The organism is Mycobacterium sp. (genome assembly GCF_965277065.1).
In the GTDB taxonomy this organism is placed as follows: Bacteria; Actinomycetota; Actinomycetes; order Mycobacteriales; family Mycobacteriaceae; genus Mycobacterium.
Window position 1 is genome coordinate 1 of sequence record NZ_CBDIBT010000019.1, and the last position, 55,571, is coordinate 55,571.

At 65.6% G+C, this 55,571-nt stretch carries 59 protein-coding genes and 1 pseudogene (1 of these 60 running past the window's edge); 29 read left to right on the forward strand and 31 right to left on the reverse strand.

All coding sequences use genetic code 11. The features are described from left to right. Positions 1-68 precede the first annotated feature (68 nt). Positions 69-593 (reverse strand): annotated as a pseudogene (gene rimP / locus ACQY5A_RS17080) (ribosome maturation factor RimP); the annotation flags it as partial. Between the two features lie 385 nt (positions 594-978). Here rimP and ACQY5A_RS17085 point away from each other — a divergent pair. Together ACQY5A_RS17085 and ACQY5A_RS17090 are read left to right on the forward strand one after the other, a co-directional pair. Beyond that, positions 979-1,293, forward strand: coding sequence for a hypothetical protein (locus ACQY5A_RS17085; protein WP_428341554.1), 315 nt, complete (start codon positions 979-981; stop codon positions 1,291-1,293). Further along, positions 1,290-1,736 (forward strand): ferritin-like domain-containing protein, encoded by a 447-nt coding sequence (locus tag ACQY5A_RS17090; RefSeq protein ID WP_428341555.1) that lies wholly within the window; start codon positions 1,290-1,292, stop codon positions 1,734-1,736. The genes ACQY5A_RS17085 and ACQY5A_RS17090 overlap by 4 nt, the downstream gene beginning before the upstream one ends. On the opposite strand, the gene ACQY5A_RS17095 is transcribed toward ACQY5A_RS17090, so the two are convergent. From ACQY5A_RS17095 to mqo, 7 genes are all read right to left on the reverse strand, one after another. Next, on the reverse strand, positions 1,733-3,490 hold the full coding sequence (locus tag ACQY5A_RS17095) for a proline--tRNA ligase (protein ID WP_428341556.1): 1,758 nt from the start codon (positions 3,488-3,490) through the stop codon (positions 1,733-1,735). The genes ACQY5A_RS17090 and ACQY5A_RS17095 overlap by 4 nt on opposite strands. 35 nt (positions 3,491-3,525) lie before the next feature. After that, positions 3,526-3,774, reverse strand: a complete 249-nt coding sequence (locus ACQY5A_RS17100; RefSeq protein ID WP_428341557.1) for a hypothetical protein — start codon at positions 3,772-3,774, stop codon at positions 3,526-3,528. Next, positions 3,771-4,541 carry a COG4280 domain-containing protein gene (locus tag ACQY5A_RS17105; RefSeq protein WP_428341558.1) on the reverse strand — a complete coding sequence of 257 codons (771 nt, stop codon included), beginning with the start codon at positions 4,539-4,541 and terminating at the stop codon, positions 3,771-3,773. Before ACQY5A_RS17105 ends, ACQY5A_RS17100 begins: the two co-directional genes overlap by 4 nt. A gap of 166 nt (positions 4,542-4,707) precedes the next feature. Further along, on the reverse strand, positions 4,708-6,225 hold the full coding sequence (locus ACQY5A_RS17110) for an MFS transporter (RefSeq protein WP_428341559.1): 1,518 nt from the start codon (positions 6,223-6,225) through the stop codon (positions 4,708-4,710). A 105-nt stretch (positions 6,226-6,330) separates the two neighbouring features. Continuing rightward, on the reverse strand, positions 6,331-7,542 hold the full coding sequence (cobA, locus tag ACQY5A_RS17115) for a uroporphyrinogen-III C-methyltransferase (RefSeq protein ID WP_428341560.1): 1,212 nt from the start codon (positions 7,540-7,542) through the stop codon (positions 6,331-6,333). Beyond that, on the reverse strand, positions 7,539-8,012 hold the full coding sequence (locus ACQY5A_RS17120; protein WP_428341561.1) for a GNAT family N-acetyltransferase: 474 nt from the start codon (positions 8,010-8,012) through the stop codon (positions 7,539-7,541). Before ACQY5A_RS17120 ends, cobA begins: the two co-directional genes overlap by 4 nt. After that, complete coding sequence (gene mqo / locus ACQY5A_RS17125; RefSeq protein ID WP_428341562.1) at positions 8,009-9,502, reverse strand: malate dehydrogenase (quinone); 1,494 nt, start codon at positions 9,500-9,502, stop codon at positions 8,009-8,011. The genes ACQY5A_RS17120 and mqo overlap by 4 nt, the downstream gene beginning before the upstream one ends. A 98-nt stretch (positions 9,503-9,600) precedes the next feature. Between mqo and ACQY5A_RS17130 the strand changes: the two genes are divergently transcribed. Together ACQY5A_RS17130 and mtr are read left to right on the forward strand one after the other, a co-directional pair. Further along, complete coding sequence (locus tag ACQY5A_RS17130; RefSeq protein WP_428341563.1) at positions 9,601-10,611, forward strand: alpha/beta hydrolase; 1,011 nt, start codon at positions 9,601-9,603, stop codon at positions 10,609-10,611. 11 nt (positions 10,612-10,622) lie between these two features. Further along, entirely contained in the window at positions 10,623-12,005 is a 1,383-nt protein-coding gene (gene mtr, locus ACQY5A_RS17135) for a mycothione reductase (RefSeq protein ID WP_428341564.1), read from the forward strand. A 59-nt stretch (positions 12,006-12,064) separates the two neighbouring features. Here mtr and ACQY5A_RS17140 read toward each other — a convergent pair whose 3' ends face one another. The 3 genes from ACQY5A_RS17140 to ACQY5A_RS17150 form a co-directional block, all read right to left on the reverse strand. Then, positions 12,065-12,325, reverse strand: coding sequence for a DUF6400 family protein (locus ACQY5A_RS17140; protein WP_428341565.1), 261 nt, complete (start codon positions 12,323-12,325; stop codon positions 12,065-12,067). Between the two features lie 209 nt (positions 12,326-12,534). Next, complete coding sequence (locus ACQY5A_RS17145; protein ID WP_428341566.1) at positions 12,535-12,738, reverse strand: zinc transporter Slc39a7; 204 nt, start codon at positions 12,736-12,738, stop codon at positions 12,535-12,537. A 334-nt stretch (positions 12,739-13,072) separates the two neighbouring features. Continuing rightward, on the reverse strand, positions 13,073-13,540 hold the full coding sequence (locus tag ACQY5A_RS17150) for a hypothetical protein (RefSeq protein WP_428341567.1): 468 nt from the start codon (positions 13,538-13,540) through the stop codon (positions 13,073-13,075). A gap of 295 nt (positions 13,541-13,835) precedes the next feature. Here ACQY5A_RS17150 and ACQY5A_RS17155 point away from each other — a divergent pair, with 295 nt between their 5' ends. From ACQY5A_RS17155 to ACQY5A_RS17240, 18 genes are all read left to right on the forward strand, one after another. After that, positions 13,836-14,171: a hydrogenase maturation nickel metallochaperone HypA gene (locus ACQY5A_RS17155; protein ID WP_428341568.1), complete on the forward strand. Its 336-nt coding sequence runs from the start codon at positions 13,836-13,838 to the stop codon at positions 14,169-14,171. A gap of 12 nt (positions 14,172-14,183) precedes the next feature. Continuing rightward, positions 14,184-14,966 (forward strand): hydrogenase nickel incorporation protein HypB, encoded by a 783-nt coding sequence (gene hypB / locus ACQY5A_RS17160; protein WP_428341569.1) that lies wholly within the window; start codon positions 14,184-14,186, stop codon positions 14,964-14,966. A gap of 335 nt (positions 14,967-15,301) precedes the next feature. Further along, positions 15,302-16,357, forward strand: a complete 1,056-nt coding sequence (locus tag ACQY5A_RS17165) for a hydrogenase expression protein HypE (protein WP_428341570.1) — start codon at positions 15,302-15,304, stop codon at positions 16,355-16,357. A 36-nt stretch (positions 16,358-16,393) separates the two neighbouring features. Continuing rightward, entirely contained in the window at positions 16,394-18,190 is a 1,797-nt protein-coding gene (locus ACQY5A_RS17170; protein ID WP_428341571.1) for a nickel-dependent hydrogenase large subunit, read from the forward strand. A 3-nt stretch (positions 18,191-18,193) separates the two neighbouring features. After that, positions 18,194-19,141, forward strand: a complete 948-nt coding sequence (locus ACQY5A_RS17175; RefSeq protein WP_428341572.1) for a NifU family protein — start codon at positions 18,194-18,196, stop codon at positions 19,139-19,141. Beyond that, positions 19,138-19,773: a DUF5947 family protein gene (locus ACQY5A_RS17180; protein WP_428341573.1), complete on the forward strand. Its 636-nt coding sequence runs from the start codon at positions 19,138-19,140 to the stop codon at positions 19,771-19,773. The genes ACQY5A_RS17175 and ACQY5A_RS17180 overlap by 4 nt, the downstream gene beginning before the upstream one ends. After that, positions 19,770-20,432: a DUF6084 family protein gene (locus ACQY5A_RS17185; RefSeq protein WP_428341574.1), complete on the forward strand. Its 663-nt coding sequence runs from the start codon at positions 19,770-19,772 to the stop codon at positions 20,430-20,432. The genes ACQY5A_RS17180 and ACQY5A_RS17185 overlap by 4 nt, the downstream gene beginning before the upstream one ends. Further along, entirely contained in the window at positions 20,429-21,772 is a 1,344-nt protein-coding gene (locus ACQY5A_RS17190; RefSeq protein WP_428341575.1) for a hypothetical protein, read from the forward strand. The genes ACQY5A_RS17185 and ACQY5A_RS17190 overlap by 4 nt, the downstream gene beginning before the upstream one ends. Further along, on the forward strand, positions 21,760-21,879 hold the full coding sequence (locus ACQY5A_RS17195) for a DUF6893 family small protein (RefSeq protein WP_428341576.1): 120 nt from the start codon (positions 21,760-21,762) through the stop codon (positions 21,877-21,879). The genes ACQY5A_RS17190 and ACQY5A_RS17195 overlap by 13 nt, the downstream gene beginning before the upstream one ends. Positions 21,880-21,896: 17 nt before the next feature. Further along, positions 21,897-22,394 (forward strand): hydrogenase maturation protease, encoded by a 498-nt coding sequence (locus ACQY5A_RS17200; RefSeq protein WP_428343204.1) that lies wholly within the window; start codon positions 21,897-21,899, stop codon positions 22,392-22,394. 3 nt (positions 22,395-22,397) lie between these two features. Continuing rightward, positions 22,398-22,643, forward strand: coding sequence for a HypC/HybG/HupF family hydrogenase formation chaperone (locus ACQY5A_RS17205; protein ID WP_428341577.1), 246 nt, complete (start codon positions 22,398-22,400; stop codon positions 22,641-22,643). Further along, positions 22,636-24,972, forward strand: a complete 2,337-nt coding sequence (hypF, locus tag ACQY5A_RS17210; protein WP_428341578.1) for a carbamoyltransferase HypF — start codon at positions 22,636-22,638, stop codon at positions 24,970-24,972. Before ACQY5A_RS17205 ends, hypF begins: the two co-directional genes overlap by 8 nt. Continuing rightward, positions 24,969-25,688, forward strand: a complete 720-nt coding sequence (locus ACQY5A_RS17215; RefSeq protein WP_428341579.1) for a HypC/HybG/HupF family hydrogenase formation chaperone — start codon at positions 24,969-24,971, stop codon at positions 25,686-25,688. The genes hypF and ACQY5A_RS17215 overlap by 4 nt, the downstream gene beginning before the upstream one ends. A 52-nt stretch (positions 25,689-25,740) precedes the next feature. Next, a complete protein-coding gene (locus ACQY5A_RS17220) occupies positions 25,741-26,406 on the forward strand; it encodes a D-sedoheptulose-7-phosphate isomerase (RefSeq protein ID WP_428341580.1) in 666 nt (221 codons plus the stop codon). After that, entirely contained in the window at positions 26,403-27,515 is a 1,113-nt protein-coding gene (gene hypE / locus ACQY5A_RS17225; RefSeq protein WP_428341581.1) for a hydrogenase expression/formation protein HypE, read from the forward strand. The genes ACQY5A_RS17220 and hypE overlap by 4 nt, the downstream gene beginning before the upstream one ends. Before the next feature lie 66 nt (positions 27,516-27,581). After that, complete coding sequence (locus ACQY5A_RS17230; protein ID WP_428341582.1) at positions 27,582-27,854, forward strand: HypC/HybG/HupF family hydrogenase formation chaperone; 273 nt, start codon at positions 27,582-27,584, stop codon at positions 27,852-27,854. 10 nt (positions 27,855-27,864) lie between these two features. After that, complete coding sequence (gene hypD / locus ACQY5A_RS17235; protein ID WP_428341583.1) at positions 27,865-29,004, forward strand: hydrogenase formation protein HypD; 1,140 nt, start codon at positions 27,865-27,867, stop codon at positions 29,002-29,004. Further along, positions 29,001-29,750: a DUF6390 family protein gene (locus tag ACQY5A_RS17240; protein WP_428341584.1), complete on the forward strand. Its 750-nt coding sequence runs from the start codon at positions 29,001-29,003 to the stop codon at positions 29,748-29,750. The genes hypD and ACQY5A_RS17240 overlap by 4 nt, the downstream gene beginning before the upstream one ends. On the opposite strand, the gene ACQY5A_RS17245 is transcribed toward ACQY5A_RS17240, so the two are convergent. Then, positions 29,747-30,223, reverse strand: coding sequence for a Fur family transcriptional regulator (locus ACQY5A_RS17245; protein ID WP_428343205.1), 477 nt, complete (start codon positions 30,221-30,223; stop codon positions 29,747-29,749). The two genes, ACQY5A_RS17240 and ACQY5A_RS17245, sit on opposite strands and share 4 nt — an antisense overlap. Before the next feature lie 71 nt (positions 30,224-30,294). On the opposite strand from ACQY5A_RS17245, the gene ACQY5A_RS17250 reads away from it, so the two are divergent. The 4 genes from ACQY5A_RS17250 (at position 30,295) to ACQY5A_RS17265 (ending at position 34,456) form a co-directional block, all read left to right on the forward strand. Continuing rightward, complete coding sequence (locus ACQY5A_RS17250) at positions 30,295-31,413, forward strand: alkaline phosphatase family protein (RefSeq protein WP_428341585.1); 1,119 nt, start codon at positions 30,295-30,297, stop codon at positions 31,411-31,413. Between the two features lie 139 nt (positions 31,414-31,552). After that, positions 31,553-32,671: a HoxN/HupN/NixA family nickel/cobalt transporter gene (locus ACQY5A_RS17255; RefSeq protein WP_428341586.1), complete on the forward strand. Its 1,119-nt coding sequence runs from the start codon at positions 31,553-31,555 to the stop codon at positions 32,669-32,671. 262 nt (positions 32,672-32,933) lie between these two features. Continuing rightward, entirely contained in the window at positions 32,934-33,233 is a 300-nt protein-coding gene (locus ACQY5A_RS17260; protein WP_428341587.1) for a PE family protein, read from the forward strand. Between the two features lie 11 nt (positions 33,234-33,244). Next, positions 33,245-34,456: a PPE family protein gene (locus ACQY5A_RS17265; protein ID WP_428341588.1), complete on the forward strand. Its 1,212-nt coding sequence runs from the start codon at positions 33,245-33,247 to the stop codon at positions 34,454-34,456. 9 nt (positions 34,457-34,465) lie between these two features. Here ACQY5A_RS17265 and ACQY5A_RS17270 read toward each other — a convergent pair whose 3' ends face one another. From ACQY5A_RS17270 to dxr, 12 genes are all read right to left on the reverse strand, one after another. Next, positions 34,466-35,245 (reverse strand): 3-oxoacyl-ACP reductase, encoded by a 780-nt coding sequence (locus tag ACQY5A_RS17270; RefSeq protein ID WP_428341589.1) that lies wholly within the window; start codon positions 35,243-35,245, stop codon positions 34,466-34,468. Next, entirely contained in the window at positions 35,242-36,054 is an 813-nt protein-coding gene (locus tag ACQY5A_RS17275; protein ID WP_428341590.1) for a gamma-glutamyl-gamma-aminobutyrate hydrolase family protein, read from the reverse strand. Before ACQY5A_RS17275 ends, ACQY5A_RS17270 begins: the two co-directional genes overlap by 4 nt. Further along, positions 36,035-37,411 (reverse strand): glutamine synthetase family protein, encoded by a 1,377-nt coding sequence (locus ACQY5A_RS17280; RefSeq protein ID WP_428343206.1) that lies wholly within the window; start codon positions 37,409-37,411, stop codon positions 36,035-36,037. Before ACQY5A_RS17280 ends, ACQY5A_RS17275 begins: the two co-directional genes overlap by 20 nt. After that, positions 37,405-37,956 (reverse strand): alpha/beta hydrolase, encoded by a 552-nt coding sequence (locus tag ACQY5A_RS17285; RefSeq protein ID WP_428343207.1) that lies wholly within the window; start codon positions 37,954-37,956, stop codon positions 37,405-37,407. The genes ACQY5A_RS17280 and ACQY5A_RS17285 overlap by 7 nt, the downstream gene beginning before the upstream one ends. Before the next feature lie 185 nt (positions 37,957-38,141). After that, positions 38,142-39,644 carry a cobyric acid synthase gene (locus ACQY5A_RS17290; RefSeq protein ID WP_428343208.1) on the reverse strand — a complete coding sequence of 501 codons (1,503 nt, stop codon included), beginning with the start codon at positions 39,642-39,644 and terminating at the stop codon, positions 38,142-38,144. Between the two features lie 9 nt (positions 39,645-39,653). Then, positions 39,654-40,511, reverse strand: a complete 858-nt coding sequence (gene map, locus ACQY5A_RS17295) for a type I methionyl aminopeptidase (RefSeq protein ID WP_428341591.1) — start codon at positions 40,509-40,511, stop codon at positions 39,654-39,656. Positions 40,512-40,539: 28 nt separating this feature from the next. Next, positions 40,540-41,124 (reverse strand): DUF1707 SHOCT-like domain-containing protein, encoded by a 585-nt coding sequence (locus tag ACQY5A_RS17300; protein WP_428341592.1) that lies wholly within the window; start codon positions 41,122-41,124, stop codon positions 40,540-40,542. 833 nt (positions 41,125-41,957) lie between these two features. Continuing rightward, positions 41,958-43,775 carry a penicillin-binding transpeptidase domain-containing protein gene (locus tag ACQY5A_RS17305; protein WP_428341593.1) on the reverse strand — a complete coding sequence of 606 codons (1,818 nt, stop codon included), beginning with the start codon at positions 43,773-43,775 and terminating at the stop codon, positions 41,958-41,960. Positions 43,776-43,927: 152 nt separating this feature from the next. Then, complete coding sequence (locus tag ACQY5A_RS17310) at positions 43,928-44,782, reverse strand: GNAT family N-acetyltransferase (RefSeq protein ID WP_428341594.1); 855 nt, start codon at positions 44,780-44,782, stop codon at positions 43,928-43,930. 45 nt (positions 44,783-44,827) lie between these two features. Continuing rightward, complete coding sequence (gene ispG / locus ACQY5A_RS17315; RefSeq protein ID WP_428341595.1) at positions 44,828-45,985, reverse strand: flavodoxin-dependent (E)-4-hydroxy-3-methylbut-2-enyl-diphosphate synthase; 1,158 nt, start codon at positions 45,983-45,985, stop codon at positions 44,828-44,830. Between the two features lie 66 nt (positions 45,986-46,051). Further along, entirely contained in the window at positions 46,052-47,257 is a 1,206-nt protein-coding gene (locus ACQY5A_RS17320; protein WP_428341596.1) for a M50 family metallopeptidase, read from the reverse strand. After that, complete coding sequence (gene dxr, locus ACQY5A_RS17325) at positions 47,254-48,402, reverse strand: 1-deoxy-D-xylulose-5-phosphate reductoisomerase (protein WP_428343209.1); 1,149 nt, start codon at positions 48,400-48,402, stop codon at positions 47,254-47,256. The genes ACQY5A_RS17320 and dxr overlap by 4 nt, the downstream gene beginning before the upstream one ends. Positions 48,403-48,636: 234 nt before the next feature. On the opposite strand from dxr, the gene ACQY5A_RS17330 reads away from it, so the two are divergent. Next, positions 48,637-48,891, forward strand: coding sequence for a DUF2631 domain-containing protein (locus ACQY5A_RS17330; protein ID WP_428341597.1), 255 nt, complete (start codon positions 48,637-48,639; stop codon positions 48,889-48,891). On the opposite strand, the gene rlmN is transcribed toward ACQY5A_RS17330, so the two are convergent. From rlmN to pyrH, 4 genes are all read right to left on the reverse strand, one after another. Beyond that, positions 48,884-49,987, reverse strand: a complete 1,104-nt coding sequence (rlmN, locus tag ACQY5A_RS17335) for a 23S rRNA (adenine(2503)-C(2))-methyltransferase RlmN (RefSeq protein ID WP_428341598.1) — start codon at positions 49,985-49,987, stop codon at positions 48,884-48,886. The genes ACQY5A_RS17330 and rlmN overlap by 8 nt on opposite strands. Before the next feature lie 12 nt (positions 49,988-49,999). Beyond that, positions 50,000-50,914 (reverse strand): phosphatidate cytidylyltransferase, encoded by a 915-nt coding sequence (locus ACQY5A_RS17340; protein ID WP_428341599.1) that lies wholly within the window; start codon positions 50,912-50,914, stop codon positions 50,000-50,002. A gap of 23 nt (positions 50,915-50,937) precedes the next feature. Then, positions 50,938-51,495: a ribosome recycling factor gene (gene frr, locus ACQY5A_RS17345; protein ID WP_428341600.1), complete on the reverse strand. Its 558-nt coding sequence runs from the start codon at positions 51,493-51,495 to the stop codon at positions 50,938-50,940. Positions 51,496-51,561: 66 nt separating this feature from the next. Next, positions 51,562-52,317, reverse strand: a complete 756-nt coding sequence (gene pyrH / locus ACQY5A_RS17350; protein WP_428341601.1) for a UMP kinase — start codon at positions 52,315-52,317, stop codon at positions 51,562-51,564. A 352-nt stretch (positions 52,318-52,669) separates the two neighbouring features. Here pyrH and ACQY5A_RS17355 point away from each other — a divergent pair, with 352 nt between their 5' ends. Further along, complete coding sequence (locus ACQY5A_RS17355) at positions 52,670-52,912, forward strand: CsbD family protein (protein WP_428341602.1); 243 nt, start codon at positions 52,670-52,672, stop codon at positions 52,910-52,912. A gap of 59 nt (positions 52,913-52,971) precedes the next feature. On the opposite strand, the gene ACQY5A_RS17360 is transcribed toward ACQY5A_RS17355, so the two are convergent. From ACQY5A_RS17360 to ACQY5A_RS17370, 3 genes are all read right to left on the reverse strand, one after another. Then, the gene (locus ACQY5A_RS17360) at positions 52,972-53,907 is read right to left on the reverse strand and encodes a lysophospholipid acyltransferase family protein (RefSeq protein ID WP_428341603.1); all 936 of its coding nucleotides are present in this window, start codon (positions 53,905-53,907) and stop codon (positions 52,972-52,974) included. 94 nt (positions 53,908-54,001) lie between these two features. Next, on the reverse strand, positions 54,002-54,754 hold the full coding sequence (locus ACQY5A_RS17365; RefSeq protein WP_428341604.1) for an STAS domain-containing protein: 753 nt from the start codon (positions 54,752-54,754) through the stop codon (positions 54,002-54,004). Between the two features lie 159 nt (positions 54,755-54,913). Next, positions 54,914-55,318: a ChaB family protein gene (locus tag ACQY5A_RS17370; protein ID WP_428341605.1), complete on the reverse strand. Its 405-nt coding sequence runs from the start codon at positions 55,316-55,318 to the stop codon at positions 54,914-54,916. Between the two features lie 133 nt (positions 55,319-55,451). On the opposite strand from ACQY5A_RS17370, the gene ACQY5A_RS17375 reads away from it, so the two are divergent. Beyond that, positions 55,452-55,571: the 5' end (the start) of an HAD family hydrolase gene (locus ACQY5A_RS17375; RefSeq protein ID WP_428341606.1), read on the forward strand. The gene runs 549 nt beyond the window's last position; only the first 120 of its 669 coding nucleotides appear in the window; the start codon lies at positions 55,452-55,454; the stop codon falls past the right edge of the window.

Here is a 55,571-nt window from a genome sequence, read left to right on the forward strand (position 1 = left end):
CCGCGCTCGAGCACTATCGCGTGCAGGGCGGCCATATCGATGTTCATCTGCTTCTCCTCCTGCCCGTCCTCCGCGCTTCGATCGGTCCTGTCGACCCCTGCCAGTTCCAGTTCACGTGGCGAAGGCTGCGAGAACTCCACCTGGACAACAGCTTTGGTGGCATCGCTGAGCGGAATAGGCCGCACCGTCCAGTCGCGGCCGTCGCGCACCACCACATCGACCGTGCCGTCGTGGATTTCGCCGACCCGCCCGCTGAGCTGTGTCCCGTCCGTCAGCGTCAGTTCGATCTTGCGGCCCTGCGCGCGGCGGAAGTGTTTTTCGCTGGTCAATGGACGGTCGACGCCCGGCGAGCTGACCTCGAGGACGTAGCTGCCGCCGATATCGCGCCCGCCGTCCAACAGATTCGCAGCCGACTTAGATAGACGGGCGACGATGTCCAGGTCCAGGGCTGTGTCGCCGTCAGCGATCACGGTGATCCGTGGCGGCTGCGAGCGTTCGTCGATGACCACATCTTCGATTTCGTAACCGGCGCGCGCGAACTCGCCATCGAGCAGCTCGATCACCTGCGTCTGTGACGGTAGCCCGGTGGCCACGGCGAGCTCCTCATCTTGAGTTGTCCGGTCAGAGCCTCGGGGTGCCGGAAATTCGGCCATCCCGCGAGCAGCCTTCAACGATACGCCAGGAAGGCGTTGCGAGACGTGATCGCAACGGGGTCACCTGGCGTTACAGTCCGCGGCGGCGGCAATGGCAGGATGTGGCAATGCTGCGCACCGACCCCGGTTACGGCCCTGTCGTCAGTCGCCGACGGGCGTTGACGGGTGGCGTGGCGCTCGCCGTGCTCACCCTCGCGACGCCCGGGTGCAGCTCACCGCCCGCACCGCCGGCCGTCGACGAAACTCGAGGCGGAGTTGACCCTGGCGCGCCAGGACAGCGAGCTGGGCCACCGCCGCGACTCCGGGTGCGTCGCAGCCAGTCAGCATGGCGCTCACGCAGGTGGCCGCCGAGCGCCGGCAGCACGCGCAGGCTCTGGCCACCGAGATCAAGCGGGTAGCTCCGACGTCGGCGTCGTCCGCATCTCCGGCGACGACCATCCCGACCACCACCGCCTCGGCCGCCGCGGCCCCCGCGCCGCCGGTGGCCGCCGTCATCACGTCGCTGCGGGCGTCGGCGGACAGCGCCGCCAAGCTGGCGGGCACCTCGTCCGGCTATCGCGCCGGGCTGCTCGGCTCGATCGCCGCGTCGTGCACGGCGTCCTACAGCGTCGCGCTGGCAGCCGGAGCGGCTGCGTCGTGACGTCCGCTGAGCCGTCGCCGGCCGACGCCGCGCTGTGTGCCGCGCTGGCCAACGAGCATGCCGTCGTCTACGGCTACGGCATTGTGTCGGCGCGCTGCGCGCCGGAGGTGAACACGCTGGTCTCGTCCGCGCTCAATCAGCACCGCGAGCGTCGCGACCAGGTCATCTCGATGCTGGCCGGCCGCAAGGTGGCGGCGCCGGTGGCCGCTGCCGGCTATCAGCTGCCGATGCCGGTCGACACGCCTACCGGCGCCGCGCGCCTGGCCGTGCGAATGGAGACAGACACCCAGGCCGCGTGGCGCGCATTCGTCGAGCAGGCCCACAGCGGCGAGGACCGGACGTTCGGCGTGAAAGCGCTGACTCAGAGCGCGGTGCTGGCCGCCCGCTGGAAGCAGCAGCTCGGCGACTCGCCGATCACCACGGCCTTCCCCGGCGCCGACTAACCGGAGACGACTGCGGCGACATCGGTGGCCAGGCCGGCGCCGGCCGTCAGTTCACGGGTTTCACTGCTGAACCGGTTGCGCAGCTCGACTTTTCCGTCGGCCCAGCCGCGACCCACCACGACGATCCACGGCACACCGAGCAACTCGGCGTCTTTGAACTTCACCCCGGGTGACGCCGTCCGGTCGTCGAGCAGTACCTCGATGCCCAGCCGATCCAGATCGGTAGCCAATGCGGTGGCCCCGGTGCGGGCTTCGGCGTCCTTGTTGGCGATCACCAGGTGGACGTCGAACGGCGAGACCGCCGAGGGCCAGCGGAGCCCGAGCTCGTCGTGCTGCTGCTCGGCGATCACCGCCACCAGCCGCGACACCCCGACGCCGTACGAGCCCATGGTCAGCCGGACCGGCTTGCCGTTCTCGCCGAGCACATCGACGGTAAAGGCGTCGGTGTACTTGCGACCGAGCTGGAAGATGTGTCCGATCTCGATCCCGCGCGCGGAGACCAGCGTGCCGCGGCCGTCGGGCGACAGGTCGCCGTCGCGCACCTCGGCCGCCTCGATGGTTCCGTCGGCGACGAAGTCGCGACCGGCGACCAAGCCCACGACGTGCTTACCCTGCTCGTCCGCGCCGGTGATCCAGCTGGTGCCGTCCACGATCCGCGGATCCACGAGATAGCGAACACCGTTGTCCAGCAGAGCTTTCGGGCCGATGTATCCCTTGACCAGGAACGGGTGCTTGGCGAAGTCGGCGTCGTCGAGTAACGCGTATTCGACCGGGTCGAGCGCGGCGCCCAGCCGTTTGTCGTCGACCTCGCGGTCGCCGGGCACCCCGATGCCCAGTAGCTCCCAGTCGCCTCCCGGTTGACGCACCTTGAGTAGGACGTTCTTCAAGGTGTCGGCGGCGGTGACGGCGCGACCCAGATCGGCGCCGTTGGCCCACTGGACCAGAGTCGCGATGGTCGGGGTGTCACCAGTGTCGTGGACCACCGCGTCGGGTTGTCCGGCGATGACTTCAGCGGGCAGGCTTTCCGGGCGCGCGGTGATGACAGCTTCGACGTTGGCGGCATAGCCGGATTCCGGGCACCGCACGAAGGTGTCCTCGCCGATCCTGCTCTCGGCCAGGAACTCCTCCGAGGCCGAGCCGCCCATCGCACCCGACACCGCCGACACGATCACATAGTCGATGTCCAGCCGACCGAAGATGCGTTGGTAGGCCTCCCGGTGGGCGTGGTAGGCGTTTTTGAGGCCGCTGTCGTCGACGTCGAAGGAGTAAGAGTCCTTCATGACGAACTCGCGGCCACGCAGGATGCCGGCGCGCGGACGTGCCTCGTCGCGGTACTTGGTCTGAATTTGGTACAGCGTCAGCGGAAAGTCCTTGTAGGAGCTGTACTCCCCCTTGACCGTCAACGCGAAGAGTTCTTCGTGGGTGGGTCCGAGCATGTAGTCGTTGCCCCGACGATCCTTGAGCCGGAACACGCCGTCGCCGTATTCGGTCCACCGGTTCGTGGTCTCGTACGGGGCGCGCGGCAGCAGGGCCGGGAACAGGATCTCCTGGCCGCCGATGGCGTTCATCTCTTCGCGCACGACTTGTTCGATCTTGCGCAGCACCCGCAGACCCAGCGGCAACCAGCTGTACAGCCCCGGCGCGATCGGTCGCACATATCCGGCGCGAACCAGCAGCTGGTGGCTGGCTACTTCGGCGTCGGCGGGCGCGTCGCGCAGCGTGCGCAAGAACAGCTCGGACATCCGGGTGATCACAGCGCGCTAGCCTAATGGGCGAAGCGGGTCGCCGCTCAGCGGTTGTCGGCCGTCGCCGCAGCGGTGGTCTGGTGATCGGTGACGGTGCGACGGGCTACGCGCCACAGGCTGAGCGGAAGCACCACCGCCACGGCGGCTGGCAGCACCCACCACACAGGCATCGCGGTGGTACTCAGGCCATAGGTGAACCCGAGCGCCGCGATCACCCCGACCGCGATTCTCCAGTCGTCACCGACCACGAAGTCGTACCAGAAACCGATGAATGCCGAAGTGCGGCGCTTCACGCCGGGACCTGCACACTGCCCAGCGACCGCGCAATTAGCTGTGCCGCGATGCGACGCAACACGGCGACGAGCACCAAGGCGAAGCCCGTCACGACGGGCACCAGGACCAACAGGGCGGCGTCTGCGCCCGGCCATTGAGCGCCAGCACCTTCTGCGCCCCAGAACACGCCGAACGAGGTCAACATGACTCCGACGCCAAACTTCATAGTGTTTTCCGGAACGCGGCCCAGCGGTGCCCGGACCGCGACCCCGGCCATGGTGACGCCCAGCAAGGCAGTCACCGCCGCGGCTGCAGCAAGCGGGATGTTGTGTTGGTTCGCCCCAAAGGTCACCACGATGAACGCGACCTCAAGGCCCTCGAGCACAACACCTTTGAATGACAACGTGAATGCGTACCAATCAATGACGACTGGGCTTCGGCCTGCCGGCGCGGCCATGGCCGCCGCAAGTTCGGTGGCGTAGATGGCATCCTCGTCATGCAACGCCTTGAGCCCGCAGGCACGCAGGACGGCCTTGCGCAGCCACTGCAAGCCGAAGATGACCAGCAGCCCGCCGACAACCAGCCGCAGGGCGCTCAATGGCAGCACGGTCAGCGCCGGTCCGACAACCGCCACAACGACTGCCAACAGCACAATGCCGGACACCACGCCGCTGATTGCGGAGCGCCAGTCGCGGCTGGTGCCGGCGGCCAGCACGATGGTCAATGCCTCGACCGCCTCGACAACACAGGCCAGGAACACCGCAAGAAACAACGCTCCGCTGCTCATCACCCGATGCCCTCAATCGCAATGATCGGCCGTACGCGCACAGGGTGCCAGCAGTAGGTGAATTCAACTGTGATTCCGCTTGAATTTTAGACGACATTCGGACTGCGGCGCGGCACATAGGCCTCCATCAACGAGCCCCTGGCTGCGAGCCGGGTGAAGTGACGAGTCAGAGCTCGCCGGCGTCGATGGCGTCCTTGACTTCCTGCGCGTGCGCCACCTGCTCCGCGGTGTAGCCGATCAGCAGCGACACCCCGCCGACAATGACAGCCACGCCGGCCACCCACAGCAATCCATAGGTGTAGCCCTGGTCGAGGGCATGCAGCTGAAACGGGGTCATGTTCTTCACCGGGCCGTTGGTACCGCCCAGGTACAGCGTGCGCGACGTGATGACGGCCTGGATGACGGCGAGAACGACTGGGCCACCGAGGTTCTGCAGCATCAGCACGATCGCCGATGTCGGCCCGATCTGGTCGAAACCGACACCCGCAATCGCCGCCAGCGCGACCGGGACAACGATCATCCCGATCCCGATACCCGCGATCACGACGGGCACGACGAGGTTCGGGAAATACGGCATCGCGCCGTTGAAGGTCGACCCGTACACCATCGCGCCGACCACCAGCGCTCCGCCGGCGATGACCACGACCCGCGGCTGGAAGCGGGACACCAGCTGCGACGAACCGGCCAGGCCGATGCCCATCGCGATCGCGAACGGGATGAAGCCGACACCGGCACGTAGGGCGCTGTAGCCCATGATGTCCTGCACGTAGAGAGCGACCAGCACGGTCACGGTGAACAGGACGCCACCGGCCATGAAGATCGCCACGAAGGTAGCCAGCCGGTTGCGGTCGAAGAACAAGTTAAGGGGAACGACGGGGTTTTCGGCGGTGCGCTCCGCGAGCGCGAACCCAACGAAGGCACCGAGCGCCACCACGGCCGAACCAAGCGTGGTGAATGAGACCCAGCCCGCCTCCGGCCCCGAGGAAAAGGCGAACACCGCGGCGGTGCAGCCGAGCGTGGCCAGCACCGCGCCGGCCGCGTCGAGCTTCATCCGCTCGCGGTTGGTCTCCCGCAGCGCGGTGCGGGCCAGGTAGATCATCACCAGCCCGATCGGCACGTTCACCAAAAACGCCAGCCGCCAGGACACCTCGGTGAGCGCCCCGCCGACAACCAGGCCCATCACGGACCCGACTCCGGTCATCGCGCCGAACACCGCGATCGCGGCGTTGCGCGCCGGTCCCTTGGCGAATGTGGTGGCGACCAGAGCGAAGCCGGTCGGCGAGGCGATAGCAGCGCCCACACCCTGCAGCAGACGGGCGATCACCAACGTGACGTCGTCCCAGGCGATGCCGCACAGGGCGGAGGCGATGGTGAACAGGGTGACGCCGACGATGAAGGTCCGCTTGCGGCCGATGGTGTCGCCGAGGCGGCCACCCAGCAGCATCAAACCGCCGAAGGTCAGCACGTACGCGGTGATCACCCAGCTACGGCCGGCGTCAGACAGGCTCAGCTCGTTCTGGATTTTAGGAAGGGCAACAATGGCGATGGTGCCGTCCATGGTCGCCATCAGCTGCATACCGGCGATCGCGATCACCGCGGTGAAGAATCGCCGTGTCGGCATCCACGGTGTCGACGTCTTGTTCGACGTGGACTCGGCGGTCTTTTCTGGGTGCGTTTCGGGCATGTGAACTGCTCGCTTCGAGGGTTCAGTTGTCCATCTTTGGACAGCCCGCTCTGCATCGTTGAGAGCCGTCATAAGAACTTACCCTACAGTAATCTTAGGGATCTTTTAAATGCCGAAGGCCGCCACAGACCCGATTACAACGATCGCGGGAGGTCGAATGCCCTCCGAACGGATCTTCTCCGGCGCGTCCGCCAGCGTAGCCCGCAACGTGTGTTCGGCAGCCGTCGTACCCTGCTGAACCACCACAACTGGCGTATCCGCAGGTCGGCCGCCCTTTAGCAGGACCGCGGCGAAGAGTTCGATGCGCTCGACCGCCATCAGCAAAACAATGGTCCCGGTCATGGCTGCTAACGCATCCCAATTCACTAACGATTCGGGATGGTCCGGCGCCAAGTGCCCGCTGACCACCACAAACTCGTGGTTGATCGCGCGATGAGTGACCGGCACACCCGCCGATGCGGGCACCGCTATGGCACTGGTCACACCCGGCACAACAGTCACGGGGATGCCAGCCTCGACGCAGGCCAGCACTTCCTCATAGCCGCGCGCGAACACGAACGGGTCGCCGCCCTTGAGGCGCACCACGAAGTGACCGGCCCGGGCCCGTTCGATCATCACCGCATTGATGGCGTCCTGGGCCATCGCTCGGCCGTAGGGAATCTTGGCGGCGTCGATCACCTCGACGTTCGGTGCCAGTTCGGCGAGCAGTTCCGGTGGCGCCAGCCGGTCGGCGACGACGACGTCGGCCTGGGCGAGTAGTCGCCGGCCACGGACGGTGATCAGCTCGGGATCGCCCGGGCCGCCGCCGATCAACGCCACACCGCCGCGGACCACGTCGTCGCTTTCGAAGCTCTCCGGAGAGATCACGCCCTGCTGCAGGGCCTCGCGGATCGCCGACCGGATGCCCGCCGAGCGGCGGTGCTCACCGCCGGCCAGGACTCCCACCGACAGCCCGGCGTACTCGAACGACGCGGGGGTGACCGCGCTGCCGTCGATCGCGATGTCGGCGCGGACGCAGAAGATCCGATTGCGGTCGGCCTCGGCGACGATCGCCTCGTTCACCTGAGCGTCGTCGGTGGCCGCAATCGCGTACCAGGCGCCGGTCAGGTCGCCGTCCTGGTAATCGCGCAGCGACAAAGTGATTCCGGTCATCGCCTCGACCGAGCGAGTGGCGCTGCGGCTGATCACATGCACGTCTGCGCCGCTGGCTACCAGAAGCGGAAGACGACGCTGGGCGACGCTGCCTCCGCCGACCATGACGACCCGTTTGCCGGCCAACCTCAGCCCGACCAAATACGGACTCTCCGGTGTCGTCACGAGTGCGCAGCCGTCGGGTGAAACCCGGGCCTCAGCATGGGCACGTGCGGGACGCCGTCGTCGAGGAAATTGTCGCCGTCTCGGACGAATCCATGCTGGACATACATGTCCGCTAGATATACCTGAGCGTTGATCCGGCATGGGTAATCGCCGACCTCCGCCAGCGCCGCACGCAGGAGTCGGGTGGTGTGGCCCTCGCCGCGGGCGCTGCGTTTGGTGCACAGCCGACCGAGCCTGAACACTTTGCGGCCACCCGCGTGTTCTTCCATCAGCCGAAGTGTGCAGATCACCTCCCCGTCGGGAGCTTCGAGCCAGAAGTGCCGCGTCTCGGCGAGCAGGTCGCGGCCGTCGAGTTCGGGATAAGCGCAAGCCTGCTCGACGACAAACACCTCTACCCGCAGCGTGAGTAGCGCGTAGAGAGTAGGCACATCGAGGTCTTTCGCCCACGTCCGGCGCAGCGCCACGTTCATGATTCCAACTCCAACGCTTTGGTGGTCCATGTCCGCAGCTCCTCGTAGAGCTCCGGCTCGGTCGACAAGGTGACGCCCAGCGACGGAACCATCTCCGTGAGGGTCGGCAGCCATGCCCGGTAACGGTCGGGGAAGCAGCGGTGCAGCACGTCGAGCATCGCCGTCACCGCGGTCGAGGCACCCGGCGATGCGCCAAGCAGTCCGGCGATGCTGCCGTCCGCCGCGGTGAGCACCGTGGTGTCGAACTCCAGCCGGCCCCCTCGGCGTACATCGCGTCGCATCACCTGGACCCGCTGGCCGGAGGTCGTCAGGCTCCAATCAGAATCGACTGCGCTGGGCGCAAATTCACGCAACGCCGCGACTCGGGTGGGCTTCGACAACCGCAGCTGACTGATCAGGTAGCTGACGAGTTCCCGCTGACCGAGGCCTGCCCCGATCACAGTCGGAAGATTGCCGATCCTGACTGACCGCGGCAGATCGCTGAGATGCCCGTGCTTGAGGAACTTCGGCGACCAGCCAGCGAACGGACCGAACATCAGCCACGGCTTGCCGTTGACGATCCGGGTGTCCAGGTGGGCCGCCGTGATCCCCGGCGCGCCTGGCGCCGGCAGCCCGTAGACCTTGGCCCGGTGCCTACTGGTCACCGCCGGATTGGCACAGCGAAGGAATCGTCCGCCGACCGGGAAGCCACCAAAACCCTTGGCTTCCTTGATGCCTGACTTCTGCAGCAAGGGCAATGCCTGTCCCCCGGCGCCGACGAAGACGAACGCGGCGTTCAGCTTGTGCCGTTCACCGCTGCGGCGGTTGCGGATGCTCAACGTCCATCTGCCGTCGCGCTGTCGGGTCAGGTTTTTGACCTCGTGGCCGAACAACGCGGTGGTGCCGTTGCGCACCCCGTAACCGATGAGCTGACGGGACAGCGCGCCGAAGTCGACGTCGGTCCCATCGATTGCCCACGTGAGCGCGATCGGTTCGGAGAACTCACGCTTGGCAGCCATGTAGGGCAGCCGGCGGGCGAATTCGTCGGCGCCCTCGACCCATTCGTTGCGGGCGAACAGCAGGTTATCGGCCAGCGCTTGGCGACGGCGGCGCAGATAGTCGACGCGCTCGGCGCCCTGCACGAAGCTGACGTGCGGAACGGGATTCAGGAAGCCACGGACATCGGAGACCATGCCGTTGTCGGCCGCGTAGGCCCAGAATTGGCGAGTGACCTGAAACTGCTCGTTCACCCGTACCGCTTTGGTGATGTCGATCGAACCGTCGGGCAACTGCGGGGTGTAGAAAAGCTCGCACAACCCCGCGTGGCCCGTCCCGGCGTTGTTCCACGGGTCGCTGCTCTCGGCCGCGGCGCCGTCCAGCCGCTCGATCACGGTGATCGACGAACTCGGCTCCAGCCGGCGCAACAGTGCCGACAGCGTGGCGCTCATGATGCCGGTTCCGACCAGCACGGCGTCGACCTTGGAGGTTGTACCTGCCTGGGGGTCTGACACCGAGTTGTTCGTCCTTTGCTATCGAGCGCTGTATCGATCGCCAGGTTATCCCGGCTAGATCGGAGTTGCCGTTCTGTAAGGTTTGTAAGCTGAAGCGCGTGACTGGCTGGCAGCCCGACGTTCTGCCCGGCTACTGGCAACTCACCATCCCGCTCGGCGACGATCCCGACGGCGAAGGCCGCATCGACGCGACGCTGTTGCGTCGTGGTGATGCGGAGCCGGCCACCGATGTTGTCCTTGCAGTGCACGGGTACACCGACTACTTCTTCCACACCTCGCTGGCCGATCACTTCGCCGACCGCCGCTTCGCGTTCTACGCGCTCGACTTGCGCAAGTGCGGCCGGTCGTCGCGCAGCGGTCTGACGCCGCACTTCACTACCGATCTGGCCCATTACGACCGCGAACTCAATCGCGCACTCGAGATCATCGGCGAGCAAACAGGGTCGGCACGGGTGCTGGTGTATGGGCATTCGGCCGGTGGACTGATCGTCTCGCTCTGGTTGGACCGCATGCGGCGACGAGGCATGGCCGGCCGCACAGCGGTGACGGGGCTGGTTCTCAACAGTCCGTTCCTGGACATCCCCGGGCCGATTCCGCTGCGGTGGCCGCCTACCAGGGCGCTGCTCGCCGCCATCGCCCGCGCCGGTAACAAGAGGGTCGCGCGCGCCCCGAGCGAGACCGGTGGCGGCTACGGCGCCAGTCTGCATCGCGACTATCACGGCGAGTTCGACTACGACCTGCAGTGGAAACCGTTGGGCGGCTTCCCGATTACCTTCGGCTGGCTCTCCGCCGTGCGAGCCGGTCAGACCAAGCTGCACCGCGGCCTCGACGTCGGGGTGCCCAATCTGATCCTGCGCTCCGATCACAGCGTGATCGAGGCCTCGGATGCTGCCGCCCTGCAGTGCGGCGATGCCGTCCTCGACGTCAAACACATCGCGCGCTGGGCCGGATGCATCGGTGACCACACCACGATCGTGCCGGTGACCGACGCCAAACACGATGTTTTCCTGTCGATGCCGCAGCCGCGGCGGGTTGCTTACCAGCAGCTGGACACTTGGCTGGACGACTACCTGAGTGCCGCCGCCGGCGTCGCGTCGCACAACGGCTGAAAGGCTACGGCATGGAAAGCTATGACCTGGCGATCATCGGAACCGGTTCCGGCAACAGCATTCTCAGCGACAGCTACGCCAACAAGAAGGTCGTGATCTGCGAGCAGGGGACGTTCGGCGGCACCTGCCTCAACGTCGGATGCATTCCGACCAAGATGTTCGTCTACGCCGCTGAGGTCGCCGGAACAATCCGCGCCGCATCGCGTTACGGCATCGATGCACACATCGACAGGGTGCGATGGGACGACATCGTCTCGCGGGTGTTCGGCCGCATCGACCCGATCGCGGTCGGCGGCGAAGACTTTCGACGTGCGCAACCCAACGTCGACGTGTACGACACCCACACCCGCTTTGCCGCTGTCCGGGACGACGGACGCTATCTGCTGCACACCGAGGACGGCAAAGAGTTCAGCGCCGATCAAGTCGTGATCGCCGCGGGTGCGCGGGCCGAGGTGCCGCCGGCCATCCTGGACTGCGAGGTGCGCTATTACACCAGCGACGACATCATGCGGATCTCGGAGCTGCCGAAGCACATGGTCATCGTCGGCGGCGGCTTCGTGGCCTGCGAATTCGCGCATATCTTCTCCGCGCTCGGAGTCCGGATCACGATGGTGATCCGCGGCGGCTCACTGCTGCGGCATCTCGACGACACCTTGTCCGGGCGCTTCACCCGCATCGCATCGAGCAAGTGGGAAGTGCGCAGCCACCGCAACATTCTCGGCTCGCGCGAGACCCGCTCCGGCATCGCACTCGACCTCGACGACGGCTCAGAGTTGCGGGCCGACGTCGTGCTGGTGGCCACCGGCCGGCGCTCCAACGGCGACCGACTGGACGCCGAGAAGGCCGGAATCGACCTCGACGATCGCCGCGTCGTCGTCGACAAATACCAACGGACCAGCGCGCGTAACGTTTTCGCGCTCGGAGACGTGTCATCGCCGTATGAACTCAAGCACGTCGCCAACCACGAAGCGCGCGTCGTGCAGCGCAACCTGCTCCGCGACTGGGACGACACGGAATCGATGGTCGCCACCGATCACCGCTACGTTCCCGCCGCGGTCTTCACCGATCCGCAGATCGCCTACGTGGGCCTGACCGAGAACGAAGCCGTCGCACAGGGTTTCGATGTCTCCTGCAAAGTTCAGGATTACGCGGACGTCGCCTACGGCTGGGCCACCGAAGACACCGTGGGCATCGTGAAGCTCATCTCGGATGCCGCGAGCGGCCGACTACTGGGCGCGCACATCATGGGCCACCAAGCGTCGTCGCTCATCCAGCCACTCATCCAGGCGATGACATTCGGTCTCAGCGTGCACGACATGGCGCGCGGTCAATATTGGATCCACCCGGCGCTGCCCGAAGTCGTCGAGAACGCACTGTTGGGACTGTCGGACTGACGTCGGTGCCCGTTCCGGCCGGATTACGCGGCGGCGGTTGACCCCGATCAGCAGTGGGATCAATCGGGAACACGGCCGGCCACCCGATCCGGAAGCACTCCGGCGGCCACCAGGTCGTCGTAGATACGTTGCTGACCGTGGTCAAGATTGGAGTACAGCATCGCGTACGCGCGATCCTCCTGGGCAAGCACTTCCACCGGATCCCAATCGTCTCCAATGGCCGCGAGGACGGCGGCCCGGCGGCGCGCCTCGTCGAGGGTTAACTCGTATGCGAACGCCAGATCAGCCGTAGCAGCCGCGTGATGGTCTCCTGCCGACACGTCAACCAGGGTCTGTGGTGGCGCTCGCTATCGGCAATGGCCCTCGTCACATTCAGCGTTTGAGGTTGATCACAGTCTCCAAAGTCAATCGGGGGCCTTGCGCTCTAGCGATCGCTTCCGCTCACGCTGCCAGTTCGTGGTTCGCGGCCGGAGTAGACAGCGAGCGACTCGTCGACCGCGGCATACGGTCGCCCGTTCTCCGGCGCCGCCTAATGGGGGTGGTCGTGCTCTTGCCCTAGTTCGGCTTGGTGCACGTGCGAATGCGTGTGTTCAGTTCCGTCGGCATGGGCGTGGGCGTGATCGTGCTCGACATGCTCGTGCTCGTGGGTGGTGTGCGGGTGCGCGTGAGTAACTTCGTCGTGGTGGTGTTCGTGGCTGTGCGGCTCGTCGTGACCGTGTTGATCTTGTTTCACTGTCGTCTCCTTGCGGTGTGAGATCCCCGGCCTCATCTATTGTGCTCTCCGCGATGCACCCCGGGAACAAGCCAACCCGCCCCGGTGGATTGAGCACGGTCGGCGTTTTCGCCGGCGAAGGTGGTTCGTGGCTGTTGCTGATGGGCCAGGGCCCACCGCGACCAGCTAGTAACCTGCGCAAAACCCTCGGCGCCGCGGTCTCGTAGAGACGCCGTCACCCTCGGCCACGATCTCGCCGACCAACCGAACCGGACAAGGCGGTAAGTAAAGCCAGACCGGCCTGCTCGGTTGCTCGGGTGCGATGGAACTGCCGCGGTGAGCGCAGCGGTTTGGCTCAGCGCTTATTCTCGCCGCGGCCGGTCCCCGGAGTGTGCGCCGGACCAGTCGAGTCGTATCCGCGGTCCGTCTCGGGCTGCTCGTCTGCAGGTTGTTCGTCGCCGGGGGATCCGGTCGAACCACCGGCGGTGCTCCCCGGCGGGGCTGACTTGTACTGCGACGACTCAACCGGTTTGACACCCCCTTCGGCGCCCTCCTCCCTACCGATCGGTTTGGCGCTGGTCTGACGTCCTTCGTAGGGCGGTACGGCCGCTCCGGTGTCCTCGGGTGGGTGCGTTCCGGTCCCACCGAAGTCGCCTTCTCCGGAGCCGCCTTGCGACTGGAGGGACTTGTCGTCGACTCTGCCCTCCGTCCGATCCGCGGGTCCACCGCCCGGCTTGTCGGATCCAGTGTCACGGGATCCGGTTTCGCCGCGTTCTGACTGTGGTTCCTGCGAGAGTTGTTCGCCGGGCGCGTTGCTATTCATGAGTACTCCTAACGAGCTTCGCCCAACCGCGTACGTTCGCGTGAAAGGCCACTTGAGGCGTACCCAGGTGGATGTGACCCAAACCACATCTGGCCACCCGCGCTCAAGAAGACCCACCTGGCATCCTGCGAGCCAGCCAACCCCGGCCCTCGCAACCGAGTAGGAACAAAACCCGGGATAGTTCATGCCGACGCGTCGGCCACCTTGGCGTGCTTCTCATACCTCGGCGGCCTCCCAGGTGTAGAACGGTGCCATGAGCTCCGCTGCCGTCAGTGCGCCGGGGCGGTGATCCGCCTTGCACGAGCTGTCGTTGTGCCAGGCGATTGCCGGTGTGGTCAAGTCATACGCAGATGGCCGCCACGTCGACCTCGTCCGGGTCAAAATCGGCGCCCTTCGCCAGGTGGTTCCCGAGTCGCTGTCGTTTTGCTGGACGCTGCTCCGTGGCTACGAGGACATGCCCGACGCCGAGTTGGAACTCGAGTTTGTCACCGCCGAGGTGCAGTGCCGTTCGTGCGGCAATGAGTCAGCGATCAGTTCGCAGTGGTCATTGCTATGCCCCCTTTGCGAGAGTGCCGACGTCAAGGTGCTCTGCGGTAACGAGTTCTTGGTGACGTCATTGGATGTTTCGTGAAAGGTATTGACGATGGGTAGATTTCATCGGCACGACGACGGAACCGTGCATACCCACGAGCATGACGATCACCCGCACACCCATCCCCACGAACACGGCGATCACAGTGGCTATCGCACCGGCTCGCAGCGCGTCGATGTGCTGGAGTCGATCTTCGCCGAAAACGACATCCGCGCGGACTACAACCGAAACGCATTTGAAAGCAACGGAATTCGTGCGCTGAATCTGATGAGCTCACCCGGGTCAGGCAAGACGACGGTGCTTGGCGCGACGCTCGACGAACTCGCCGGCGAGTTCGCCGTCGGGGTGATCGAGGGTGACATCGCCACCGACCTGGACGCGGCCAAGCTCGCTGGCCGGGGCGCACAGATATCCCTGCTGAACACCGGCAACGGATTCGGCGGCGAATGCCACCTCGACGCACCCATGGTCAACCGCGCGTTGCAAGAATTGGATCTGGCCCGCCTGGATCTGGTGATCATCGAAAACGTAGGAAATCTGGTGTGCCCGGCCGAGTTTGACGTCGGCGAACACGCCAAGGCGATGGTTTATTCGGTCACCGAAGGCGACGACAAACCACTGAAGTACCCGGTGATGTTCCGCGCTGTCGACGTGGTGCTGCTCAACAAGATCGATCTGGTGCCATATCTGGAGGTCGACGTTGACTCGTATATCGCCCGTGTCCGCGAGGTGAACCCGACGGCGACGATTTTGCCAGTCAGCGCCCGCACCGGTGTCGGCATGGCTGCCTGGTTCGGCTGGCTGCGACGGTTCATGGCGGGCCCGCCGACCTGAGCACACGGTGGTGCGGACTGCGACGCGTTCGGAGACGTTTTGCCGTAATCGCTTGCCGGCCAACACATGCAACTAATTCGCAAGACGGCTTGAGTGTCAGCGACGGGCACGCGCAACCGATGTACCCCGAATGCTAACGAGTCGCGAGAATACGCCGCGGCAACCGAAATCTCGCCGAAACTCCGGAAACCCGTACGCAGTTTCCGGATTCGCCAGCGCATCGTTGACAAGGCAGTTCGGCGAGAGTAGACCCAGGAACTAGCGCCGCGTAAGCGGGCCGACAGTCGACTCCCGCGGTGTCAGGGACCTCAGCCCAGGCCCCGGAAAGCTGCGGTATGCCAACGGAAGCAGCAGTCAAAGCGGAAGAAACATTGATCCACGTTCTGTGGATCAACGCGGGTCTGAGTTGTGACGGCGATTCGGTGGCGCTGACTGCCGCCACCCAACCGAGTGTCGAGGAGATCGCGCTCGGCGCGCTCCCCGGACTTCCCCAGGTCGCTGTGCACTGGCCGTTGATCGACTTCGAATGCGGGCCCAACGGGGGCGCCGACGACTTCTTGGAGTGGTTCTTCAAGGCCGACCGCGGGGACCTCGAGCCGTTCGTGCTCGTCGTCGAGGGCTCGATACCCAACGAGAACCTTCACGACGACGGCTACTGGTGCGGGTTCGGCAACAACCCGGCGACCGGGCAGCCGATGACGACCAGCGAGTGGCTGGACCGGCTGGCGCCGAAGGCGACCGCAATCGTCGCGGCGGGCACCTGTGCTACCTACGGCGGCATCCACGCCATGGCCGGAAATCCGACCGGCGCGATGGGTGTGCCCGATTACCTGGGCTGGGATTGGAAGAGCAAGGCCGGCATCCCAATCGTCTGCGTGCCCGGTTGCCCGATCCAAGGAGACAACCTGTCGGAGACGCTCACCTACTTGCTCTACATGGCCACCGGGCAAGCGCCGATGATTCCGCTCGACGATGCGCTGCGGCCGCAATGGCTATTCGGGGCCACCGTGCACGAGGGGTGCGACCGGGCCGGGTATTACGAGCAAGGCGATTTCGCCACCGAGTACGGATCGCCCAAATGCATTGTGAAGCTTGGCTGCTGGGGCCCGGTGGTCAAATGCAATGTGCCCAAGCGGGGCTGGATCAACGGTGTCGGCGGCTGCCCGAACGTCGGCGGCATTTGCATCGGCTGCACCATGCCCGGTTTCCCGGACAAGTTCATGCCGTTCATGGACGAGCCGCCCGGCGGCACGTTCTCGTCGGGCGCATCGGGGCTCTACGGGTCTTTGATCCGCCCGCTGCGGCGCATCACTGGTCGCACCCTCGACAAGGAGCCGAAGTGGCGGCATACGGGCAAGGAACTCACGACAGGCGCGCGCCGCACCTGGTGAGGGCGACGCGACATAGTTGAAGAAAAGAGTGAATCGATGACAACCACCGTCCCCGTGCCCTCCCACGCCAAGCGCGACCCCGGCCAACTGGTGGAGATGGCCTGGGATCCGATCACCAGGATCGTGGGCAGCCTCGGCATCTACACCAAAATCGACTTCGAGAACAAGGAAGTCGTCGAGTGCCATAGCACGTCGTCGATCTTCCGCGGCTACTCGATTTTCATGAAGGGCAAGGATCCGCGCGACGCCCATTTCATTACCAGCCGAATCTGCGGTATCTGCGGTGACAACCACGCCACCTGTTCCTGTTACGCGCAAAACATGGCCTATGGCGTGCGGCCGCCGCATCTGGGTGAGTGGATCGTCAATCTTGGTGAGGCCGCGGAATACATGTTCGACCACAACATCTATCAAGAAAACCTGCTGATGGTCGACTACTGCGAGAAGATGGTGGCCGAGACCAACCCGAGTGTGCTGGCCAAAGCCGAGAACACGCCGGCTCCCCGCGCCGATGCGCACGGCTACAAGACCATCGCCGACATCATGCGCTCGCTCAACCCGTTCACCGGCGAGTTCTACCGCGAGGCGTTACAGGTCAGCCGGTACACGCGGGAGATGTTCTGCTTGATGGAGGGCCGCCACGTACATCCCTCCACGCTGTACCCCGGTGGCGTGGGCACGGTGGCGACCGTTCAGCTGATGACCGACTACATCACTCGGCTGATGCGCTATGTCGAGTTCATGAAGAAGGTCGTCCCGATGCACGACGACGTTTTCGACTTCTTCTACGAGGCGCTGCCCGGCTACGAGAAGGTCGGCCTGCGCCGCACCCTGCTGGGCTGCTGGGGCTCCTTCCAGGATCCCGAGTACTGCAACTTCGAATACAAGGACATGGAGCAATGGGGCCGCAAGATGTTCGTCACGCCCGGCGTGGTCGTCGACGGCAAGCTGCTCACCACATCACTGGTCGACATCAACCTCGGCATCCGGATCCTTTTGGGCAGTTCGTATTACGACGACTGGAACGATCAGGAGATGTTCGTCAAGACCGACCCACTGGGCAACCCGGTCGATCGGCGCCACCCGTGGAATCAGCACACCAACCCCAAGCCGCAAAAGCGGGACATGGATGGCGGCAACTACAGCTGGGTGATGTCGCCGCGGTGGTTCGACGGTAATGACCACCTGGCGCTGGACACCGGCGGCGGCCCGATCGCCCGACTGTGGTCGACAGCACTGGCGGGTCTCGTCGACATCGGCTACGTCAAGGCAACGGGGCACAGCGTGCAGATCAACCTGCCGAAAACCGCGCTGAAGGGTCCGGTGAGTTTCGAGTGGAAGGTTCCGCAGTGGTCGAACACGATTGAACGAGGTCGTGCTCGTAGCTACTTCGCGGCCTACGCGGCGGCGGCCGCCCTGCACTTCGCCGAGAAGGCGCTCGTCGAAATCCGGGCCGGCCGCACCAAGACCTGGGAGAAATTCGAGGTGCCCAAGGACGGCATCGGCTGCGGCTTCACCGAGGCGGTGCGTGGGGTGTTGAGTCACCACATGGTGATCCGGGACGGCAAGATCGCCAACTACCACCCGTACCCGCCCACTCCGTGGAATGCCAACCCGCGCGACAGCTACGGCACGCCAGGGCCTTACGAGGACGCGGTGCAAGGACAGCCGATCTTCGAGGAGAACGACCGGGAGCACTTCAAAGGCATCGACATCATGCGCACGGTGCGCAGCTTCGACCCCTGCCTGCCCTGTGGTGTGCACATGTATCTGGGTGAGGGCAAGACGCTGGAGCGGCTGCACTCACCGGCGCAAGCGGCGACCGGGGAGTGATGGATGGCTGATCGCCCCGAGGAGTTGCAGGGGGACGCGCAGTGGCGCTCGGCGGGCGATCGGATCCAGACGCTGCTGGACGCGACGTCGGGCGGCGGGCCGGTCGCGCGTGAGCGCTCCGAGCAGCTGGTGCGCGAGGTAGTCGAGCTCTACGGCGCAGGCCTGTCGCGGATCATGGCCGCAGTCGGTGAGCAGGCGGATCCCGGCATGCCGGACCGCCTGGTCGCCGACGACTTAGTGGCCAGCCTGCTGCTCGTCCATGGCCTGCACCCGCACGACGTACGACGCCGGGTTTCCGATGCGCTCGACCGGGTCCGGCCGTACCTGGGCTCGCACGGCGGTGATGTGCACCTGCTCGACATCGACGGCGAGACCGTGCATCTTCAGTTCGCCGGTAGCTGCAAGAGCTGTCCGTCGTCGGCAGTGACGCTGGAATTGGCGGTCGAGGACGCCATTCGTGCAGCCGCACCGGAGGTTTCGTCGATCGAGGTGGTGGCACCTGAAACCGAGTCGGGGCCCGCGGTGATCCCGGCGGAATCGCTGCTGGCTCAAGTCCATGCCAGGGTCCAAGCCAACGGCAGCAGTCCAGCGGCCTGGCACCCGATGCCCGACCTGGCCGACTTGGCTCCCGGCGAAGTCGGCGGCTTCTCGGTCGCGGGCGCCGTGGTGCTGGCCTGCCGGGTCGGCGACCAGCTGTACGCCTACCGTGACCATTGCCCGGTCTGCGACGGATCCTTGGCCGGTGCTGCGCTGCACCGGCGGGCTACCGCCGCCGAGCCAGTGTTGCGCTGTCCGCGTTGTCACGCGCATTTCGACGTCGTGCACGCCGGGGCGGGTCTGGATGACCCGGAAAACCGAGCCCAGTGCCACTTGGACCCCATCCCGCTGCTATTGCGCGACGGCGTGTTGTCCATTGCTGTACCGGCCGAACCGATCGGTGCGTCGGCATGACCAGCCCTTACGACGTGCTGTCCCGCATCACCAGCACCCGGCGCGCGCAGCAGCCGGCCGGAGAACGGTGTGAAATGTGCTCGGAGGCCATCGCCGATGAGCACCAGCATGTGGTGAATGTGGCTGGGCGGCAACTGATGTGCGTATGCCGGGGCTGCTATCTGCTGTTTACCGACAGCGACGCGCAGCTACGCTACCGCTCGGTTCCGGATCGGTACCTCTCCTTTCCCGACTTCGCGCTCGATCGCCGCACCTGGGAAGCGCTGCAGATCCCGGTCGGCCTCGCCTTCTTCTTCCGCAACTCGGCGCTGGATCGCACCGTCGCGTTCTACCCGGGACCAGCGGGGGCCACCGAATCCGACCTCGACTTGGAGGCCTGGACCGCGATCAACTCGGCCGACCCCCGAGTAGGCCTGCTCGCCGACGACGTCGAGGCGCTGCTGGTGCGAGTGCGCGATGATCCCGAAGCCGAACAACCCGATTGCTTTTTGGTTCCCATCGACGCGTGCTACGAGTTCATCGGCGGGCTGCGGATGTTGTGGCGTGGCTTCGACGGAGGGCAGGAGTCCCGCGAGTTCATCGGCGCGTTCTTCAATCAGCTCGCTGACCGCAGTACGGAGCGACGCCGATGACCGGATCCGCCAACCAATCGAGCGGCTTGGCTTTCACCGTCGTCGACGTGCTCTCCGAGCCCTACGCCGCGGTCCCGACACTGTCCGCACGCGTCAAAGTTGCGTCATCCGACGACGATCCAGTGCACGCGATCGCGCTGCGCTGCCAAATTCGCTTCGATCCATTGCGACGCGGCTACTCCGACGAGGAAGCTGTGGGGCTGACTGATTTGTTCGGGCCGCGGGAACGCTGGGCCACCACTCAGCGCACATTCCTGTGGCAGCACACCGCGGCGATGGTGCCGGCGTTTGTCGGGTCCACCGAGCTGACGCTGTCCCTGGAGTGCACCTACGATTTCGAGGTCGCTGCCGCTAAGTACCTACACGCACTGCGCGACGGTGCGGTACCTCTGCAATTCCTCTTCAGCGGAACAGTGTTCAAGGCCGGTCAGCGGGGCTTTTCCGTTCGGCAGGTGTCGTGGGACTGCGAGGACCGCTACGACATGCCGGTACAGGTGTGGCAACAGCTGATTCGGCAGCACTACCCGAACACCGGATGGGTGCGCCTGCCTCACGACACCGTCGCCGCGTTGGCCGCCTATAAGTCGGCGCGCAGCCTGTTGAGCATTGAAGACGCGGTGACAGCGCTGCTGGACGCGGCACGCCAGGAGGCGCGATGACCGCAGACTGGGACCGGGCCCGCGCCGTCGCCGACGCCGTGTTGTACGAGGGCTATCTGCTCTACCCGTACCGCGCGACGTCGAGCAGGAACCGATCACGTTGGCAGTGGGGCGTTTTGGGTCCTGCCGGCGCGGCCGAAGCCGGACTCGGCGAGGACGACACCATCGCGGCGCAATTTCTCGTCGAAGGAGCGCAGGCCATCACCTTGGTGGTGCGCTTCTTACAGCTGCAGCGTCGTCGTCCCGAGCGCGACACCGGTTGCGGGCGCTTCGAACCCGTCGACGAACTGATCACATCAACCAGTTCGTGGCTGACGTGGGACGAAGCGGTCGAGTGTGAAAGGTTCTGCGGTCCTTTTGATCTCGACGATCCGGCTCAGGCCTGGACGCTGTCGCTGACCGCCCAGGCAGCAACCGACATCGAACCAGTCGACGGCGGTCGGCTGGTCCGGCACCGGCGGGAGGTGAGCGCCGCAGTGACCGTGAGCGTGGAGCCGGACGCTGCCCTGCGACGGGTCTCGGTACGCGTCGCCAACACCGGCGCCCCCGCGCAAGACAAGGACGATGCGATCGCGCGGTCCCTGATCGGCACCCACGTCATCGCGGAAGCGATTGGTGGGCAATTTGTCTCGCTTCTCGAGCCGCCGCCGCCCGCCGTGGACGCGGTGTCCCGATGCACCCGGCACCGCTGTTTCCCGGTGCTGGCCGGCGCGCCCGGCACCGCGGATCTCCTGCTGATCTCCCCGATCATCCTCTACGACCACCCCGAGATCGCCGAACAGAGCGAAACCGCGTTATACGACTGCACCGAGATCGACGAGATCCTGACCCTTCGGGTGATGACGATGACCGACCAGGAGAAGGCACAGGCCCGGGCCACCGACCCGGCGGCCGCGCAGATCATCGACGCCTGCGACGCGATGTCGCCGGAAGTCATGGCGCGCCTGCACGGAACGCTGCGGGATTCACGGGAGGCCGTGGGGCTGATTCCGGAGGTGCCCGAAGGCGTCGATTGGTGGGATCCGCTGGCCGACAACGCGGTACAACCTGATCTCGACGCGGTTTTGGTGAACGGTGTCCGGGTGGCGCGGGGCAGTCGAGTGCTTTTGCATCCGTCACGCCGAGCCGACGCACAAGACCTGTTCTTCGCGGGCAAGACGGCTCAAGTCACGTCGGTGCACGAAGACGTGGACGGCAAGCAGCACGTCGGTGTCGTCATCGAAGACGATCCGGCGGCCGACCTCCACGATTGGTACGGCCGTTACCTGTATTTCTCCCCCGACGAAGTCGAACCACTCGAAACCGTCACTACAGAAAGGAATTCGACATGGAGATCCTAGGGTGGGTGTTCATCGGCCTCTTGGCGTTGATCGCACTGGTTGGAAGCGTGATAGGGCTGAGATCCCTGCCAGATGCGCGGCGCTACCTCAAGATCCGGCACATGTAACGTCACCGGGCGATCTCATTCCAGTGCGCATCCTGGTGGCCGGCATCGGCAACATCTTTCTCGGCGACGACGGGTTCGGCTCCGAGGTAGTCCGGCACGTCCCCGTTCGGCAAGACGATTCGGGTGTTCGGGCCGTCGACTACGGCATCGGGGGCATGCATTTGGCCTATGACCTGCTTAACGACTGGGACGCGCTGGTCCTGGTCGACGCGATACCCAATCGCGGCAGCCCGGGGGCTCTGCACATCTTCGAGGCCGACCATGAATCACATTCGGCGACATCCGCTCTGGACGCACACAGCATGGATCCCGCGGCGGTGTTCGACAGTCTGAAAGCACTCGGCGGCCAACCCCCCTACACGGTCGTGGTGGGCTGTGAGGTGGAGAGCGTCGACGAAGGCATCGGTCTTACCGAGGCCGTCGCGGGCGCAGTCCCACGGGCCGTCGAAGCCGTCAAGAAAGTCGTCGCGGGTCTGCGGACTCGATCGCCGGCGTCGTCGGAAAGGCAGGGCTGACCGATGTGTCTGGGCATACCGGGCCAAGTGGTCAGCATGCTAGCTGGCTACGAGGGGCAGCTCGCACTGGTCGACGTCGCCGGAAAGCAACGCACCATAAATGTCGGCATGATGCCCGAGGAAACGTTTGCGCCCGGTGACTGGGTGATCATTCACATGGGGTTCGTGGTCGAAAAGACCGACCAGGCCGGCGCCGAGCAGGCGATGACCGGGCTGGAGCTGATGGGCCGAGGTCGCGACGATGACTGACACGCTGGTACGCATCGATACCGTCCGGCGTCGGTTCACCGTCACCGGTGTCGTCCAGGGGGTGGGGTTCCGTCCATTCGTCCACCGGATCGCCACCGAACTCGGGCTGAGCGGATTTGTCGGCAACGATTCGGGCGCGGTCTTCCTCGAAGTGCAGGGACCCGGCACACGCATCGACGAATTCCGCCGCCGGCTGCGCGCGGAGACGCCACCACTGGCATCGATAAGCGCTGTCCACGTCGTCGACGTCGACGCTGAAGCGCTGTGCCAAAGCGGGTTTCGTATCGTGGAAAGTCAACCGGTCGCCGGTGCCACCACCCCGATTCCGCCCGATGTCGCCGTCTGCGACGACTGCATCGCCGAGCTGTTCGACGAGAGCGACCGTCGTTACCGGCACCCCTTCGTGACGTGCACCAATTGCGGTCCCCGGTTCACCATCATTCGCACCCTGCCCTACGACCGACCGGCCACCACGATGTCGGCGTTCGCGATGTGCGAGCGCTGCGCCGCCGAGTACCACGACCCGGCCGACCGCCGCTTTCACGCGCAGCCGATCGCCTGCCCGGACTGCGGGCCGTCCCTCTGGTTTGCCGCGCACACCGAGCGGGTCACCGGATCCGATGCCGCGCTGGGGGCCACCCAGCGCGCACTGGCCGCGGGCGCCGTGGTCGCGATCAAGGGCGTCGGGGGCTATCACCTGGCCTGCCGAGTCGACGACGAGGCGGCCGTCGTTGCGCTGCGGACCCGTAAAGCCCGGGGCGCCAAGCCGTTCGCGATGCTGGTGGCCGATCTCGACGTTGCGCGCCGCTACGCACACGTCGATGACGCTGAAGCCGCGGTGCTCTCGAGTCCCGCGCGGCCAATCGTGCTGTTGCGGCGTCGCCGTGATGCGCCACTCGCCGAGGCCGTCGCGCCCGGCAGCCCACTGGTCGGGCTGATGCTGCCGTACTCGCCGATCCATCACCTGCTGCTCGCACCCGTGCCGGCTATCAATACACCGGCACCGCACGCCGTGGTGCTGACAAGCGCCAACCGCTCCGATGATCCCATCTGTTTCACCGAAGACGATGCCGTGCAACGTCTCCCACCTCTATGCGACGCGGTGCTCGACCACGATCGGCCGATCCATGTGCCCTGCGATGATTCCGTGGTTCGGGTGGTGGACGATCGCGAACTGCCAATCCGGCGGTCTCGCGGCTATGCGCCACTGCCCGTCGACCTCGGCCGCGACGGCCCAGCGGTGCTGGCGGTCGGCGGCGAACTGAAGAACACCTTCTGCCTCACCGACGGTGCACGAGCCTACCTGTCCGGACACATCGGTGACATGGAGACACTGGAAACGCTGCGGGCGTTTCAACGCGCGGTGGGCCAACTCAGTGAAATCCGGCACGAGCCGGTGCGATTGGCCGCCGATTTGCACCCGGGGTATCACACCCGCAGCTGGGCGGAGCGCCGTGCCGGCGTTCGACCACTGGATCTGATTCAGCACCACCACGCGCACGTGGTGTCACTGCTGGCCGAGCACGGACGTCTAGGTCAACCCGTGATCGGTGTTTCGTTTGACGGCACTGGCTACGGCTGCGATCAAACGATTTGGGGCGGCGAGATTCTCAAGCTCGGGCCGGACAGTCAGCGGTTCGCCCGGGTCGGTCACCTCCTGCCGGTACCACTGCCGGGCGGTGATACGGCCGTGCGCAATCCGTGGCGGATGGCGCTGTCTCAATTATGGATGGCCGGTATCGACTGGACCCCGGATCTGCCCCCGATCGCTGCCGCGACGCCGGCCGAACTGCGGCTCACCCGTTCACAACTGGAATCCGGCAGCGGGTGTGTGCCGTGCTCGAGCGTGGGCCGGCTGTTCGACGCGGTCGCATCCCTGTTGGGGGTGCGGCAGCGGATCGACTATGAAGGCCAGGCCGCCATTGAACTCGAGGCGCTTGCCGATTCCATCGGCGACACAGCCGGCCCAGACCTCAGACTTGCGGTACGCGTGGACGGGGTGATCGACCCCGCCGGCATGCTGCGGGCGATGGTGTCGGCCCTGCAAGCCGGCGCGCAACCCGCGGTGCTGGCCGCCAAGTTTCACCAAGCGATCGCGGTCGCCGTCACCGAGGCGGTGCGGAAGGCCGCCGGACCGGTCCGGTTGGTGGGCCTGACCGGCGGAGTTTTCCAAAATGTGTTGCTGCTGCGCGGATGCCGACAACGCTTGCAGCAACAGGGATTCGAAGTGCTGACCCATCACAGGGTGCCGCCCAACGACGGCGGGCTGGCGCTGGGTCAGGCCGCGATCTCCGTGCTGATCGCGCTGGAAGAAGCTGAGCGACGATGAGCACCACCGCGATCGACCGCGGGCTCGGCGCCGAGCTGGCCGCCGATCTGGCCGCGGCCGCATTCGCACTGGCCAAGCGATTCGCGGCGGGCGCGACGATGTGGTCCATCGCACCGTCGTGGGAGCCACATGCCCTGCACATTGCGGTCGAGTTCGTGCATCCGGTAATCATGGGAAAGCGGGCACTGCCGGCCGTTGCCCTGACCGGACCGAGTCTGATCGATCTGGTGCGGGTGTCGGTTCGGCCCGGCGACATCGTGATCGGGGTTGGTGCCGCCGCTGAGCTCGAGCTGCGTTCGGTGATGCGCCGCTGCCCTGCCTGGGGTGCCACCACGATCTGGATTGGCAGCGGTGAACGACCTTCAGCGGGCGCGGCCGATCACGTGCTGTGGCTCGACGACCCCGATCCCCGCGTTCCGGCGACGGGCGGTTTCGTGCTGTTCTATCACCTGCTGTGGGAACTGACCCACGTATGTTTCGAGCACTCGGGACTGCTCAAACCCGAATGCGCCGAGGAGGTTTGCGTCACGTGCAGTGACGAGGGACGCATGGGCGAGGTGGTGTCGCCGTCAACCGATGGGATGGCCGCGGTTCGCACCGGGCGCGGCGTCGAAAGCGTGGCAACGGCACTGATCGACCCGGTTGTCGCTGGCGAGCTGGTCTTGGTGCACGCCGGGACCGCGATCGGTCGCATTGAGGACGAGGAGCGGCGCTGATGGCACGCGCCGGCGACGATGCAGAGCGAAGCGATGAAAAGGAGCGGTGCTGATGGCTGAAGAGCCCACCGACTTCCTGTATCCGTTCATCGATGCGCAGGAGGACGACCCACGATCGCTACTCGCCGATCTCGCCGCGTCGGCGCAGGCAAAGGCCGCCGAGAGTGTCGCGCTGCGGCGCACCACGCTGGAAGCCAACGCCGATCTGCTGGATCAGGCTGCTACCCAGATGGCACGCCGCTTCGCAGCCGGCGGACGGATGTTCACCTTCGGAAACGGCGGCAGCTGCACCGATTCCACCACCTTGGCCGCGTTGTTCTCCCGCCCGCCGGCCGGAAAGCCGCTACCCGCTTGGTCATTGACCGCCGATCAGGCGATCGTCACCGCGCTGGGTAACGACGTCGGGTTCGAGCTGGTATTCGCCCGTCAGTTGATCGCCCGCGCGCAGGCCGGTGACATCGCGATCGCGATGTCGACCAGTGGCAATTCGCCCAACTTGCTGGCCGCGCTGGCCGAAGCGCGACAGCGTGGTTTGTACACCGTCGGTTTCGCCGGATACGACGGCGGCGCCTTCACGAACAATCCGCATGTGGACGCCTGCTTCATCGTTCGCTCGCAAAGTGTGCACCGCATTCAGGAATCGCAAGCGCTGCTGGGCTATCAGCTGTGGTCGGCGACGCAGCGGCGGTCCGGCGATCGAGGTTTGGGGGCCGCATGAGCAAGTCAGCAGGCGAATATCTCTCGTCGGGACCGCAGTTCGCCGAGGGCGAAGTGATCGAGCGGATCGAAGTGTTCCGCAGACGCCGTCCCCGATTGCTCGACGACCACGTGAACCTGGCGCACGGGGCGGGCGGTAAGGCTTCGGCCGCGCTCATCGACGCGGTGTTCATGGAGGCGTTCCGCAATCCACTGCTGGAGTCGCTCGGCGACGGCGGGATTATCACGCTGCCTGGCGGTGAGCGGCTAGCGATGTCCACCGATTCATTCGTGGTGCAGCCGAGGCATTTCCCCGGTGGGTCCATCGGCGAGCTCGCTGTGTACGGCACCTGCAACGACGTCGCGGTGTCCGGCGCGGTGCCGTCGTGGATCTCGGCGGCGTTCGTGTTGGAAGAGGGTTTTCCGATCGCCGAACTGAAGGAGATCGTCGCTGACATGGCCGCCGCGGCGGCCAACGCGGGTGTGCAGATCGTCACCGGCGACACCAAGGTGGTACCCAGGGGCGCGGCCGACGGCATGTTCGTCACCACCACCGGGGCTGGCGTCATTCCCGCGGGACGCAGGCTTTCGGCCGCGTCGGTACGCCCTGGCGACAAGGTGCTGCTGTCGGGTTCTATGGGTGATCACGGCATGGCGGTGATGCTGGCTCGCGGCGACTTGGCCATCGAAGCTGACATCCATTCCGACACCGCGTGCGTGAGCCCGCTCGTTGAGCTGCTGATGGCGGCCGCGCCGTCCACCCGCTGGCTGCGGGACGCCACCCGGGGCGGGGTCGGGACCGTCTGCAACGAATTGGCTCAGGACTGCGGCCTCGGAGTGGTGCTCGACGAGGAGCGACTGCCCGTGCGGCCCATGGTGAATGGCGCGTGCGAACTGCTTGGCATCGATCCGCTCTACGTGGCCAACGAGGGCAAGTTCGTCGCCGTCGTCGCACCCGATGAGGCCGACGCCGGTCTGGCCGCGCTGCACTCGCATCCGCTGGGCGGCGACGCGGCCGAGGTCGGGGAAATCGTCACCGAACCGGCGGAAAGCGTGGTGTTGCGTACCGGGTTCGGCGGCACGCGGATCGTCGACATGCTCGTCGGCGACCCACTGCCGCGGATCTGTTGACGTGGCGATCGCAAGCGCGGCGAAGCCGGGCGTCGCGGGTCGTCACAAGAAAGGAGGAGACCGCTCATGTGTCTTGGGATTCCGGGTCGGATCGTTGAGATCACCGATCCGGCAAACTATTTGGCAAAGGTAGACGTAAGCGGGGTGCAGCGCACGATCAGTGTGCGACTGCTGGAAAGCGACATGCCCGCTCCCGACGACTGGGTGCTGGTCCATGTCGGATTCGCGATGGCCAAGATCGACGAGACCGAGGCGTTGCTGACCCTGGCCGCTGTCAAGAAACTCGGCGAGGCCTACGCAGGCGAAGTCGAAGCCTTCCACTCGTCGGCGATTGTCTAGGGAGGCGACGATGAAATTCGTTGACGAATTCCGCGATCCGGCTGCGGCGCGCAAGCTGCTGGCTGCCATCGAACACTTGGCTGGAAACGGCTCCGACCACTTCAAGTTCATGGAAGTGTGCGGCGGGCACACGCACACCATTTACCGGCACGGCATCGAACACCTGCTGCCCGACAACGTCGAATTGGTCCACGGCCCGGGCTGCCCGGTCTGCGTCATCCCGATGGGTCGTATCGACGACGCGATGTGGCTGGCCGGCCAACCCGGGGTGATCTTCACCTGTTTCGGCGACATGATGCGGGTGCCCGGGTCGGCCGGCAGTCTGCTGGACGCCAAAGCACGCGGCGCCGATGTCCGGTTCGTCTACTCCCCGCTCGACGCGCTCAAGATCGCTGTTGACAACCCCGACAAACACGTAGTGTTCTTCGCCATTGGCTTCGAGACCACGGCTCCGTCGACCGCTGTGACGACGGTTCGGGCCCGCGACCTTGGCCTGCGAAATTTCAGTGTGTTCTGCAACCACGTCACGATCGTGCCGCCGATCAAGGCCATCCTGGAATCACCGGATCTGCGGTTGTCCGGCTTCATCGGCCCTGGACACGTCTCGACGGTGGTCGGCAACCGGCCGTATCGGTTCGTGCCCGACGTATACGGAAAGCCGTTGGTGGTGGCCGGATTCGAGCCACTGGATATTTTGGCCGCGGTCACCATGCTGCTACGCCAGATCCGTGAAGGCCGATGTGAGGTGGAGAACCAGTACAAGCGCGTGGTACCCGAATACGGCAACCCGGCGGCACTCGCGCTGATGGGCAGAGTGTTCGCGTTGCGTCCGCACTTCGAATGGCGCGGACTGGGATTCATCTCGCAGAGCGCGTTGCGACTGCACGACGACTTTGCGGAGTTCGACGCCGAACTCCGATTCTCGATGCCCGGCGTCCGGGTCGCCGACCCCAAGGCGTGCCAATGCGGCGAGGTGCTCAAAGGTGTGCTCAAGCCATGGGAATGCAAGGTTTTCGGTACCGCCTGCACCCCGGAGACGCCGATCGGCACCTGCATGGTGTCACCCGAGGGAGCCTGCGCGGCCTACTACAACTTCGGCCGCATGCATCGCGACGCCGTGAAGCTGGTGGGATCGCCCGGGCGGGCATGACGGTGGTCGCGCTGCCCCCAGCCGACCGCGGGCCGGAGATGTTCTCCCGCTATGCCTATGCCCCCAACGCATTGGGCTTTTGCGGCCCCCCGCTGGGTGCGACGTTACGCGACGGATCGATTGAGGATGTGCGGCTGGCCGCCACCCAGTTTTCCGGCGCCTGGCCCTACCTACAAGTGCTCGCGAACATGACCGGCATCAGCGATCCCCTGGACTACCGGCTTGTCGAGTCGTATTGGCTCGGTGGTGGCATCGGTTCCGGGCTCGACCCCAAAGACTTCGTCGACGAGCTGCTCGCCATCATTGGTCCGAAGGCGAGTCGCTACTGGGGGCACCTCACCGCCGATTTGGCACGCGAGGCGGCCGCCAATCACTGCTTCCACGTGTTCGGTGTCTACCCGTGGTCGCGGCTGCTGGACCGCGGACTCGAGCACCCGTTGAATGTGCTGGACAATTGTCGGATCACTTGGGGCACAGTAACTTCCCGCGACGGCGACGATGTTGAGGTGTCGTGTTGCCGGCTGACCTGGGACGGACACGCGCTGAACCTGTCCGAGCCCTCGGCGCGCCGACTCGACGTGTGGGCCGACGGGTACAGCGCGGTGCCCGACGTGGCGGCGGGCGACGAGGTTGCGATCCATTGGGGCCGGCTGTGCGGCCGGTTGCAAGCCGATCAAATCCAGGCGCTGGCCGACAGCACCGCCCGTCAGTTACTGGCGACGAATCAAAGGCTGGCGCTCGTCTAGCGTCGCGGTGCTTCGTCACCCTGACACTGCGGGCACAGTCCGTGCAGAGTGAGGCCGGCACGCTCGGACAGCGTGAACGAACTGCCGGCCATCGCATGTTGCAACGCAGAGGCCAGTCGTCCTGCGGGCACTTCGATGATCGAGCCGCAGCGCGTGCACACCGCGTGGTGATGCGGGTCAGCCGCGAGACCGTAGGTGGTCACCCCGCCATCCAGCGTCAGCGCATGCAACACACCCTGGTCGACGAGGGTGATGACAGTGCGGTAGATCGTCGCCAAGTCCGGTGGCTGGTCATGAGCCGGCAGGCACTCACGCAGCCGCTGATCAATCTCGGCAACCGACAGATGACCGTGGACCGGCTCCAGCACCGCCAAGACTGCGATCCGAGAGGCCATCCGGCGCAGCCCATGAGCGCGCAGCAGCTCGCCGATCCGCTCGATGACGGCCGGATCCAAAGCCGAGGGCCTGGCCACCCGTCCAGTATCGCGCAGCCGATCGTCGAATCGCACCCATTGAGCGGATCGGGCGCTGTCAGACTGACGTCGTGCCCGGTTCGATCTGCGATGTGCTGCCCGCCGCGGCCGCGTTGCTTTCCGTCGACGGGGCGGTGGACGCGCTCGGGGTGACAGCGGTGCTCGGCAATGTGCGGCGCGTTGTGGTCGTTCTCGTCGACGGGATGGGCTGGCACCTGCTGCCGGAACTGGCCGCCAACGCACCACTGCTGGCATCCGTGTTGGCCGGTGACGCGGGTCGGCTTGACGAGCTCGCCTGCACCTTCCCTTCCACCACACCGACCAGCCTTGCGTCGTTCGCCACCGGGGTCGCTCCGGGTCGCCACGGGATTCTGGGTTTCACCGTCAAGATCCCCGATACCGACCGGGTGCTCAACCACATCTGGTGGCGCGACGATCCGCCGCCCCGCCAATGGCAGCCCATCCCAACATGGTTCGAACGACTGCGTTGGGCCGGCGTCGGTGCTCGTGCTGTGCTGCCTGCGGCGTTCGTAGGCAGTGGGCTCACCGAGGCGGTATACCGCGGTGCCCAAATCGTGGCGGCCACCAACGACGACGATTACGCCCAGCTCGTGGTCGACCAGCTACGGGCCGCGCCCGGTTTGGTCTACGCATACACCGCCGCAGTCGACACAGCAGCTCACCTGTTCGGTATCGGCTCGCCCGAGTGGCACGCCGCCGGGACCTCCGTGAACACGCTGCTCACGCGGTTGGTCGAGGCGTTGCCTCCGGATGCCGCACTGTTGATCACCGCGGACCACGGCGGGTTGAACGTGCCGCACGAACGGCGGATCGACCTTGACGCCGATGCGCGGTTGAGTGCCGGGGTGCGAGTTGTCGCCGGCGATCCGCGCGTGCGCTACCTGCACACCGAGCCTGGCGCGGCTTCCGACGTGGTCGCTGCCTGGAGCGAGCTGTTGGCTGGGCGAGCCGAGGTGCGGAGCCGCGACGACGCCGTCGCGGCTGGGCTTTTCGGATCCGTGCTACCTGATCACTTGCCGAGGATCGGCGACGTCGTCGTCAGCTGTTTGGGTGACACCGCAGTGCTGGCCAGCGCCCACGAGCCGACGGAAGTGGCGGCGCTCATCGGCTTCCATGGAGCCAGCGACTCGGTTGAGATGGCTATCCCGCTGATCACCTTCCGGGGCTGACCGAAGCGCCGCTTCGGTGTCCGATTGCCCGAATTTCGACTGCAAAATATTCGCAGAATTCCTGCGAATCATCTGCAAGACGCCCATTGGAGGTTTAGCGTCAATAGCGGCCGGGGTTCATATCCAGATGGGACGCGACATGGCCGCTGACACACTCAGCAGGCAATCCACGTCGCGCACTCGGCTACGCGGGGCTCTGACCCCCGACGAGTGGCTGCGCCTGGGATCGATGTTCGCGGTCATCGCTGCGCTTCATGTGATCGGTTGGGGCACACTGCTACTCGTCGTCGAGCCGGCGCATTTGAGCATCGGGGGCAAGGCGTTCGGGATCGGCATCGGCCTGACCGCCTACACCCTGGGTCTACGCCACGCATTCGACGCCGACCACATCGCCGCGATCGACAACACCACCCGCAAGCTGATGAACGACGGGCGGCGGCCGCTTAGCGTGGGCTTCTTCTTCTCGCTCGGCCACTCGTCGGTGGTGTTCGGGCTGGCACTGCTCATCGCGTTCGGGCTCAAGGCAATAATCGGGCCCGTCGAGCAGGACTCTTCGGCCCTGCATCACTACACCAGCCTGATCGGCACCAGCGTCTCGGGCGTGTTCTTGTACCTGATCGCCATCATCAATGTGGTGATCCTGGTGGGCATCCTGCGGGTGTTCGCGCAGATGCGCCGCGGCCGCTACGACGAAGACGAGCTCGAAGCGCAGCTGAACAATCGCGGGCTGCTCAATCGGCTGCTCGGCCGCTTCACCAAATCGGTGAGCGCGTCGTGGCACATGTATCCGATCGGGGTGCTGTTCGGCCTGGGCTTCGACACCGCGACCGAAGTCGCGCTGCTGGTGCTGGCCGGCACCAGCGCCGCGGCCGGACTGCCGTGGTACGCCATCTTATGCCTGCCGGTGCTGTTCACCGCGGGGATGTGCCTGCTGGACACCATCGACGGCTCGTTCATGAATTTTGCCTACGGCTGGGCCTTTTCGAATCCAGTTCGCAAGGTCTACTACAACATCACGATCACGGGCTTGTCGGTGGTCGTCGCCCTGCTGATTGGCACCGTCGAATTACTCGGACTGCTTGCCGAGCAGTTCGGCTGGACCAGTGGATTCTGGAGCTGGCTGGGCGACATCGACCTCAACGCAATTGGTTTTCTCATCGTCGGCCTGTTCGTGGTCACATGGGCCGGCGCCATGTTGATTTGGCGCTACGGGCGCATCGAGGAGAAGTGGACGGTGCAGGCCGAACGCGTCGGCTGAGACGCGTCAACGAGTCGGCCTGGGTTCACCCCAGGTCGCGATCACCACCACGTCGGACTCGGGTGCGAAACCCAAGATCGTTACAGCCCTGAGCTGAACCGGTGGCGTTCGCCGCCGACACACATCGATGACCGCAGATTTCCATCCGGTCGGCGTTGCGGCGCTTGCTGTCTGCAATCAGCCTGCGCCGAAACACTTTTCACGCAAATCCGCGCCTTGAACTTGCGTTGCCCTCGTGCGCCCTGATTCAAAGGAGAAACCCATGTCGTTCGTATCCATCCTACCGGAGCTGTTATCCACTGCAGCGGAAAACCTTCAATCCGTCGGCGTGAGACTCAACGCGCAGAACACCGCAGCAGTGGCACCGACCACCGGTCTGATCCCGCCCGCCTCCGACGAGGTATCTGCCTTGACGGCAATGCAATTCACTGCTTATGCGCACGCCTACCAGACGGTGAGCGCGCAAGCTGCGGCGATTCACCAGATGTTCGTGACGATGCTCGCGGCCGGTGCCGATTCGTATGCCACCACCGAGGCCGCCAACGCGGTCGCTACCGGATAGGAGGATTTGCAATGGATTTCGCAACTTTGCCGCCAGAAGTCAACTCCGGGCTGATGTACACCGGGCCAGGTTCCGGACCGATGATCGCGGCGGCCGCGTCCTGGGATAACCTCGCGACCGAGGTGGCCTCGGCCGCAGGCGATTACGGGTCGGTGATCTCCGGCCTCACCAGTGGTCCGTGGCGAGGCCCGGCCTCGTCGTCGATGGTGGCCGCCGCCGCACCATACGTGTCCTGGATGAATGCCACGGCCGAGCAGGCCGAACAGGCCGCCAGCCAGGCCAAAGCGGCGGCCAGTGCCTACGAAGCCGCGTTCAGCGCGACGGTTGCGCCGCCGGTCATCGCAGCCAATCGCACGTTGTTGGCTTCACTGGTGGCCACCAACATCCTCGGCCAGAACACCCCGGCGATCGCGACGACCGAAGCACACTACGCCGAGATGTGGGCCCAAGACGCCGCGGCGATGTACGGCTACGCCGGATCCTCAGCAGCCGCAACGACATTGACGCCGTTCCTCGAACCGCCTGCGACCACCACGGTCGGCCAGGCAACTGGTGCCGGAACCTCGTCGTCGCTATCACAGCTGGTGACCTCGGTCCCCGCAGCACTGCAAGGGCTCGCCTCGCCTGCGACGTCGTCGGGATCGGCATCTGGACTGCAAGGGCTTTTCGATTTACTGTCCGGGAATTCGACGTCCACGAGCGGACTCTCGGGTATCTTCGCTGACCTGTTCAGCTCAAATGGCTTGGGGCTCAACGCCAATATTTGGAACACCATATTTTCCTCCGGCTTCTACACGCCGGCTAACACGCTGGGTGCCTTTACGAGCTTGTTCGGCGGCGGGGCTGCGGGTGACGCGGCGGCTGGGGCCGGGCAAGCAGCGGCGGCAGCCGACGGAATAGCCGGCGCAGTGGCGGCACCGGCCGCGGGACTGGGTGAGCTCGGCGGTCTGGGCGGCTCCGTGTCGGCCGCCGTCGGTCGTGGTTCGGCGATCGGAGCGTTGACAGTGCCGCCTGGTTGGACAGCGGTCGCGCCCACGGTGAACCCGCTGTCCGGGCTATCCGGGGCGGCGCTGGGAGGCATGCCGCCGGCACCTCCGCCCGCAGTCGCGGCCGGCATACCCGGGATGTCGTCCGCTAACGCGGCCGGAAACCGCTTTGGCACCGCCACTCCCCGATACGGAATCCGCCCGACGGTGATGGCACACCCACCGGCAGCGGGATAACCGGCAGCGCTACAACGGCGTGGTGTAGGCGGCGCTGATGCCGCCGTCGACCAGGTAGCTCGCCGCGGTGATGAATGACGCGTCGTCGCTGGCCAAGAATGCAACCACAGCGGCGATTTCGTCGGCTTCGCCGAATCGGCCCATCGGCACATGCACCATCCGCCGGGCCGCACGTTCGGGGTCATTGGCGAAAAGCTCTTGCAGCAAAGGAGTATTCACCGGCCCGGGACACAGCGCGTTGACCCGAATCCCTTGCCGGGCGAATTGCACCCCGAGCTCGCGTGACATGGCCAACACCCCGCCCTTGGAGGCGGTGTAAGAGATCTGCGACGTCGCCGAACCCATCACCGCCACGAACGAGGCGATGTTCACGATAGACCCGCGACCGGCCGGCGCCATGTGCCGCAGCGCCGCCCGGCAGCACAGGTACACCGACTTCAGGTTGACGTCTTGCACCCGCTGCCAGGCCGGCAGTTCGGTGTTCTCGATCAGATCGTCATCCGCTGGTGAAATGCCGGCGTTGTTGACCGCGATGTCGACCGAGCCGTAGCTGCTCGCCACGTGATCGAACAGCGAATTGACCGAGCCTTCGTCCGAAACATCCACTGGCACATACAGACGGCTCACCTCTTCGGCTGCCGCGGTGCCGGTCCGCTCGTCGATGTCTGCGATGACCACGGTGGCTCCCTCGTCATGCAGCCGCCGCGCCGAGGCCAGCCCGATACCGCCGCCGCCGCCGGTGACCACGGCGATTCTTCCGGCCAGCCGCTGCGTCAAGTCAATGGTCATTGGTGCCGCTCCTTCTCATCGCTTTCGCTCTGCATCGTCGCGGGCACGTATTGCTCCTTCTCGTTCGCGTAGGCCCGCGCCGCCTCGACGATCGCCGAGAACAGCCGCAGGTCGTCCAAACTCTCCTCCGGATGCCACTGCACGGCGAGGACGAAGCCCTCGCCCGGCAGTTCCAATGCCTCGATCACGCCGTCGGCATCCCAGCCGCTGACCACCAGCCCGTCGCCGAGCTCGGCGATGGCCTGATGGTGGTAGCAGCGCGCGTCGACGGATTCGCCGACCAGGTCGGCCAACTGGGTGCCTGGCACTGTGCGTACCGGCAGCGTGGTGAATACCGCGTTGCCGGCGCGATGTCCGCTGTGGCCGATCACGTCGGGCAGGTGCTGATGCAGCGTTCCGCCGAGCGCGACATTGAGCACCTGCGCACCACGGCAGATACCCAACACCGGAAGCCGACGCTCGAGCGCGGCCCGCAACAGCGTGAACTCCCACGCGTCGCGGGGCTGTGCGGGTTCGTCGGTACTCGGATGCGGTTGTTGACCGTAGGCCGCGGGATCGACGTCGGTGCCACCGGTGATCAACAGCCCGTCCAAGCTGTCGAGAACCCGCTCGGCGATCTCGGCGTCCACCGCCTGCGGCGGCAGCAATAGTGCCACCCCGCCGGCCGCGGTGACGCCCTGAAAGTAAACCGCCGGAAGGAAACTGGCGCGCACATCCCAAACTCCCAGTTGCGCCCGGTTCAGATACGTGGTCAGACCGATCACCGGCCCGGCTCCTCGGGTCGGAGGTCTAGAACCGCTCAAAACCACGCACTCGCTCCCAATCGGTGACCGCCGCGTTGAAGGCGGCCACCTCGACGCGGGCGTAATTGACGTAGTGGTCGACGACCGCATCGCCGAACGCTCGCCGTGCGACCGCTGACGCATCGAACAGCGTCGCGGCTTCGGCCAGCGTACCGGGCAACCGCTCGACACCGCCGTCCGCGGCAAGCTGATAAGCGTTGCCCGCACACGGATCCGGCAACGGCAGTTCGTGTTCGATGCCGTGCAGCCCGCCGGCGATCAGCGCCGCCACCGCAAGGTACTGGTTGACGTCCCCGCCGGGCACCCGGCATTCCACCCGCAAGTTGTCTCCGTGACCGACGACGCGCAACGCGCAGGTCCGGTTGTCGAAACCCCACGCCACCGCTGTGGGCGCGAAGCTGCGATCGGCGAACCGCTTGTAGGAGTTGATGTTCGGCGCATACTGCAGTGTCAGCTCGCGCAAGGTGGCCAACTGGCCCGCGACGAAGCTGCGGAACGTGGGCGACATGCCGAACGGTTCACCGTCCTGCGCGGCGACCACGGATCCATCAGCCGACCTCAGCGACATGTGAATGTGGCAGCTGTTGCCTTCGAGCGCATCGTATTTCGCCATGAAGGTCAGCGATTTGCCGTGCTGGTCGGCGATTTCCTTCGCGCCGTTCTTGTAGACCCCGTGGTTGTCGCAGGACACCAGCGCCTCGTCGTAGCGGAACCCGAGCTCCTGCTGTCCCTTGTTGCACTCCCCCTTGACGGCCTCCCACTGCAGTCCCGCGCCTTGCATGTGCTGGCGGATGTCCCGCAGCAGCGGCTCGAGGCGGCTCGAAGGCATCACCGCGTAGTCCAGGTTGTAGTCGCTGGCCGGTGTCAGCTCGCGATACCCGCTCGCCCAGGCCTGGCGGTAGGTGTCGTCGAAGACCATGAATTCCAGCTCAGTGGCGACGCAGGCGCGCAGACCGCGTTGGTCCAAGCGATCCAACTGGCGGCGCAAGACCTGGCGCGGAGATGGTTCGATGGGGCTGCCGTCATGACTCGTCAAATCGGCGAGCACCAGCGCCGTGCAGGGCAGCCACGGTGCCCGCCGCAGCGTCGAGAGGTCCGGCCGCATCACCATGTCGCCGTACCCGGAATTCCAGCCCGACGTGGCGTATCCGTCGACGGTGTTCATCTCGACGTCGACCGCGAACAGGTAGTTGCAGGCCTCCGCGCCGGCCTCAGCCACCTCGTCGATGAAGAACCGCGCCGACACCCGCTTACCCATCAGCCGGCCCAGCATGTCGCTGAACGCAACGATCACGGTGTCGATGTCGCCGGCCGCGACGAGTCGCTCGAGCTCGTCAGGCGACAGGCTGGCAGCAGTCACCAGGTGCTGGTGCGTAGGACGATCTCGGCGGCCAGTTGCGCGGTCGACTCGTGGGCGTTACGCCGTCCGAGCAACTCGACCACCCGGTAGTCGCCGTAGACGAACCGCTGGCTGGCCCGGGCCACCGCGTGGGCGGCGGGGTTGCTGACGAGCGCGGTCGTGTTGATCTCGACCGGCGGGCAGTCCGCGTCACGCACCACACCGGCTTGGTCGGCGGCCCGCGGGTGGCCCCGGTCGATCACCACCAGGCCGGTGAAACGGTCCAGCCGGGTGGCCGCCAGCTCCCACGCGATTTCGGCACCGTCGCGATCGCCGGCCAGCACTCCCCAACTGACGTCGAGCACGTCGAGAATGCCCACCACTGACTTGGGCCTCAGGCGGGGATCCGGCGCGATAGCGATGGTGCGCAGCGACGCGGTGTGCAGCCGCTCGCATAACGCCTCATAAGCCGGTAGAGCCCGCTGAGCCGCACACAGCAACACCACGACGGAGCCCTTCTCCGGACCGGTGTCGCAGACCTGGATGGGAAACCCGTCGACGGTAGTCATCATCGCCGAAGGCACTACCGCAAATTACAGTGAATTGGCCCGCGCGCGGGCCATTTTCGGGCGGATCGTTAACCGTGTGGCAATTGGAAACGTTTGCGCAACATGCACAACTCTTGCGACGATCGCTGCGACAAAACGTCACGGTGTCCACGAAAACCTTTGGTTGAGGCAGCCATTGGCGGCAGTCAGCGCAGCGCGGTGACGATCGTCGGACGCGGCGGCGGGTTTCCGTCCAGCAGTCCGATGACCGCGTCGACGTCGAGGCGGGCATCCAGTAAGTCGGACATCAGATCGAGTTGAGCGTCGCGTCGCGCGGCCACATTGGTGTCGTCGGCAACGACGAACCCGTCGCGCTCGGCGGCGGCTGCAGCGGCGGTCAACCACCGGCGGCGGAAGTCGTCATTGTCGAACAGGCCGTGCCAGTGCGTGCCGTACACCTGGCCACGCTGGTATCCCTCCGGCACCCCGTCTACCTCGAACCAGGTGGCCTCGGTGCATCGGTCCACCCGGCCATGATGGATCTCGTAGCCGTGTAGTGGGTCCTGCCGCCGACGCAGCACCTTCTCGGGTGCGAACACGATGTCGGCATCCAGCATCCCCATTGCCTCGACGCGGCCGGATCGGCTTTCCACCGGGTCGTCGATCGATCGGCAGAGCATCTGAAAGCCCCCGCACACGCCCAGCACGGCGCGGCCTGAGGCGGCGTGCGAGCGGATGGCCTGTTCCAACCCTCGATCACGCAGCCAGGCCAAATCAGCGACGGTCGATTTGGTGCCCGGCAGCACGATCACATCGGTATCGGCCAGGTCGGCGGGCTCGCGGACCCAGCGGACCAGCACGCCGGGTTCGCACGCCAGCGCCTCGACATCGGTCGAGTTGGAGATCCGCGGCAGGCGCAGCACGGCCACGCGAAGCCATTGCGCGCCTCTCGGCGCCTGCGGCGTGCCCAGAACGCGGTGCGCCAACACCGGGACGGCGTCCTCGGTGTCCAGCCACAGGTCATCGGTGTAGGGCAGGACGCCGTAGGTGGGACGGCCGCTGATGTCGGCGAGTTGGCGCAAACCCGGCTCCAGCAGCGAGACGTCACCGCGGAATTTGTTCACGATGAATCCGGCGATCAGTGCTTGGTCCTGCGCGTCGAGCACCGCCACGGTTCCGAAGAAATGCGCGAGCAGACCGCCGCGGTCGATGTCGCCGACGATCACGACCGGAAGGTTCGCCGCGCGCGCCAGGCCCATGTTGACCAAGTCATTTGCCCGCAAGTTGATTTCGGCGGGTGATCCCGCCCCCTCGCAGATGACCGCATCGAATTCATTTCGCAGCCTTGCCAATTCGTCGTGCACGACCGCAGCCAGCTTGTTGCGATCCGACCAGTACTCCGCGGCAGTGGCCGTGCCGGCCACGTGTCCTTTGACCACCAGCTGCGAGGTCATGTCGCTTCCGGGTTTGAGCAGGATCGGGTTGAATCGCACGCTGGGCGCCAGGCCCGCCGCGCGGGCCTGCATCGCCTGCGCCCGGCCGATCTCGCCGCCCTCGACGGTGACCGCGGAGTTGTTCGACATGTTCTGCGCCTTGAACGGCGCAACCCGAATTCCCTTGCGAGCCAGCAACCGGCACAGTCCGGCCACCACCATCGATTTACCCGCGTCGGATGTGGTGCCGGCGACCAGCAGCGCGCCGCTCACGATCTCATGGGGTCATGGAACAGTCAGGATTTCCACGCCGGAGTCGGTGACAAGCAGGGTGTGCTCGAATTGCGCGGTCCACTTGCGATCTTTGGTGACGACGGTCCAATCGTCGTCCCAGATCTCGTAATCCAGCGACCCGAGGTTGATCATCGGCTCGATGGTGAAGGTCATCCCCGGCTCGAGGATGGTTGTGACGGCGGGCTGATCGTAGTGCAGCACCACCAGGCCGTTGTGAAATGTGGTGCCGATGCCATGGCCGGTGAAATCGCGAACGACGTTGTAGCCGAACCGGTTTGCATACGACTCGATCACCCGGCCGACCACCGACAGCGCGCGGCCGGGTTTGACGGCTTTGATCGCTCGCATGGTGGCCTCGTGGGTGCGCTCGACCAGCAGCCGGTGCTCCTCTGAGACGTCGCCCGCCAGAAACGTGGCATTGGTGTCGCCGTGGACACCGTCGACGTACGCCGTAACGTCGATGTTGACGATGTCGCCGTCTTCGATCACGGTCGAGTCCGGAATACCGTGGCAGATAACCTCGTTCAGCGACGTGCAGCAGGATTTCGGGTAACCCTTGTAGCCCAGGGTCGACGGGTAGGAGCCGTGGTCGACCATGTAGTCGTGGGCGATCCGATCCAGCTCGTCAGTCGTCACTCCAGGGGCGACGGCCTTACCCGCCTCGGCGAGCGCGCTGGCGGCGATCTGCCCGGCGACCCGCATCTTCTCGATCACCTCGGGCGTCTGCACCCACGGCTCGGTGCCCTCGCGTGCCGTCGACTTGCCGACGTATTCCGGGCGCGCGATCGACCTGGGCACCGGGAGGGTCGCGGAGACTACGCCGGCGGACAAAGCGGAACGAACAGGCATGTTGTCAGGGTATCCGTAATCCGGTACCTCAGACGCGGCCGCGGCGGCGCACCAGCGACCGGCGCGGACCCTTGACCTTCACCGAGCCGCAGACCACCCGCCCGGTCAACACGACGTGCGGCGTGCCCTCTGCCGGCGCGACCTTTCGCCGATCGCTGGCACTGCCGCCGTAGACCTCGACGTCGTCGAGGGAAGCGCTGGCGCCTTCGGGCAATCGGATCTCAACCGAACCGAACCGCATGTCGAGTTCGATGACCACCACCGGTCCCGCGAATCTGGCTTTGACCAGATCCAGCTCGACCGATCCCATTCGACGCACCAGCGCCAGCCGGGTGGGGACGGTCCATTCGCCGTGGCGCTTGAGCGAGCCGGCCCACCCCCGCAGTTCGACCCGGTCGGCGGCAGAGGTGACGATCGCCCCAGGACCGGGCAGATCGCCGACTAGGCTGTCGAGCTCGTTGCGGGTCCGGGCGTAGGACACGTGGGTCGACCGCTCCTCGAACTCGCTGATGTCGATCAGTCCGAGGGCGACGGCGTTGTGGAGGCGCCGCAGGGTGCCGTTGCGGTCGGCATCGGAGACGCGCAGTTCGGACAGTTCGTCTGGACGTGTCATGGCTGTTCCAATCTACCGCCGCGGGTCGCTGCGACGGACGCTGTACGACCACCCCGCAGGGCACGGCGAGTTGATCCTGGAAGTACGCAATTGAGTTCGCTGTGAACCGCCACCGAGGGCCATTTGCGCCGAGACATTCAAATTTAATGCTGAATTGAATTGATCTTGTTCTTGAGTATCGACATTATTGATCGAGACGTCAAACCATTGTTGGCGCTTCTCAGACACGGCATTCACAAAACCGGATTTCGTATCCAGCTTTCCGGATTAGCTCTCACATCGTGAGACACGAACCGGGCATTCCTCGCTTCTCTGGCGAGTCCGATCACCATCTCGCCACGGCCTTTCAGTTAATTGTAAGGCGTTGACGTGCAATTTTGGCTTGCGCTACCCATTCGTGCCCGCAACCGGGCCGCCGACACGCCGTATTGGTTCAGTTATCTAACGGATCAAACATCCTCGAACCGCAGGTAAGAGTAGGCTGAACGCTGTTAGTGGTTCGCCTGAGTTTTTTTTTAGCGCTTTGCTTAACTCGGCGGCCAATCTGTTATACGCTTCGACCCGTCAACGGCTCGTCCGCCATGGGGGAAATTGGGACTCATGTGCGAGCCAACGGCAGTAGATATATCCACCTCTGTAGAGGAGGTGGCCGTCTGGACCGGTGGGGATGGGGGTCTTGCCCACCGGTCCAGACGCCAGACGTCGAGCCAGCAGGTGGGACAACGCCGGAGCCCCCGGGGTCTGCAGGCTCGGCGAAATGAAAACCTGTCGCCCGGCCGCCCCTCGCGGCCGGGCGGCAGCTTTTTGCCCAAGTTGTTGTCGCCGAACGGCTTTCAGGCCAGGTAATCGGCGGGCATCGACTCGAACATGAACTTGGTCATCCGCACCGCGTACTCGGAGCTGCCTCCCCCGACGATCAGCGACGCGAAGGCCAGATCGCCGCGGTAGCCGGCGAACCAGGAATGCGAACCGCCGGGGAACTCGGCCTCACCGGTCTTGCCGTACACCTCGCCGCATCCGGCAATCTCCTTGCCGGTGCCGTTGGTCACCACCAGTCGCATCATCGGGCGCAGACCTTCGATCATCTTCTCGCTGATCGGACTGGTGTCCCCGGTGATCGTCGTGGGCCGTCCCTCGATGAGCTTGGGCACCGGCGCCTTTCCGGCCGCCACCGTCGCCGCGACCATCGCCATACCGAACGGGGACGCCAACACCTTGCCCTGGCCGAAGCCGTCCTCGGTGCGCTCGGCAAGATCGACGGTCGGCGGCACCGATCCGGTGACCGTGCTCAGGCCGTCGATCTGATAGTCCAGCCCTATGCCGTACTTGTTGGCGGCCTGCGTCAGACCCCGCGGCGGCATCTGGCTGGCCAGCTGGGCGAAGGTGGTGTTGCACGAACTGGCGAACGCGCGTGACATCGGCACCGTGCCCAGATCGAACCCGCCGTAGTTGGGAACAACACGCTGTCCGATGTCGAGATGGCCTGGGCAGCCCAAAAGCGTGTTGGGACTTGCCATATCGCGTTCGAGCGCCGCGCCCGCGGTGACCATCTTGAACGTCGACCCTGGCGGGTAGAGGCCGGTGGTGGCCGTCGGCCCCAGCGCGTCGGCGGCGGAATTCTGCGCGACGGCGAGGATCTCCCCCGTCGACGGTTTGATCACCACGATCATCGCCTGGCGGCCCTGGTTGTCCACCGCGCGCTGAGCAGCGTTCTGCACGGTACGGTCCAGGCTGATCGACACCGACGGGGCCGGGGCCGGTTGAACCTCGTGAAGCACCGCTAGGTCGACGTTGTTTTGGTTGATGCTGACCACGCGCCAGCCCGCCTCGCCGTCGAGCTCGTCGATCACCGCCTTCTTGACCTGGTTGATCAGCGCCGGCGCGAAGTGATAGTCCGTCGGTAGCAGTTCAGCCTGCGGTGTGATCACCACACCAGGCATGCTGCCGAGAGCTGGGGCGATGTTGTTGTTGTCATCGGTGCGCAGCGTGATCAGATCAACCGGCTTACCTGTGCCGCTGGCCTGCTCGGCCAGTCGCTGCGGGTCGTTGATCGTGTCGTCGAGGGGATGCAGAACGTCGACCACCGACCGGGCGGTGCTGATCAGGAATGCGCCGGCCTTCGACGCGTCCAAGGTGTAGTGGTACAGGTAGCCCGGCGCCAGCACGTCGCTGCCGCCGACTTCGTTGACCGAGGCGCGCTTGGGAGGATCCGCGCGCAGCGCCAGCGTCTGATGCTCACCGAGATGAGGATGCAGGTCGGTGCTGCTCCAGCGGATCTGCCAATGACCTTCGTAGCGAGCCATTTTCAGCTGCCCGTCGTACGTCCACCTCCGGTTCTTGGGCAGATGCCAGGTGTAGCGGTAGCTGATCGACCCGGTGTCCTCGGCGTACTTCGATCCGAGAATCTGGGTGTCGAGGTGGCTGGCCTGCAGACCCGCCCAGGCAGCATTGAGAGCTTCGCGTGCATCACTGGGGTTGTCGCTGAGGTCGGCGGCCGCCGCAGTGTCGCCGGTGGCCAACGCCGCGAAGAACTTCTCGGCCGCGGGCGCAGGCCCCTCTTGTTTCGGCGTGCAGGACGAGACCGCGCCCGTCACCACGAGTACCGCAGCACCAACTGTGGCTGCTGATGCCATTGTGAATTTTGTTGCCATTGTGGCTGATGTTATGGAATTGGTACCGCCGACCGGCGGAGGCGCACCGAGAAAGGGTCATCGTGCGCATCGAGATCGACGGCAGCGCGCAAAAGTGCGAGTGGAGATCGCGCTGACGTCGATCTCGGCGTGGTTAGCGAAGCGCAGGTTGGTCAGTCCAGCAGAACGGTGGCGAACGTGCCGATCTCGTCGAAGCCGATCCGGTCGTATGTTGCCCGCGCCACGGCGTTGAAGTCGTTGACGTACAGGCTGGCGGTGCGGCCGGTGCCGACGATGACCGCGGACAGCGTCGCGGTGCCGGCCGTGCCGAGGCCGCGGCCACGCCATTCGGGATGTACCCACACGCCCTGGATCTGGCTGACCGTCGGGCTCTGCGATCCGACCTCGGCCTTGAAGACCACCTCGCCGTTTTCGAAACGAGCCCATGCCCGCCCCGCCGCGATCAGGCTGGCGACCCGGCGGCGGTAGCCGCGCCCGCCATCGCCGATCCGCGGGTCGACGCCCACCTCGCCGATGAACATGTCGATCGCCGCTACCAGATAGGTGTCGAGTTCGTCCGGCTTGACTTGCCGCACCCCCGGATCGATCGCGCAGGTCGGCATCGTGGTCAGCGCCATCAACGGTTGACGGTCCCGCACATCGCGCGCGGGGCCCCAGGCCGGCTCGAGGCGCTGCCACATCGGCATCACGAACTCGGCCCGCCCGACCAGCGACGAGCACCGTCGTGACCCGGTCAGCGCCGCATCAGCGAATGCGTACAAGTCGTCGAGTCGGCCACGCAGCGGAATCAGGTTGGCGCCGGCGTAGCACAACGACTCCTCCGGCCCGCGGCGCGTCCACAGCTCACCGCCGATCGAATTGGAATCCAAACCGTGATCGGCGACCCTGGCGGCCACCATGCACGAGCCGACCGGGTCTTCGTCGAAAACCCGGCGCACCGAAGTGCCATCGCGCACAACTGACACCCGTCGCTCGCTGACCATGCGGCGGATCGGCGGAGCCGACATACTGACTCTTTCTGCGACCGGATATTGAGCCCGATTAGCCCAATATCAGCTTACGGTCACAACTGGCGTACCGCTCGCCGTTGACCCGTCCGCGCCCGTCTCGTTAGCCAATCGCATTGCCTCTTCAATCAATGTCTCGACGATCTGCGCCTCGGGCACGGTCTTGATCACCTCACCGCGGACGAAGATCTGGCCCTTGCCGTTGCCCGAGGCGACGCCGAGGTCGGCCTCGCGAGCCTCCCCCGGCCCGTTGACGACGCAGCCCATCACGGCCACCCGCAGCGGCACGTCGAGCCCGTCCAGACCGGCTGTGACTTCGTTGGCCAACTTGTAGACGTCGACCTGCGCACGTCCGCACGACGGGCAGGACACGATCTCCAGCCCGCGCGGCCGCAGGTTCAGCGACTCGAGAATCTGAGTTCCAACCTTGACTTCCTCGACCGGCGGCGCCGAGAGCGAAACCCGGATGGTGTCGCCGATGCCCCGCGACAGCAGAGCGCCGAATGCGACGGCCGACTTGATGGTGCCCTGGAAGGCCGGACCGGCCTCGGTGACGCCCAGGTGCAGCGGGTAGTCGCACTCGGCGGCGAGTTGCTCGTACGCCGCGACCATGACGACCGGGTCGTTGTGCTTGACGCTGATCTTGAGTTGGGAGAAGCCGTGCTCCTCGAACAGCGACGCTTCCCACAGCGCCGACTCAACGAGCGCTTCAGGGGTCGCCTTGCCGTACTTCTCCATGAACCGCTTGTCCAGCGATCCGGCATTGACGCCGATACGGATCGGAATACCCGCTGCGCCAGCGGCTTTCGCGACCTCCCCGACGCGGCCGTCGAATTCCTTGATGTTGCCCGGGTTTACCCGGACCGCGGCGCAGCCGGCGTCGATCGCGGCGAAGATGTATTTCGGCTGAAAGTGGATGTCGGCGATGACCGGGATCTGGCTCTTCGTGGCGATCGCGGCAAGCGCGTCGGCATCCTCCTGCCGCGGGCAGGCCACTCGCACGATGTTGCAGCCGGCGGCGGTCAACTCGGCGATCTGCTGCAGGGTCGCGTTGACGTCGTGAGTTTTGGTGGTGCACATCGACTGCACCGAAATCGGGTGATCGCTGCCCACCCCGACGTCTCGGACCATCAGCTGTCGCGTCTTGCGCCGCGGTGCCAGCGTGGGCGCCGGCGCTGCCGGCATACCCAGACCTGTGGTCACTGTTTGCCTTCTCTCGCTTTCGTTCGTTCGGGTTACGCCCGGGGCCATGCGGCGGACGGGCCCGCGCTACTGGAACAGCCGGATCGGGTTGACCACATCCGCGGTCACCGTCAGCAGCATGTAACCGACGACCAGTACCAACACTACGTATGTCGCGGGCATCAGTTTCAGGTAGTTGACCGGCCCCGCCGCGACCTTGCCGCGAGCCGTGCGAATCATGTTGCGCAGCTTCTCGAACAGCGCGATGGCGATGTGGCCGCCGTCGAACGGCAGCAGCGGCACCAGGTTGATCACGCCGAGGATGAAGTTCAGTTGGGCCAGGAACAGCCAGAACGCCATCCAAACGCCGTGATCCACGGTGTCTCCGCCGATGATGCTCGCGCCGACGACGCTGATCGGGGTGTCGAGTGCACGCTCTCCCCCGCCGATCGCGTGGACCAGCGCGCCGACCTTGGACGGGATGGCAATGAGCGACTTGCCCAGCAGCACGGTCAGGTTGCCGGTGAAGCTGAAGGTTCCCGGTATCGCGCTGACCGGGTTGTAGTGGGTGGGCCCGGGCTGGGTGCCGACGACACCCATGACGCCGATCTTCGCCGGCTTGGCGCCGTTTTTGCCGTTGGCCACCCAGCGCTGACGCTGGGTGATGTCGACGTATTTGGTCATCGTCTGACCGTCGCGCTTGATCACGACCGGGACGGTGCCGTGCAGCTTCTGCACAACTCCGGCCATGTCGGAGAAGTCGGTGACCGGGGTGTCGCCGACCTTGAGCACCACGTCGCCGGCCCGGATCCCGGCGGCGGCCGCCGGTCCGTCACCCGTGCACTTCTCGAAGTCGCCTTGCTTGATTTCGCCTGCCGCACAAGCTGTTTGGCCGATAACAGCGGTGGGATGCAGGTTGGGCAGCCCCCAGATGACCGCGATGGCGTAGATCAGCACCAAGCCGATCACGAAGTTCATGCCCGGACCGGCGAACAGCACCGCGACCCGTTTCCACGTCTTCTGCTTGTACATTGCTCGGTCGTGTTCGTCGGGTTGTAGTTCTTCCACCGACGTCATGCCGGCGATGTCGCAGAAGCCGCCGGCTGGGATCGCCTTGAGGCCGTATTCGGTTTCGCCGCGGCGCGTCGACCACAAGGTCGGGCCGAAACCGACGAAGTAGCGGCGCACCTTCATGCCGGTGCCCAGCGCGACCCACATGTGGCCGCATTCGTGCAGCGCCACGGAAATGAGAATGGCGAGCGCGAACAACACGATGCCGATAACGAACATCATCGAGTCGGTGAAACCTCCTGTGTGGCGCGCTTGATCAGACCGAGTGCCTCAGCACGTGCCCAGCGCTGCGCGTCGAGTACGTCTTCCACGGTAGCGGGTTCTGCGGCCCACGGGTCGGCGGCGCTCAGGACGTCCGCGATTGTTTGCACGATTGCGGGGAAACCGATCCGCCCGGCTAGGAATGCCTCGGCCGCCTCTTCGTTCGCGGCGTTGTAGACGGCGGTCATGCAACCACCCGTTTGGCCGGCCTGCCGAGCGAGCGCTACGGCGGGGAAAACCTCGTCGTCCAGCGGCTCGAACTCCCACGTCGACGCGGTGGAGAAGTCGCAGGCCGCGGCCGCCGCAGGCACCCGGTCCGGCCAGCCCAGGGCAAGCGCGATCGGCAGTTTCATGTCCGGCGGGCTGGCCTGGGCGATCGTCGAGCCGTCGGTGAACGTGACCATCGAATGCACGATCGACTGCGGATGCACCACCACATCGATGCGGCCGTAGGGGATGCCGAACAGCAGATGGGCCTCGATGAGCTCGAGCCCCTTGTTGACCAGAGACGCCGAGTTCAACGTATTCATCGGCCCCATGGACCAGGTCGGATGGGCACCGGCCTGCTCGGGGGTGACGTGCTCGAGCTGAACGGCCGACCAACCCCGGAACGGGCCGCCCGACGCGGTGAGCACCAGCTTGGCGACCTCGTCCGCGCTGCCACCGCGCAGACACTGCGCCAGCGCGGAGTGCTCGGAGTCCACCGGCACGATCTGGCCGGGCTGAGCGGCGCCCAGCACCAGCGGTCCGCCGGCGATCAGCGACTCCTTATTGGCCAAGGCCAAGCGGGCACCCGAGGCCAGCGCGGTCAGCGTCGGCTGCAGCCCCAGCGCGCCAACCAAGGCGTTCAACACGACGTCGGCCTCGGTGCTCTCGATCAGCCGGGTCGCGGCGTCGGGCCCGCTGTAGGTGACCTTGCCGACGGCCTGCGCGGCGCGCTCGTCGGCGACGGCGATATTGGTCACTCCAGTCTGGGCCCGCTGTCGGGCCAGCAGCTCCGGGTGTCCGCCGCCGGCCGCCAGCCCCACCAGCTCGAAGCGGTCAGGGTTGGCGGCGATGACCTCGAGCGCCTGGGTGCCGATGGAACCGGTGCTCCCCAACACCAGGGTCCGGAGGCGACGGCCGTGGGCGCCGAGCGTGAAGCCGGCTTCACTCTGGACGCTAGGTGGGCTGCCATCGCGGCGTTCGGTCACCCACTCATTGTGCCGCGCCGCCGCCGCGCCCGACGAATCTCCGGTCGGCGACGATGCGGGCGGCTTAGGCGGCCCGCTGAGAAGCCGGCCCCGTGGACCGTGTGCCAGAATGTGCAGACATCCCGATCCCTATCCGAGGAGTTTGCTGTGGCCGGTACCGAGGTGGAGCGCTCCGACGGGGTCGACGTCGCCGATGTGCCGTCGGCGGACTGGGGCTGGAGCAAAATCAACTACCGCACCTGGCACATCACCGGTTTCCTGATCATCGGGCTGCTGGTGGCCTTCTTGCGCGGCAACCACGTCGGCCACGTCGAGGACATCTGGGTGATCGGCTTCGCGCTGCTCGGCCTGTTCTTCCTCGTGCGCGACATGTGGGGCCGTCGGCGCGGCTGGCTCAAGTAGACAGCTCGGCGGCCAACTGGCCACATGCGGCGGCGATCTCCCGCCCTCGCGTATCGCGCACCGTGCAGGCAACGCCGGCCGCGCGGACCCGTCGGACGAATTCCCGCTCCGCGCCCTTCGGGCTGGCATCCCATTCGCTACCCGGTGTCGGGTTCAGCGGAATCAGATTCACGTGCACCAACGGGCCCAGCGCCCGGTGTAGCCGCTTGCCCAGCAGGTCCGCGCGCCACGGTTGATCGTTGACGTCGCGGATCAACGCGTACTCCACCGAAACCCGACGACCCGTCTGCTCGGCGTAATAGTGGGCGGCATCCAGCGCTTCGCCGACCTTCCACCGGTTGTTGACCGGCACCAGGGTGTCGCGTAGCTCGTCATCCGGGGCATGCAGCGACAGCGCCAGCGTCACCCCGAGCCGCTCGTCGGCGAGTCTGCGGATGGCCGGGGCCAGGCCGACCGTCGACACCGTGACCGACCGCGCCGAGATGCCGAAGCCGGCCCCTTTCTCCGCCGACCCGGTGATCCGCCGTACCGCTGTCAGCACCCGGGCGTAGTTGGCCAGCGGCTCCCCCATGCCCATGAACACCACGTTGGACAACCGGTCGCCCCACTCGTCGCGAAGCGTCGCGGCCGCGGCACGAACCTGCTCGACGATCTCGGCGGCCGACAGATTCCGGGTCAGACCGCCCTGGCCGGTCGCGCAGAACGGGCACGCCATCCCGCAGCCCGCCTGCGACGAGATACACACCGTGTTGCGCTTCGGGTAACGCATCAGCACCGACTCGAAGGTGGTGCCGTCGACCGCGCGCCACAACGTCTTTCGCGTTTCGCCGGCATCACAGGTGATCTCGCGGGCCACCGTCAGCAGCGTCGGAAACAGCGCATCGGTTACCTGGGCCCGGACCGCAGCTGGCAGGTCGGTCATCTGCTGCGGGTCGGCGATCAATCGGCCGTAGTACTGGTTCGCCAACTGCTTGGCCCGAAACGGCGGCAGACCCAGCGCCGCGACGGCCTCCGCGCTTGCGGCGTCGTCGAGGTCGGCCAGGTGTCGCGGCGGCAGCGCGCGCCGCGACGCTTCGAATACCAACTCCTGTTTCATGATTCGCAGACCTCAGGGCAACAGGGTCAGGACGGCCCAGGTGGCGACCGCCGACGGTAGCGCCCCGTCCAGCCGATCCATCAGGCCGCCGTGGCCGGGCAGGATTCGGCCCATGTCCTTGATGCCCAGGTCGCGCTTGATCTGCGATTCCACCAGGTCACCCAGCGTTGCGGTGGCCACGATCGTCAGACCGAGCAGCAGGCCGACCCACACCGGCCGGTGGGCCAGCTGGGTCAGGGTCACCGTGACCGCGGTGATCCCGAATAACAGCGAGCCGGCCAATCCTTCCCACGACTTCTTCGGACTGACCGTCGGGACCATCGGGTGTTTACCGAACAGCACGCCGACTGCGTACCCGCCCACATCGGAGGCGACCACGCCGATCATCAGGCTGAACACCCGGACTGAGCCGTCCGACGGAAAGGCCAGCAGCACGCTGATCGACCCGAACAGCGGCACCCAGGCGGCGAGGAAGACGGTGGCCGCCACGTCGCGCAGATAGTTCCCCGACGGCGAGTCGGCGGATCCGTCAGACGCCGTCGTGGTGCCGAGCGCCAGCCGCCAGAACATGCAGACAACCGTGGTGGCGCCAAAGCCCGCGAGCAGACCGTACGCATGCTGGTACCAGGCCAGCCAGACCATAGCTTCGCCGCCAACCAGGAGCGGGACGACCGGGATCAGGTAACCGGCCTCGCGCAGCCTGCGCACCACCTCGTGAGTGGCGATGGGCATCGCTGCGGCAAGCAGAAAGACCCACAGGTAGCGGTCCCACACCAGGATCGCAATGATCGTGAAGCCGATGGCGGCGCCGACGGCGATCGCTGCAGGTAGGTTGCGACCGGCCCGCGATTTCTTTTTCTTGCCGGCCGCAGGCTCCTGCACCGAGTCCTCGGCGGGGATGTCTGCGCCGGTATCGGTCTCTGCCACGGACGTTGTCTGCTGATCGGCCGCTAGACCTCCAGCAGCTCGCTTTCCTTGTGCTTGACCAGGTCCTCGATCTGGGTCACGTACTGCTGGGTGGACTTGTCGAGGTCCTTCTCGGCGCGCGAGACCTCGTCCTCGCCGGCTTCGCCGTCTTTGCGAATCCGGTGCAGTTCCTCCATCGCCTTTCGGCGGATGTTACGCACCGACACCTTGGCGTCCTCGCCTTTGGATTTGGCTTGCTTGACCAGCTCGCGACGACGTTCCTCGGTCAGCTGCGGTACCGCGATCCGGATCAGCGTGCCGTCATTGGAGGGGTTGACGCCGAGGTCGGAGTTGCGGATCGCCGCTTCGATGTTTCCGAGCTGACCGGCTTCGTACGGCTTGATGACGACCAACCGCGCTTCCGGAACGTTGATGCTGGCCAGTTGGGTGATCGGGGTGGCAGACCCGTAGTAGTCGATATTGACGCGGTTGAACATGCTCGGGTTCGCGCGGCCGGTCCGGATGGTCGACAAATCGTCGCGACTCACCGATACGGCTTTTTCCATCTTCTCTTCGGCATCAAAGAGAGTCTCGTCAATCATTTCCGCCGCTTCTCCTCATCGCTGCGCTCTGCATCGTCGCCGGCGGGCATTTCCGCTGCTCCTCTCTCACGTGGACACCAGCGTTCCGATTTTCTCACCCGCGACGGCACGAGCGATATTGCCATCGGTCAGCAGGTTGAAAACCAGGATCGGCATGCGATTGTCCATGCACAAGCTGAAGGCGGTCGCGTCGGCCACCTGGAGACCGCGGTCGATGACTTCCCGGTGGGAAATCGCCGTGAACAATTCGGCCCCGGGATTGATCCGCGGATCCTCGGCGAAAACCCCGTCGACGGCCTTGGCCATCAACACCACGTCGGCGCCGATCTCCAAGGCCCGCTGCGCGGCGGTGGTGTCGGTCGAAAAGTACGGCAGCCCCATACCGGCGCCGAAAATGACCACCCGCCCCTTTTCGAGATGGCGCACGGCTCGTAACGGAAGGTACGGCTCGGCCACCTGACCCATGGTGATCGCCGTCTGCACCCTGGTGGCGATGCCTTCTTTTTCCAGAAAATCTTGCAACGCAAGACTGTTCATCACGGTGCCGAGCATCCCCATATAGTCGGACCGGGTGCGTTCCATGCCGCGCTGCTGCAGCTGCGCGCCACGGAAGAAGTTGCCCCCGCCGATCACCACGGCAACTTGCACGCCCGTTCGGACCACTTCGGCGATCTGACGGGCGACCAGCGCCACCACGTCGGGATCCAGGCCAACCTGACCGCCGCCGAACATCTCGCCACCGAGTTTGAGCAATACGCGTGTGTATTTGTCTCGGCTCGAGGACTCGGCGCCGTTGGTGCCTGTCGGCTCCTGCTCCGTCATCTGACTCCTTGCACACCGAGGACGCCCTGCAGCTGTCCCCGCGACGGCTGTCCCCACGTCAGCCGGGTCCATCCTGCCTTATCGTTGGCCGCCCGTCCCAGGAGTCGACCGCTTTGGCTGCCTGAGCCGAATTCGCCGTGTTCGGCGTCACATCCGCCGACGCGGACGGTCCTACCAGGTCTTGATAGTTCGGAGCCGCCAATCGCCGACGACTGCGTCGCTCACGAGGTTTGGTGCCCGGGCACCGCGGGAACTGCCTCTGTGGAGCCGCAAGGGCACATAACGCGCTCCGAAGCCACCGGTCCAGCCATGGGCCGGCAACGAATAAGGCGCAAGCCATATAGGAGGACTCATGTCGGACGACAACAAGAGCGGGCCTGCAGAAGGCATCAAGGGTGTAGTCGAGGGCGCCAAGGGTCTGGCCAAAGAAGCCGTTGGCACCGTGGTGGGTAACGAGAACCTCGAAAAAGAGGGCGAAGCCCAGCAGGACAAGGCGTCGGCTCAGCGCGACGTCGCCAAGAAGGAAGCCGAAGCCGAGGCAGCTCGCGGCGGCGAAGAGGCAGCGGAGAAGCGTCAGCAATCGCACCAGAACTAGCTCGTCAGTCAACGAGGCCCGGTCCAATGCGGACCGGGCCTCGTTGCTTGTCGGTACGGCTAGCCGAAAACTGGCAGTGCGCGCTTGCGCGCCAGCGCGTCCATCCCGCGCTGAATGCTGTCTTCGACCTCGTGATACTTGCGGTCGATGTACTCATAATCGTCGGCGCGTGCCGGGTCGTTGTCGATCTCGATTGCGGGCATGAATCGGGTCCGGATCTTGGCCGGCAGCGGCAATTGCGGGAGCGCGGCCGGGGCGATCCCCCAGGGCAGCGAGATAGCGAGCGGAAAAACCTTGAGCCGCAACAGTTTGTCCAAGCGCAGGACGCGCGATAGGCGATCACCGCGGATCAGCACCGGCATGGCGTCGGCGCCTCCGACGGTGGCGATCGGCACGATCGGCACTCCCGCGCGGATCGCCATCTTCACAAAACCCTTGCGTCCGGCCAGGTTTGCCTGGTCGCGCTCACTCCAGGGACGCAACGAGTCCACCTCGCCGCCAGGCCACAACGCGACATCGTGTCCCTCGGCCAATGCCGTCGCGATCGCATCGGGGGCCGCGGGCAGCACTCCCATCGAACGGAAATAGCGGCCGATGCCGGGAATGGCCATCAGCGCGTCGTGGGCGGTGCCGTGCAATGGACGCTCGGGCCCGAACCGTCGCCACCACTGCAGGCCCACCGTCCAGGCGTCCCACACGAATGGCGCGCCGGAGTGGATGCCGATCAGTAGCGCCGGTGGATCTCCGACGTTTTCCCAGCCGTCGATCTCCATCCGGAACCAGTAATCCACCAGCACGTTCCAGAAGAACTTCTGCCGTTGCAATGCTGTCTCGTCGGTACCGCTGAGATCCCATTGGCCGGCTCGCTCGGCCACCCAGCCACTCACCCCGCCGGCCCCGCCGTCGCGCTTGTCTTCCATCGCGGTGCGCGCCTGTTCGGCCTGGTCCAGTGCCTGCTGACGGACCTCAGCGGTCCTGTGATCTCCACCACTCATGGCGGTCCGCATACCCGAATTGCCGCAGGGCAATCAGGCTCTCGACGTACCGGCGCAGGACGACTGCTCGGCCGAGACCGCGGCCGGGTGGTGCTCAGAAACGATTCTCGGGACCGACGACGGCCCAGATGGTGTTGCCGGACAGGGTCGTATATGTCCCCCAGGCTCGTGAGTTCGCGACGACCAGGTCGAGCCCGGACACGTTGTCGTGAACCGATTTCCGTTGCACCGGATTCGCGATGCCCACGTGTTGCACCACTACCGACACCGTCGAGCCGTCGGTTTCCACACGAAGAACGAAATCGCGGTCAGTGGCGGAGAGGGCGGCTTCGACGAGCTCGGTGGCGATCAGGGACGCCACATGAATGAAGTCAAGTCTCGACCACTCCGACAACCACTCCGCGGCGAGCTCCCGACACCGGCGGACGCTGCCCGGCCCGGCCGGTATTACCGCGCGGGCACGCCGCCGATAGCGCTGCTGCAGATCAACCGTCAACTCGGAAAGCGCCAACGTCAACGTGGGATAGATTGGCACATATCGAGTTATTCCGTTGCGGTGCAGATTGTTTCGGTCTTGTTCGTGCGGGCTGACCAGACCGATCGGCACACCGGGCCACTCGGCGATCTGCCAGCGGGCGCTGGTGAATACCGCCCATGCCGGATCCTCACGGACGGTCAGCCAGCTGATATCGACGACGACGAGACGAGGTTCGTCGAGCGCTGCTTTGACGATGGCCTCGCGCAGCGGAAGGTACGTGCTGGCATCCAGCACACCGTCGACAGTGAGCACGCGGGCGTCACCCACGTCGGTGGCGTTGAATTGCAGTTCGCGCTCGCGGCCGGCCATGACCCACTTTTCATCCGGATATGACGCACCGCGAGGGCGCCTTGTCGGTTCCACCTGCCAAACCTCAGCAGCCTATGTGATCGTAACCGCGACTGTCGGCGCGATCCTCAACGCCGGCGGGTGGTGACTCTGTTCGAGAATTGGGTTCAGTTGCCCGTCTCACGCGTTGCGGTTGTATTTCTTGATCGCTTCGATCAGTTGCGACTTGTCCATCGCGGACCGGCCGGAAATGTCGAGCTTGCGGGCGATGTCGAGCAGATGCTTTTTGCTGGCGTTGGCGTCGACGCCCTCGTCGGACGGGATTGGGTTGTGCAGGCCGCCCCGTTCGGCGCGGGCGTCCGAAGGTCCGCTCTTGTTCTTCGGCAACCAGCGGTCACCGACCTTTTCGAAGCTGCGCTTGAGCGCCGCATACGCGACACGGTGGGCACGCTCTGGGCTGCCGTACTGGTCGGCAGCGGCGTCGTGCGCCTTGGTAAATGTGCGCTGCGCCTTGGCGTTCGATCGCCGCAATGTGCCCGGTAGCTCGTCGGCTTTGGGCTGGCCGCCCTTCGTGGTTTTGGGCATCGCTCACCTCTCGACATTCGATGGTTGCCCATAGCGTCGATGCCGGGCAACCCGAGCTGCGGTATTGGCTGCGTAACAACTCATGCGGTGGGTACCCACCGGCTGGCCCGAATCAACCGAAAGGTCCGTAGCGATGGCACCGACCACCGTCCTGTTCGACGTCGACGGCACGCTGGTGGACTCCAACTTCCACCACGTCGTGGCCTGGCAGCACGCGTTTCTCGACGTGGATAAAGAGGTGCCGTGCTGGCGA

What these genes read in the sequence shown, in the direction of transcription:
- ACQY5A_RS17085 (WP_428341554.1), top strand. Translation starts at nt 979, where the DNA reads ATGGCGCTCACGCAGGTGGCCGCCGAGCGCCGGCAGCACGCGCAGGCT.
- ACQY5A_RS17105 (WP_428341558.1), bottom strand. Translation starts at nt 4,541, where the DNA reads ATGAGCAGCGGAGCGTTGTTTCTTGCGGTGTTCCTGGCCTGTGTTGTC.
- ACQY5A_RS17110 (WP_428341559.1), bottom strand. Translation starts at nt 6,225, where the DNA reads ATGCCCGAAACGCACCCAGAAAAGACCGCCGAGTCCACGTCGAACAAG.
- ACQY5A_RS17120 (WP_428341561.1), bottom strand. Translation starts at nt 8,012, where the DNA reads ATGAACGTGGCGCTGCGCCGGACGTGGGCGAAAGACCTCGATGTGCCT.
- mtr (WP_428341564.1), top strand. Translation starts at nt 10,623, where the DNA reads ATGGAAAGCTATGACCTGGCGATCATCGGAACCGGTTCCGGCAACAGC.
- ACQY5A_RS17150 (WP_428341567.1), bottom strand. Translation starts at nt 13,540, where the DNA reads ATGAATAGCAACGCGCCCGGCGAACAACTCTCGCAGGAACCACAGTCA.
- hypB (WP_428341569.1), top strand. Translation starts at nt 14,184, where the DNA reads ATGGGTAGATTTCATCGGCACGACGACGGAACCGTGCATACCCACGAG.
- ACQY5A_RS17165 (WP_428341570.1), top strand. Translation starts at nt 15,302, where the DNA reads ATGCCAACGGAAGCAGCAGTCAAAGCGGAAGAAACATTGATCCACGTT.
- ACQY5A_RS17170 (WP_428341571.1), top strand. Translation starts at nt 16,394, where the DNA reads ATGACAACCACCGTCCCCGTGCCCTCCCACGCCAAGCGCGACCCCGGC.
- ACQY5A_RS17175 (WP_428341572.1), top strand. Translation starts at nt 18,194, where the DNA reads ATGGCTGATCGCCCCGAGGAGTTGCAGGGGGACGCGCAGTGGCGCTCG.
- ACQY5A_RS17180 (WP_428341573.1), top strand. Translation starts at nt 19,138, where the DNA reads ATGACCAGCCCTTACGACGTGCTGTCCCGCATCACCAGCACCCGGCGC.
- ACQY5A_RS17185 (WP_428341574.1), top strand. Translation starts at nt 19,770, where the DNA reads ATGACCGGATCCGCCAACCAATCGAGCGGCTTGGCTTTCACCGTCGTC.
- ACQY5A_RS17190 (WP_428341575.1), top strand. Translation starts at nt 20,429, where the DNA reads ATGACCGCAGACTGGGACCGGGCCCGCGCCGTCGCCGACGCCGTGTTG.
- ACQY5A_RS17195 (WP_428341576.1), top strand. Translation starts at nt 21,760, where the DNA reads ATGGAGATCCTAGGGTGGGTGTTCATCGGCCTCTTGGCGTTGATCGCA.
- ACQY5A_RS17205 (WP_428341577.1), top strand. Translation starts at nt 22,398, where the DNA reads ATGTGTCTGGGCATACCGGGCCAAGTGGTCAGCATGCTAGCTGGCTAC.
- hypF (WP_428341578.1), top strand. Translation starts at nt 22,636, where the DNA reads ATGACTGACACGCTGGTACGCATCGATACCGTCCGGCGTCGGTTCACC.
- ACQY5A_RS17215 (WP_428341579.1), top strand. Translation starts at nt 24,969, where the DNA reads ATGAGCACCACCGCGATCGACCGCGGGCTCGGCGCCGAGCTGGCCGCC.
- ACQY5A_RS17220 (WP_428341580.1), top strand. Translation starts at nt 25,741, where the DNA reads ATGGCTGAAGAGCCCACCGACTTCCTGTATCCGTTCATCGATGCGCAG.
- hypE (WP_428341581.1), top strand. Translation starts at nt 26,403, where the DNA reads ATGAGCAAGTCAGCAGGCGAATATCTCTCGTCGGGACCGCAGTTCGCC.
- ACQY5A_RS17230 (WP_428341582.1), top strand. Translation starts at nt 27,582, where the DNA reads ATGTGTCTTGGGATTCCGGGTCGGATCGTTGAGATCACCGATCCGGCA.
- hypD (WP_428341583.1), top strand. Translation starts at nt 27,865, where the DNA reads ATGAAATTCGTTGACGAATTCCGCGATCCGGCTGCGGCGCGCAAGCTG.
- ACQY5A_RS17240 (WP_428341584.1), top strand. Translation starts at nt 29,001, where the DNA reads ATGACGGTGGTCGCGCTGCCCCCAGCCGACCGCGGGCCGGAGATGTTC.
- ACQY5A_RS17255 (WP_428341586.1), top strand. Translation starts at nt 31,553, where the DNA reads ATGGCCGCTGACACACTCAGCAGGCAATCCACGTCGCGCACTCGGCTA.
- ACQY5A_RS17260 (WP_428341587.1), top strand. Translation starts at nt 32,934, where the DNA reads ATGTCGTTCGTATCCATCCTACCGGAGCTGTTATCCACTGCAGCGGAA.
- ACQY5A_RS17265 (WP_428341588.1), top strand. Translation starts at nt 33,245, where the DNA reads ATGGATTTCGCAACTTTGCCGCCAGAAGTCAACTCCGGGCTGATGTAC.
- ACQY5A_RS17270 (WP_428341589.1), bottom strand. Translation starts at nt 35,245, where the DNA reads ATGACCATTGACTTGACGCAGCGGCTGGCCGGAAGAATCGCCGTGGTC.
- ACQY5A_RS17285 (WP_428343207.1), bottom strand. Translation starts at nt 37,956, where the DNA reads ATGACTACCGTCGACGGGTTTCCCATCCAGGTCTGCGACACCGGTCCG.
- map (WP_428341591.1), bottom strand. Translation starts at nt 40,511, where the DNA reads ATGCCTGTTCGTTCCGCTTTGTCCGCCGGCGTAGTCTCCGCGACCCTC.
- ACQY5A_RS17300 (WP_428341592.1), bottom strand. Translation starts at nt 41,124, where the DNA reads ATGACACGTCCAGACGAACTGTCCGAACTGCGCGTCTCCGATGCCGAC.
- ACQY5A_RS17305 (WP_428341593.1), bottom strand. Translation starts at nt 43,775, where the DNA reads ATGGCAACAAAATTCACAATGGCATCAGCAGCCACAGTTGGTGCTGCG.
- ACQY5A_RS17310 (WP_428341594.1), bottom strand. Translation starts at nt 44,782, where the DNA reads ATGTCGGCTCCGCCGATCCGCCGCATGGTCAGCGAGCGACGGGTGTCA.
- ACQY5A_RS17320 (WP_428341596.1), bottom strand. Translation starts at nt 47,257, where the DNA reads ATGATGTTCGTTATCGGCATCGTGTTGTTCGCGCTCGCCATTCTCATT.
- rlmN (WP_428341598.1), bottom strand. Translation starts at nt 49,987, where the DNA reads ATGAAACAGGAGTTGGTATTCGAAGCGTCGCGGCGCGCGCTGCCGCCG.
- frr (WP_428341600.1), bottom strand. Translation starts at nt 51,495, where the DNA reads ATGATTGACGAGACTCTCTTTGATGCCGAAGAGAAGATGGAAAAAGCC.
- pyrH (WP_428341601.1), bottom strand. Translation starts at nt 52,317, where the DNA reads ATGACGGAGCAGGAGCCGACAGGCACCAACGGCGCCGAGTCCTCGAGC.
- ACQY5A_RS17355 (WP_428341602.1), top strand. Translation starts at nt 52,670, where the DNA reads ATGTCGGACGACAACAAGAGCGGGCCTGCAGAAGGCATCAAGGGTGTA.
- ACQY5A_RS17360 (WP_428341603.1), bottom strand. Translation starts at nt 53,907, where the DNA reads ATGAGTGGTGGAGATCACAGGACCGCTGAGGTCCGTCAGCAGGCACTG.
- ACQY5A_RS17365 (WP_428341604.1), bottom strand. Translation starts at nt 54,754, where the DNA reads ATGGCCGGCCGCGAGCGCGAACTGCAATTCAACGCCACCGACGTGGGT.
- ACQY5A_RS17370 (WP_428341605.1), bottom strand. Translation starts at nt 55,318, where the DNA reads ATGCCCAAAACCACGAAGGGCGGCCAGCCCAAAGCCGACGAGCTACCG.